49 protein-coding genes and 2 tRNA genes (2 of these 51 only partly in view) are annotated in these 56,386 nt (G+C 63.6%); 19 read left to right on the forward strand and 32 right to left on the reverse strand.

The genetic code is table 11. The annotated features are described in order from the left end of the window. On the forward strand, window positions 1–469 hold the 3' end of the coding sequence (locus ACN9M3_RS00470) for a D-2-hydroxyacid dehydrogenase family protein (RefSeq protein ID WP_426319881.1). It extends 482 nt beyond the left edge of the window; only the last 469 of its 951 coding nucleotides appear in the window; its start codon lies off the left edge, out of view; its stop codon occupies window positions 467–469. Window positions 470–520: 51 nt separating this feature from the next. On the opposite strand, the gene ACN9M3_RS00475 is transcribed toward ACN9M3_RS00470, so the two are convergent. Then, window positions 521–1,297, reverse strand: a complete 777-nt coding sequence (locus tag ACN9M3_RS00475) for an L-asparaginase (RefSeq protein ID WP_426319883.1) — start codon at window positions 1,295–1,297, stop codon at window positions 521–523. Window positions 1,298–1,412: 115 nt separating this feature from the next. Between ACN9M3_RS00475 and ACN9M3_RS00480 the strand changes: the two genes are divergently transcribed. Further along, window positions 1,413–1,898, forward strand: a complete 486-nt coding sequence (locus ACN9M3_RS00480) for an asparaginase domain-containing protein (RefSeq protein WP_426166523.1) — start codon at window positions 1,413–1,415, stop codon at window positions 1,896–1,898. A gap of 1 nt (window position 1,899) precedes the next feature. Here ACN9M3_RS00480 and dsbD read toward each other — a convergent pair whose 3' ends face one another. Beyond that, window positions 1,900–3,360 carry a protein-disulfide reductase DsbD gene (gene dsbD / locus ACN9M3_RS00485; protein ID WP_426319885.1) on the reverse strand — a complete coding sequence of 487 codons (1,461 nt, stop codon included), beginning with the start codon at window positions 3,358–3,360 and terminating at the stop codon, window positions 1,900–1,902. Next, the gene (locus ACN9M3_RS00490; protein WP_426166527.1) at window positions 3,357–4,355 is read right to left on the reverse strand and encodes a TlpA family protein disulfide reductase; all 999 of its coding nucleotides are present in this window, start codon (window positions 4,353–4,355) and stop codon (window positions 3,357–3,359) included. Before ACN9M3_RS00490 ends, dsbD begins: the two co-directional genes overlap by 4 nt. A 78-nt stretch (window positions 4,356–4,433) precedes the next feature. On the opposite strand from ACN9M3_RS00490, the gene ACN9M3_RS00495 reads away from it, so the two are divergent. Beyond that, the gene (locus ACN9M3_RS00495; RefSeq protein WP_426166529.1) at window positions 4,434–5,861 is read left to right on the forward strand and encodes a PLP-dependent aminotransferase family protein; all 1,428 of its coding nucleotides are present in this window, start codon (window positions 4,434–4,436) and stop codon (window positions 5,859–5,861) included. A 7-nt stretch (window positions 5,862–5,868) separates the two neighbouring features. On the opposite strand, the gene ACN9M3_RS00500 is transcribed toward ACN9M3_RS00495, so the two are convergent. The 4 genes from ACN9M3_RS00500 to dinB are packed head-to-tail and all read right to left on the reverse strand — an operon-like array spanning window position 5,869 to window position 9,370. After that, complete coding sequence (locus ACN9M3_RS00500) at window positions 5,869–6,765, reverse strand: recombination-associated protein RdgC (RefSeq protein WP_130316447.1); 897 nt, start codon at window positions 6,763–6,765, stop codon at window positions 5,869–5,871. A 56-nt stretch (window positions 6,766–6,821) separates the two neighbouring features. Next, a complete protein-coding gene (locus ACN9M3_RS00505) occupies window positions 6,822–7,484 on the reverse strand; it encodes a hypothetical protein (protein WP_426319888.1) in 663 nt (220 codons plus the stop codon). Continuing rightward, window positions 7,472–8,164: a hypothetical protein gene (locus tag ACN9M3_RS00510; RefSeq protein WP_426166533.1), complete on the reverse strand. Its 693-nt coding sequence runs from the start codon at window positions 8,162–8,164 to the stop codon at window positions 7,472–7,474. The genes ACN9M3_RS00505 and ACN9M3_RS00510 overlap by 13 nt, the downstream gene beginning before the upstream one ends. Before the next feature lie 54 nt (window positions 8,165–8,218). Then, window positions 8,219–9,370, reverse strand: coding sequence for a DNA polymerase IV (dinB, locus tag ACN9M3_RS00515; protein WP_426319891.1), 1,152 nt, complete (start codon window positions 9,368–9,370; stop codon window positions 8,219–8,221). An 81-nt stretch (window positions 9,371–9,451) separates the two neighbouring features. Between dinB and ACN9M3_RS00520 the strand changes: the two genes are divergently transcribed. Both ACN9M3_RS00520 and ACN9M3_RS00525 read left to right on the forward strand, forming a co-directional pair. Then, a complete protein-coding gene (locus ACN9M3_RS00520; protein ID WP_426319893.1) occupies window positions 9,452–10,276 on the forward strand; it encodes a substrate-binding periplasmic protein in 825 nt (274 codons plus the stop codon). An 83-nt stretch (window positions 10,277–10,359) separates the two neighbouring features. After that, the gene (locus tag ACN9M3_RS00525; RefSeq protein ID WP_426319895.1) at window positions 10,360–12,237 is read left to right on the forward strand and encodes a methyl-accepting chemotaxis protein; all 1,878 of its coding nucleotides are present in this window, start codon (window positions 10,360–10,362) and stop codon (window positions 12,235–12,237) included. Here ACN9M3_RS00525 and ACN9M3_RS00530 read toward each other — a convergent pair. Genes ACN9M3_RS00530 through ACN9M3_RS00540 form a run of 3 tightly spaced genes read right to left on the reverse strand, consistent with a single transcriptional unit; the run spans window position 12,234 to window position 14,268 of the window. Next, window positions 12,234–13,043 (reverse strand): helix-turn-helix domain-containing protein, encoded by an 810-nt coding sequence (locus ACN9M3_RS00530; protein ID WP_426166541.1) that lies wholly within the window; start codon window positions 13,041–13,043, stop codon window positions 12,234–12,236. The genes ACN9M3_RS00525 and ACN9M3_RS00530 overlap by 4 nt on opposite strands. Window positions 13,044–13,053: 10 nt before the next feature. Further along, window positions 13,054–13,902: an alpha/beta fold hydrolase gene (locus ACN9M3_RS00535; RefSeq protein ID WP_426319898.1), complete on the reverse strand. Its 849-nt coding sequence runs from the start codon at window positions 13,900–13,902 to the stop codon at window positions 13,054–13,056. A gap of 15 nt (window positions 13,903–13,917) precedes the next feature. After that, a complete protein-coding gene (locus tag ACN9M3_RS00540) occupies window positions 13,918–14,268 on the reverse strand; it encodes a nuclear transport factor 2 family protein (protein WP_426319900.1) in 351 nt (116 codons plus the stop codon). A 90-nt stretch (window positions 14,269–14,358) separates the two neighbouring features. Between ACN9M3_RS00540 and ACN9M3_RS00545 the strand changes: the two genes are divergently transcribed. The 3 genes from ACN9M3_RS00545 to ACN9M3_RS00555 all read left to right on the forward strand — a co-directional run bounded on the left by ACN9M3_RS00545 (window position 14,359) and on the right by ACN9M3_RS00555 (window position 15,655). Further along, window positions 14,359–14,523, forward strand: coding sequence for a hypothetical protein (locus ACN9M3_RS00545; RefSeq protein ID WP_426319902.1), 165 nt, complete (start codon window positions 14,359–14,361; stop codon window positions 14,521–14,523). Between the two features lie 33 nt (window positions 14,524–14,556). Beyond that, the gene (locus tag ACN9M3_RS00550) at window positions 14,557–14,841 is read left to right on the forward strand and encodes a hypothetical protein (protein ID WP_426319904.1); all 285 of its coding nucleotides are present in this window, start codon (window positions 14,557–14,559) and stop codon (window positions 14,839–14,841) included. A gap of 178 nt (window positions 14,842–15,019) precedes the next feature. Further along, entirely contained in the window at window positions 15,020–15,655 is a 636-nt protein-coding gene (locus tag ACN9M3_RS00555; protein WP_426319906.1) for a hypothetical protein, read from the forward strand. Here the strand turns inward: ACN9M3_RS00555 and ACN9M3_RS00560 are convergent. Beyond that, a complete protein-coding gene (locus ACN9M3_RS00560; protein WP_426319908.1) occupies window positions 15,648–16,934 on the reverse strand; it encodes a glycerate kinase type-2 family protein in 1,287 nt (428 codons plus the stop codon). The genes ACN9M3_RS00555 and ACN9M3_RS00560 overlap by 8 nt on opposite strands. Then, a complete protein-coding gene (locus ACN9M3_RS00565; protein ID WP_426166553.1) occupies window positions 16,904–18,175 on the reverse strand; it encodes an MFS transporter in 1,272 nt (423 codons plus the stop codon). Before ACN9M3_RS00565 ends, ACN9M3_RS00560 begins: the two co-directional genes overlap by 31 nt. Before the next feature lie 67 nt (window positions 18,176–18,242). Here ACN9M3_RS00565 and ACN9M3_RS00570 point away from each other — a divergent pair, with 67 nt between their 5' ends. The 3 genes from ACN9M3_RS00570 to ACN9M3_RS00580 all read left to right on the forward strand — a co-directional run bounded on the left by ACN9M3_RS00570 (window position 18,243) and on the right by ACN9M3_RS00580 (window position 20,629). Then, window positions 18,243–20,357 (forward strand): S9 family peptidase, encoded by a 2,115-nt coding sequence (locus ACN9M3_RS00570; RefSeq protein WP_426319910.1) that lies wholly within the window; start codon window positions 18,243–18,245, stop codon window positions 20,355–20,357. A gap of 100 nt (window positions 20,358–20,457) precedes the next feature. After that, window positions 20,458–20,533: transfer RNA gene (locus ACN9M3_RS00575), tRNA-Val, on the forward strand. 19 nt (window positions 20,534–20,552) lie between these two features. Next, window positions 20,553–20,629, forward strand: a tRNA-Asp gene (locus ACN9M3_RS00580). Window positions 20,630–20,864: 235 nt separating this feature from the next. On the opposite strand, the gene ahpF is transcribed toward ACN9M3_RS00580, so the two are convergent. The 10 genes from ahpF to ACN9M3_RS00630 form a co-directional block, all read right to left on the reverse strand. Beyond that, window positions 20,865–22,445: an alkyl hydroperoxide reductase subunit F gene (ahpF, locus tag ACN9M3_RS00585; RefSeq protein WP_426166557.1), complete on the reverse strand. Its 1,581-nt coding sequence runs from the start codon at window positions 22,443–22,445 to the stop codon at window positions 20,865–20,867. 100 nt (window positions 22,446–22,545) lie between these two features. Next, window positions 22,546–23,109 (reverse strand): alkyl hydroperoxide reductase subunit C, encoded by a 564-nt coding sequence (gene ahpC / locus ACN9M3_RS00590; protein WP_057265746.1) that lies wholly within the window; start codon window positions 23,107–23,109, stop codon window positions 22,546–22,548. Between the two features lie 164 nt (window positions 23,110–23,273). Beyond that, on the reverse strand, window positions 23,274–23,642 hold the full coding sequence (locus ACN9M3_RS00595) for a putative zinc-binding protein (RefSeq protein WP_426166559.1): 369 nt from the start codon (window positions 23,640–23,642) through the stop codon (window positions 23,274–23,276). Beyond that, window positions 23,635–24,099, reverse strand: coding sequence for a ubiquinone anaerobic biosynthesis accessory factor UbiT (gene ubiT / locus ACN9M3_RS00600; RefSeq protein ID WP_426166561.1), 465 nt, complete (start codon window positions 24,097–24,099; stop codon window positions 23,635–23,637). The genes ACN9M3_RS00595 and ubiT overlap by 8 nt, the downstream gene beginning before the upstream one ends. Then, window positions 24,096–24,983, reverse strand: a complete 888-nt coding sequence (locus ACN9M3_RS00605; RefSeq protein WP_426319913.1) for a U32 family peptidase — start codon at window positions 24,981–24,983, stop codon at window positions 24,096–24,098. Before ACN9M3_RS00605 ends, ubiT begins: the two co-directional genes overlap by 4 nt. A gap of 2 nt (window positions 24,984–24,985) precedes the next feature. Then, window positions 24,986–25,984 (reverse strand): ubiquinone anaerobic biosynthesis protein UbiU, encoded by a 999-nt coding sequence (gene ubiU, locus ACN9M3_RS00610; RefSeq protein WP_426166565.1) that lies wholly within the window; start codon window positions 25,982–25,984, stop codon window positions 24,986–24,988. After that, a complete protein-coding gene (ipdC, locus tag ACN9M3_RS00615) occupies window positions 25,981–27,615 on the reverse strand; it encodes an indolepyruvate/phenylpyruvate decarboxylase (RefSeq protein WP_426319916.1) in 1,635 nt (544 codons plus the stop codon). The genes ubiU and ipdC overlap by 4 nt, the downstream gene beginning before the upstream one ends. Before the next feature lie 81 nt (window positions 27,616–27,696). After that, window positions 27,697–29,265, reverse strand: coding sequence for an oleate hydratase (locus ACN9M3_RS00620; protein ID WP_426319918.1), 1,569 nt, complete (start codon window positions 29,263–29,265; stop codon window positions 27,697–27,699). An 83-nt stretch (window positions 29,266–29,348) separates the two neighbouring features. Next, on the reverse strand, window positions 29,349–32,138 hold the full coding sequence (locus tag ACN9M3_RS00625) for an EAL domain-containing protein (RefSeq protein ID WP_426319920.1): 2,790 nt from the start codon (window positions 32,136–32,138) through the stop codon (window positions 29,349–29,351). Window positions 32,139–32,272: 134 nt separating this feature from the next. Next, entirely contained in the window at window positions 32,273–34,507 is a 2,235-nt protein-coding gene (locus ACN9M3_RS00630) for a YgiQ family radical SAM protein (protein WP_426319922.1), read from the reverse strand. Window positions 34,508–34,749: 242 nt separating this feature from the next. Here ACN9M3_RS00630 and ACN9M3_RS00635 point away from each other — a divergent pair, with 242 nt between their 5' ends. Next, window positions 34,750–35,262, forward strand: a complete 513-nt coding sequence (locus ACN9M3_RS00635; protein ID WP_426166575.1) for a DUF1269 domain-containing protein — start codon at window positions 34,750–34,752, stop codon at window positions 35,260–35,262. A 156-nt stretch (window positions 35,263–35,418) separates the two neighbouring features. On the opposite strand, the gene ACN9M3_RS00640 is transcribed toward ACN9M3_RS00635, so the two are convergent. The 7 genes from ACN9M3_RS00640 to ACN9M3_RS00670 form a co-directional block, all read right to left on the reverse strand. Then, window positions 35,419–35,691: a DUF4404 family protein gene (locus ACN9M3_RS00640; RefSeq protein ID WP_426319924.1), complete on the reverse strand. Its 273-nt coding sequence runs from the start codon at window positions 35,689–35,691 to the stop codon at window positions 35,419–35,421. A 33-nt stretch (window positions 35,692–35,724) separates the two neighbouring features. Continuing rightward, window positions 35,725–35,961 (reverse strand): hypothetical protein, encoded by a 237-nt coding sequence (locus tag ACN9M3_RS00645; protein ID WP_426319926.1) that lies wholly within the window; start codon window positions 35,959–35,961, stop codon window positions 35,725–35,727. 61 nt (window positions 35,962–36,022) lie between these two features. Then, on the reverse strand, window positions 36,023–38,137 hold the full coding sequence (locus tag ACN9M3_RS00650; protein ID WP_426319928.1) for a M3 family metallopeptidase: 2,115 nt from the start codon (window positions 38,135–38,137) through the stop codon (window positions 36,023–36,025). Window positions 38,138–38,231: 94 nt separating this feature from the next. Then, window positions 38,232–38,435 (reverse strand): SlyX family protein, encoded by a 204-nt coding sequence (locus ACN9M3_RS00655; protein ID WP_426166579.1) that lies wholly within the window; start codon window positions 38,433–38,435, stop codon window positions 38,232–38,234. Window positions 38,436–38,481: 46 nt separating this feature from the next. Further along, the gene (locus tag ACN9M3_RS00660) at window positions 38,482–38,934 is read right to left on the reverse strand and encodes a hypothetical protein (protein ID WP_426319930.1); all 453 of its coding nucleotides are present in this window, start codon (window positions 38,932–38,934) and stop codon (window positions 38,482–38,484) included. A 75-nt stretch (window positions 38,935–39,009) separates the two neighbouring features. Further along, window positions 39,010–39,462: a cache domain-containing protein gene (locus ACN9M3_RS00665; protein ID WP_426166583.1), complete on the reverse strand. Its 453-nt coding sequence runs from the start codon at window positions 39,460–39,462 to the stop codon at window positions 39,010–39,012. 43 nt (window positions 39,463–39,505) lie between these two features. Beyond that, window positions 39,506–41,578 (reverse strand): UvrD-helicase domain-containing protein, encoded by a 2,073-nt coding sequence (locus tag ACN9M3_RS00670; RefSeq protein WP_426166585.1) that lies wholly within the window; start codon window positions 41,576–41,578, stop codon window positions 39,506–39,508. Window positions 41,579–41,636: 58 nt separating this feature from the next. On the opposite strand from ACN9M3_RS00670, the gene ACN9M3_RS00675 reads away from it, so the two are divergent. Further along, complete coding sequence (locus ACN9M3_RS00675) at window positions 41,637–42,119, forward strand: AtaL-like protein (protein ID WP_426166587.1); 483 nt, start codon at window positions 41,637–41,639, stop codon at window positions 42,117–42,119. A gap of 1 nt (window position 42,120) precedes the next feature. On the opposite strand, the gene ACN9M3_RS00680 is transcribed toward ACN9M3_RS00675, so the two are convergent. Beyond that, window positions 42,121–43,563, reverse strand: a complete 1,443-nt coding sequence (locus tag ACN9M3_RS00680; RefSeq protein ID WP_426166589.1) for a dihydrolipoyl dehydrogenase — start codon at window positions 43,561–43,563, stop codon at window positions 42,121–42,123. A gap of 66 nt (window positions 43,564–43,629) precedes the next feature. Between ACN9M3_RS00680 and ACN9M3_RS00685 the strand changes: the two genes are divergently transcribed. Continuing rightward, window positions 43,630–44,526, forward strand: a complete 897-nt coding sequence (locus ACN9M3_RS00685) for an ArgP/LysG family DNA-binding transcriptional regulator (protein ID WP_426319934.1) — start codon at window positions 43,630–43,632, stop codon at window positions 44,524–44,526. A gap of 170 nt (window positions 44,527–44,696) precedes the next feature. Here the strand turns inward: ACN9M3_RS00685 and ACN9M3_RS00690 are convergent, their stop codons facing one another. Together ACN9M3_RS00690 and hemE are read right to left on the reverse strand one after the other, a co-directional pair. Further along, window positions 44,697–46,706 (reverse strand): primosomal protein N', encoded by a 2,010-nt coding sequence (locus ACN9M3_RS00690; protein ID WP_426319936.1) that lies wholly within the window; start codon window positions 46,704–46,706, stop codon window positions 44,697–44,699. Between the two features lie 725 nt (window positions 46,707–47,431). Then, a complete protein-coding gene (gene hemE / locus ACN9M3_RS00695; RefSeq protein ID WP_426166595.1) occupies window positions 47,432–48,508 on the reverse strand; it encodes a uroporphyrinogen decarboxylase in 1,077 nt (358 codons plus the stop codon). A 74-nt stretch (window positions 48,509–48,582) separates the two neighbouring features. Here hemE and ACN9M3_RS00700 point away from each other — a divergent pair, with 74 nt between their 5' ends. The 5 genes in view from ACN9M3_RS00700 to ACN9M3_RS00720 are tightly spaced (at most 35 nt apart) and all read left to right on the forward strand, a layout consistent with a single transcriptional unit that may run on beyond the window. Beyond that, window positions 48,583–50,499: a prolyl oligopeptidase family serine peptidase gene (locus tag ACN9M3_RS00700; RefSeq protein ID WP_426319938.1), complete on the forward strand. Its 1,917-nt coding sequence runs from the start codon at window positions 48,583–48,585 to the stop codon at window positions 50,497–50,499. Then, the gene (locus tag ACN9M3_RS00705; RefSeq protein ID WP_426319940.1) at window positions 50,496–54,659 is read left to right on the forward strand and encodes an SNF2-related protein; all 4,164 of its coding nucleotides are present in this window, start codon (window positions 50,496–50,498) and stop codon (window positions 54,657–54,659) included. Before ACN9M3_RS00700 ends, ACN9M3_RS00705 begins: the two co-directional genes overlap by 4 nt. Window positions 54,660–54,670: 11 nt before the next feature. After that, window positions 54,671–55,594, forward strand: a complete 924-nt coding sequence (locus ACN9M3_RS00710) for a DUF2785 domain-containing protein (RefSeq protein WP_426319942.1) — start codon at window positions 54,671–54,673, stop codon at window positions 55,592–55,594. Continuing rightward, the gene (locus tag ACN9M3_RS00715) at window positions 55,591–56,016 is read left to right on the forward strand and encodes a hypothetical protein (protein WP_426319944.1); all 426 of its coding nucleotides are present in this window, start codon (window positions 55,591–55,593) and stop codon (window positions 56,014–56,016) included. The genes ACN9M3_RS00710 and ACN9M3_RS00715 overlap by 4 nt, the downstream gene beginning before the upstream one ends. A gap of 35 nt (window positions 56,017–56,051) precedes the next feature. Further along, window positions 56,052–56,386: the 5' end (the start) of a DUF885 domain-containing protein gene (locus tag ACN9M3_RS00720; protein WP_426319946.1), read on the forward strand. 1,591 nt of this gene lie beyond the right edge of the window; 335 of the gene's 1,926 nt are visible here — the first part of the coding sequence; its start codon is at window positions 56,052–56,054; the stop codon falls past the right edge of the window.

Here is a 56,386-nt window from a genome sequence, read left to right on the forward strand (position 1 = left end):
TGGCAAGCTGGTAGCGGGTTATGCCAAGGCGTTTGGCATGCGCGTGATTGTCTGGGGCAGCGACGCTAGCCGCGCAGCAGCCAAGGCCGACGGCTACGAAGCCGCCGCATCGCGTGAAGCCTTCTTTGGCGAAGCGGATGTCTTGTCGCTGCACCTGCGCCTGGCCGAAGGCACACGCGGCATCGTCACGGCCGAAGACCTGGCGCACATGAAGCGCGACGCGCTGTTCGTCAACGTGAGCCGCGCCGAGCTGGTTGCGGCTGGCGCGCTGGAAGAAGCACTCAAGGCCGGCCATCCCGGCTATGCCGCACTGGACGTGTTCGAAACCGAACCGCTGCCGGAAAATTCACCGCTGCTGCGCATGCCGAACGTGCTGTGCACACCGCACCTCGGCTACGTCGAGCAAGCCAGCTACGAGCTCTACTTCCGCAACGCCTTCCAGAACCTGGTCAACCACCTCAACGGCTGAGCCCGTGTCACACCATGGGGTCACACCCCAGAAGTGACACGAGCTGAAGCATTACACGGCTGTGTCCGTGTCACAGTTGGGGTGTGACCCCAAGGTGTGACACGGGCTCGGCAGTGGCATGGTGTGGACCTTGGTCCAGAGGCCGGCCCAGCCGGGGGGCCAGGTGATCGGTTCGCCGCTGTAGGGCGGGAGGTTGGCGCGGACGGGCACCACCGGGACTGCGGGCATGTCACTTAACGGGCCGCCGTTCGGGCGCTGCATGTCGAGGCTGTACATGTAGCCGGGGAGCAGGGCGTCGCACACGCGCGCGAACCATTCGGTGTGGTCTTCGTCGCGGCCAAGCGCTTGCGCCAGTCCTTGCGGGTCGAATCTGGCCAGGGCGTGCACCAGTTCTTCCGTCGTGGCGCCGGGCTGGTCGCCCCAGCCCATCACGGGGTTGAAGATGTAGTCGGCGCCGGAGCCGTACCAGCCTTCGCGCCAGGAACGCTGCATCCAGTCGCGCGGACCGGTAAACAAGTGCCAGCGCCAGTGCAGGCCGGATGGCTTGGGCCAGGAGTACAGGTATAACTTCTGGTAGCCGGCCTTGTGCAACTCGCGCACTACCGCCATCAGCCGCGCGTGCGGCATGCGGTCGGGCGGGGCGCGGCGGAACAGGATTGCTTCGCCGTCGGCAAACTGCACTTCGTCGGTGGAGAGGTTCAGGTCGAGCGTGCGCGATTCATTGCCAAACCGGGCGGAAATCCAGCCGGTCAGCAAATTGACAGCCGTGATGACGCCATAGCCGCGGTAGCGGTGGAAAATCACGGTTCCTGGTGCGAGCGCTTTCATGTTCTGGCCGGGCAAAAAACCCAGTGTAGTCAACTGTTCGGCGGAATGCCAGCCGGAAGTGGCAAACTTTTTCGGCTATCATGCACGCCATTCATCGATTTCATTTTAATTCATCATGACCCTGCGCATCATTGCTACCGGCGGCACTTTCGACAAGCACTACAACGAACTGAATGGCACCCTGGCTTTCACCGAAAGTCACCTGCCTGCCGCGATCAAGCGCGCCCGCATCACCACCCCTTGCGAGCTGGAAGTCGTGTCGCTGCTCGATTCGCTGGACATGGTCGATGCCGACCGCCAGCGCGTTCTGGCCGCCTGCCAAGCCGCTTCGGAAAAAGCCATCGTGATTGTGCACGGCACCGATACCATGCCGCAGACCGCCGCCGTCCTGGGCCCGGCGATCAAGGACAAGACCATTGTCTTCACCGGCGCCATGATCCCTTACGAGATCGATAATTCCGACGCCTTCTTCAACATGGGCTTTGCCTGCGGCGTGGCGCAGGTGCTGCCGCCCGGCGTGTACGTGGCAATGAACGGCCAGATTTTCGCCTGGGATAACGTGCAGAAAAACAAAGCGGCCGGTGTATTCCAGCCGCTCTGATTCATTTGAGTTTCGCCAGCGTTTGCTGGAAGCGCGCGGCGTCCTGGTAGCCGATTACGCGCGCTAGTTCCTTGCCCTCGCCATCGAACAGGATGATGGCGGGCGGCCCAAACAGGCCATAGCGTTTCAACAGGGCCTTGTCTTCATTGCTGTTGGAGGTTACGTCGGCCTGCAGCAGCACCGCCCCTTCCAGCGCGGCCTTCACCGGCGCCGCGCTGAAAGTGAACTTTTCCATTTCCTTGCATGAGACGCACCAGTCGGCATAGAAGTCGAGCATGACAGGGCGGCCTTTCGCCAGTTCCGCTTCGAGTTGCTGCACGTTGGCGACCTGCTTGAACGGCAGCGCCGAGACGTGGCGGTTCGGCAGCAGCGGCAACGCCATCCACGCGGCCAGCGCCAGCAGCATGACGCCGAAGCCACGCTTGACCCACACCATCCACGAACCTGCACGCGGCAGCAGGCTGCCTGCTGACACTCCGACCAGCACCAGCGGCACGCTCATGCCTGCCGCCATTGCGAACAGCGCACTGCCGCCGACCAGCACGTCGCGCGTCTGGCTGATGTAGACCAGCGCTCCCGCCAGCGGCGCGGCCACGCAAGGGCCGACCATCAGCGCGGAGACGGCGCCCATGCCGAACACGCCGGCCAGCTTGCCGGCCGTGCGGCGGTTGGCGCTGTCGGCCAGGCGCGATTGCAGGACTGCCGGCAACTGCAGCTCGTAAACACCGAACATCGACAGCGCCAGCGCGGACAGCAGCAAGGCGAACCCACCGATCACCCATGGCCTCTGCAAAGAAGCCGCGAGCCCTTCGCCCGCCAGCCCGGCCGCAATGCCAAAGCCGGTGTACACCAGCGCCATGCCCAGCGAGTAGGCACCCGACAGCAATAGCCCGCGCTTGCGGCTTGGCCTGGCGCTGTCGCCCACGATGATAGAGGACAGGATGGGAACCATCGGCAGCACGCAGGGCGTAAATGCCAGGCCAAGGCCGAGCAGCAGGAACAGCGGCACGATTTTCAGCAATTGGCCGCCTTGCAGCGTTTGCGCCAGCGGCGCAGCCGCTTCCAGCGTAACCCCGGAATCCATCGGCGAATAGCACAGGCCGGCGTCGGCGCAGCCCTGGCTCGTCACGCGCAGCACGAAAGGGCCTTCGCCCTGAACCGGCACGCGCACGGTGACGCGGTGGCGGTAAGTCTCCACTTCCTTGCCGAAGGTCTGGTCGAACTTCACTTTACCTGGCGGCAGTTGGGGGGCGTCCACCTTGGCGCCGTCCGCGCTGAAACGGAAACGGTCGCGGTACATGTAGTAGCCGTCTGCGATGTCGAAACTGACTTCGGCAGTGCCGCCATCGGCCATGCGCGCCGAGAAGCGGAAGGCGGCCTCCGGCTCGAGAAAATCCTGCGCCACCGCCCGTGCCAGCCCGAGTACGGCGAGCAGCAGCGCCAACAAAATGCGCCGCATCATTGCACCTGCAAGGCTTGCACTGCCTGCGCCAGGCCGCGGTCATCAGGCCCCATCACGCGTGCTACGCGGCCCTGGCGGTCCAGCAGGACAATGCTGGGAATCTGGCGCACGCTGAAGGCGTTGAACAGCGCCCCATCCTTGTCCAGACGCATCGCCATGCGCGACTTTTTGCTGCGTGCGAACTCGGCGACTTCCTTGTCCGACGACCAGACCGGCGATGCGACGGCAAGCCATTCGACGCCGGGTGTCGCAGCCAGCGCTTCTGCCTCTTCGCGCACCCGCTGGCACGCTTGTGCTGTCGCAGGGCGGCTTTCGCGCAGGTAGGACTCGCACCATGGCGAGAAGAACATCAGCGCGCGTGGTTTGCCCTGTGCGGCCGGCAGCGGCAGTCCTTGCGCGACATCGCCGACTTTGAACGCGGCGCGCGCCGGGGCGGCTTGCGGCGCCAGGGCCACCGGACTGGCTGCCGCACTTTCGCTCACTGCGCGCTGCAGCGCTTTCTCGAGATCCTTGTCATGCAAATGGCCGATATGCTGGATGCGGCCATCGCGGCCAATCACGATGTGCTGCGGCGTGACGCGCAGGTTGAGGCTGGCCGCCAGCGAACCGTCATCGATAACGATTGGCATGTGCAAGCCATGTTGGGCGCGGTAGCTCTTCACTTCCGTTTCGGTGTCGCTATACCCCGCGTTGACCGCGACCACGGCGAGCTTGTCTCCGTACTGCTGGAAGGACTTCTCGAATGCGGGCATCTGCTCGCGGCAAGGCACGCACCAGGTGGCCCAGAATTTGAGGTAGACCGGCTTCTTGCCGTAGTAAGAGGCGAGGTCGATGCGCTGGCCGTCGATGGTTTGCAGCACGGCGGCGGGACCCGGCTGCCCGATCAGGGCCTTGCCGGCCAGTTTGGCCCGGCTGGCGCCGCTGCCGGCTTCGTCGGCATGGGCGGGGACGGTGGAAAGGCACACTAGAAGTGCTGCGATCAATGGCTTGAACATGATGGCTTTCGTGGATTGGATGAATCCATGGTACCTTTGGCTTGGGCCACCAAAAAGACGCAAGAATGCACTAAATTTATGTACCATTCCCTGAACCTCGCCATCGACCGCCAAGCCGCTGCCACGCTGGCGGACCAGATCTTCCTCGGCCTGCGCGGCGCGATCGGCGACGGGCGCCTGGCGCCGCAAGCCCGCCTGCCGTCCTGGCATGACCTGGCCGCACAATTGGGGGTGGCGCGCGGCACCGTGCGGCAGGCTTATGAACGGCTGCGCGATGAGCAGCTGGTCTACACCGCCGGCGCGGCCGGCACTTTCGTTTGTGCGGGCGGCACGATGGCAGGCGGAGGAAGGCCAGGCAGCGAAGCGGCACGCGTGGCGCCAGGCGCAGCAGCGCTGGAAGTGGTGCAAGCCTTTCCCGGAAGGGCTGTCAGCACCAACCCCTTCCAGGTTGGGGTGCCGGCGCAGGACGCCTTTCCCTTCAAGACCTGGTCGCGGGTGATGGGGAGGGCGGCACGCACGGCGGCTGCGATGCCGCTCTCCTATCCCGACCCGCGTGGCGAATATGCGCTGCGCGCCGAAATCGCGGCATACCTGTGCATGGCGCGCGGCCTCGATTGCACACCCGGGCAGGTGCTGGTCTGCAACGGCTATGCTGGCGCGCTTGGGCTGGTACTGCGCGCGCTTGAGTTGAAAGGCGAACAGGCGTGGATCGAGCAGCCGGGCTACATGGCCACACGCGACGCACTAGCGGCGGCGGGATTGCAGCTGGTACCCGTCCCCGTCGATCCGGAAGGAATGGATGTCGCGGCTGGCATGCAAAGGGCGCCACGTGCCAGGCTGGCGGTGGTGACGCCGGGCCAGCAAGCGCCCCTCGGCGTGACCTTGTCGCTGCGCCGGCGCCAGGCCTTGCTGGAATGGGCTGCGCAGGCAGGCGCCTGGATCATCGAGGACGATTACCTGGGCGAATTGCAGCCGCAAGGCCGCGCCGCGCCTGCGCTGGCTTCACAGGACCGCAATGGCCGCGTGCTGCACCTTGGCACCTTCAGCAAGACGCTGACGCCATCCCTGCGGGTCGGTTTCCTGGTAGCGCCGCCGGAACTGGCGGACCTGCTGGCGCAAACGGCTTCCACTTGCGGCAGCGCTCCGCCGCCGGTTGTGCAACTGGCAGTGGCGGAATTCCTGCATAGCGGCGCCTACCTGCGCCACCTGCGCCATATGAAGCGTCTGTACCAGGAACGCAGGAGCGCACTGGGCGCGGCGCTGGAAAGACTTGGCGCAATCCATGCGCCGGCAGCACTGGGCGTGCTGCTGCAATTGCCTGCGAATGTCAACGATGTGGAAGTCGCTGCGCGAGCGCGCAGCCTGGGCATGGCGCCATCCGCCTTGTCGGGATGGTATGCCGGGGCACAACCCGTCAGTGGCGGACTGCTACTTGGCGTGACCAACGTGCCCGAGGACAAAGCCCCGGGCTATTGCGAGCGCCTGCTGGCGCTCACGCGGGGATAGCGAAAACTCAGGCCTTCGCTTCGCCGCCTAGGGCGTCGACCACGTCCTGCAGCAGCTTGGACAGTTCGCCGGTCATCAGCATGAAGTCGCCGTCGAAGCGTTCCTCGTCGTTGCGGGTCACGGCGTCGTTTTCCTTCATCACATCCAGCGGCTTGACGCTCTTGATGGCCAGCGCTTCGGTCAGCACGAAGCTGATCTTGCTGTCCCAGGTCATGGCCAGGCGGGTGCACTGCTTGCCGGCCGCGATGTGGCGGCGTACTTCTTCCGGCTCCAGGGTGTGGCGCACGTAGCGCACGGCTGCCTTGCTCTCGCCGGTGGCGCGCAGTTCGGTGTCCATGTCGACGGTGAAGCCGGCTGGCGCTTCGTCATCCTGCAGCCAGGCAGTCATCACGCCCACCGGGGAACGCTGCACGCGCAGGCTTTCGATCGGCATGCGGTCGACAGCTTTCAGCAGGTGCTTGATGACGTCGTCGGCTTTGGCCGGGCTGGCGGCATCGACCACCAGCCAGCCGTTGACCGGGTCGATCCAGCACCATGTGTTGCTGCGGATGGTGAAGGCGCGCGGCAGCAGTTCGTCGTGCACGCGTTCCTTGAGTTCTTTCATGGCTTTTTTGCCAGGAGCGAAGCCTTGCTGCTCTTCCATTTCGGCCGCGCGCGCCTTGGCAACCTGGTTGACCACGGTCGATGGCAGCAGCTTTTTCTCGGTGCCCAGCACCATCAGCATCTGCTTGTTGACAACGTGCACCAGGCCGCCGTTTGGACGCGGCTTGTCCCAGCCCTGGCGCATCAGCTCATTGCTGCTGGCAGGCGAGAAGGACTGCGACTGGAGGGCTTCTTCGAGTTGTTCTGGAGTAAATGCCCAAGGGGCAGGCAGGCGGTAAACCTGGAGATTCTTGAACCACATAAACGTTATCGACCTTGATCAGCTTTTTCCACGGGAACGACATTTTACATGGGTCCTCATGGGCAAGTCATGACCTTTGTCTTGTTCCCGTCACGGCCGGGGTCTTGTCCCCGTGCGCCGACCAGGTTGGTGTACTCGCAATACTGCTGATTCCCCCTGCGGTAGCGCTTCATGGTCACGCCGTCGCCCAGGTCGGAAGTCTGTTCCAGCACCCATTCCCTGGTTTGCGCCTTGGCGATTGCCATCCCAAGCTTGGTGTCCGGCAGGATGATTGTTGCAAATTTATTCAGGCTTTCCTTGCGGAGCTGGCGGTCGACGCCGGCGGCCAGCTTGCGATTTTTCTCGAGCAGCGTCTCCGCCAGTGGCGCCGGCTTGGCAAACGGGTCGTCGTTGACGGTGGCTGGCACGGTAACGGCTTCTGCTACCGGCGCCGCAGTCTCGGAAGCTGCCGGCGCGGTCGCTGTGCTGACCACCGGCGGCGGCGGTGCAGCGCGCCGGACGGTAGCAACCGGCGCCGCCGGTGCGGCCACGGCAGGCGGGCGCCTGGGCAATTCCCTCGGTGCTTGCAGGTAGACCAGTTCCGTTTCGCGCTGGACGCTGGCCTGCCGTACATAGGGCATGCCGCGCCAGCACAGGAAGAGCGCTGCGTGCACCAGCGCGATGGCGGCCAGCCAGGCCTGGCGCCTGCGGGGCTCGAAGGGCAGGCTCATTTGGGACATTTGACCAGGCGGGCTTTCGAGCCCTTGCGGAAGACATCGTGGCCGCCGGTCCCGATATGGTCGACCTCTTCGCACACCATTTTCCCGCGCAACATATAGCGCTTGTGCACGATGCCGTTCGCGCCGGCGAAACTCTCCGGCGCGAATGGTTTGGGCGGAGGGGCACCGGTGATGGAAAGCGTCGCGGCCTTGTCCTCGTCCACGACGGTGGCATATTTGTTCAGGCTCTCCTTGCGCAACTGGCGGTCGATGCTGGCGGCCGACTTGCGGGTCTTTTCAAGCAAGGATTCGTCGCGCACCGCCGGTTTGGCAAATGGGTCGGCCGGCAAGCTGGCGGGCGCTGGCAGGGTGATCGACTGCGGCATTGCCTCTGCGGAAGCGGGCAGTGCATCCGGACTGACCGCTTCGCTGGCAACCGGAGGCGGTGCAGGGCGGGCCTGGACGGCCGCTGTGTGCTGCGCGGTCGGCTGCACGCGCGGTGGTCGCGGGGGCAATTCGGCCGAACGGTGACGAATGGCTTGCGGCAGCTTCAGCAAGATCAGTTCGCCTTCCGGCTGCCCGGCCAATTCCTGCGCCTGCCGCGCGACAGGGCGCCAGGCCATCAGCACGGCCAGATGGCCGAAGGCGATAAGCACCAGCCAGGCGCGCCGTGCCGGGCGATGAACAGCGTTGGCTTGCATAGGTAATCCGGGTTTGCAGCCGGACTCAGCATGCCAGCTCGCGCGGGAAAGGTATCATAAATTAGCAAAAAGATCACCTTGCGCCGGCTGGGCCCTGGCAGCCTCGTCCAGCGTGCAGAGGGCCGACATGCGCACGCCGAGCAGGCGCAGCCGGTCGTCCAGCGGCACGCGGCGCAGGCATTCGCCGGCAGCGCGGCGGATGGCGGCGGCATCGGCCGTGGGCGAAGGCAGGGTCAGGTCGCGCGTCACCGTGCGGAAGTCGGCATAGCGCAGCTTGATACCCACCGTGCGGCCGGCGTAGCGCTTGCGCGCCAGGTCCTCGGCCACCTTCTGGCACAGGCGGGTGAAGATTTCGGACAGCTCGGCGCGGTCGCGCTTGACGTGCAGGTCGCGCGAGAAGGTGGTTTCGCGGCTGACGCCTTTCGGCTCGCTGCGCGTGGCGACGGCGCGCTCGTCGCGGCCATGAGAAATGCGCTGCAGCCATTCCGCGTAGTTGAGGCCGAAGTGTTCCTGCAACAGGGCTGGGTCGGCCGCAGCCAACTGGCCGACGGTGTCGATGCCGAGCGCGACCAGCTTTTTCTCCGCCTTGGGGCCGATGCCGTTCACCTTGCGCACCGGCAGCGGCCAGATACGGGCCGGGACGTCGTCGTAGCCGACCACGGTCAGGCCGTTGGGCTTTTCCAGGTCGGAGCAGATCTTGGCCAGCAGCTTGTTGGGCGCCACGCCTATCGAGCACGACAGCCCGGTGGCAGCGCGCACCGCATCCTTGATGCGCTGGGCCAGCTCACGCGTTTCGCCCTCCACCTCGGTCAGGTCGATATAGATTTCATCGATGCCGCGGTCTTCGATCTGTGGCGCGATGCTGGCCACGGCCGCCTTGAACAGGCGCGAATACTTGCGGTAGGAATCGAAATCCACCGGCAGCAGGATGGCGTCCGGCGCCAGGGCAGCCGCCTTCATCGTGCCCATGGCGGAAAAGACGCCCAGCGCCCGCGCTTCATAGGTGGAGGTGGTGATCACGCCGCGGCCCACGTAGTCGCGCAGGCGGGAGAATTCGCGGGTGCCGTCCGGCAGTTCGCGCGGCTGGTGGCGACCGCCGCCGCCAATCACCACCGGCAGGCCGCGCAATTCCGGATAGCGCAGCAGCTCCACGGACGCGTAAAAGGCATCCATGTCGAGGTGGGCAATGCGGCGGGGCCAGTCCATAACAAATAGTCGAGTTCGCTAGTGATACTGTAATTATATACAGCATTTTGAGCAAGGTGCCCGGCGGATATACTGCTGGGCATGTACATCCTGCCCCTGCTGTTCGCCTTTGCCGCCACCCCAGCAATTGCCGCCCCTGCCTGCCCAGCACCACTGCATGCCGGCGCCAGCGACCTTGGCCAGGCCTCCTTTCGCGAGGACGACAGGGTTGGCGGGGCCGCCATCGACGTCGTGCGGGAACTGGCGCGCCGCACCAACTGTCCGCTCGATATCAGCTGGTACCCGCGGGCGCGGCTCTGGGCGGAATATGCCGGCGGCCGCATCAACGTAACCGCCAGCTCGGCCCGCAGCGCAGAGCGCGACCGCCTTGGCCAGTTCGTGCCCTTTGTCACCACGCGCTTCGACCTGGTGTTGTCGCACCGCGTGACGGGCAGTTACAAATCGCTGGCCGAATTCGTGGAACATAGCAGCGCGCGCCTGAACCTGGTGCGTGGCATCCTGTACACGCCCGACGCCGAGGCCCAGGTCGCCCGCTTGCGCGAACAGGGCCGGGTCGAAGTGGTCAACGACTTTGATATCGCCTTCCGAAAAATAGCCTCGAAACGCGCCGAGGCGACACTGGCGCCGATGACGATCTATGCGCGCTACCTGCAAAGCGCCGACCTGCAGGGGCACGTCAGCGTGATGCAGGTCACGGAATCGTTCCCCGTGCTGGCCGGCGCTTATCTCTCTCGCAGCGACCTCTCCCCGGCCGCGCGCAAGGTGTTTGCCGATGCCTTGCTCGGCATGGTGGCCGACGGCACTGTGGCGCGCATCTACGGCAAATATGTCGGCGAAGCGAACGGCCGCGCCCTGGTGCCGGACCATGGGCGTGGCATCATTTCAGCGTACCAGCAACTTCCCTGACTTTGCTGTGGCATTGAGCGCTGCGCCGCGTTACCATGCCTGTGCGATCATCGAAAAAAAACCACTTTCTGGCGAGGCTTGGCATGAGCTTTTCGAACATGAATATCGGTGTGAAGCTGGCGATCGGTTTTGCGCTGGCCATTGCGATCCAGCTGGCAATGTCGCTGACAGGGATCAGCCGCCTGAGCCACAACTCGACCCTGACCGAGCGCCTGATCAGCGATCGCTACCTGAAGGTGCAGCTGACCAACGAGATGCGCAGCTATTCCAACCGCTCGGCGCAAGCCTTGCGCAATGCCATGCTGGCGCCGGACAAGATCAGCAGCGACGCTTTCCTGGCCAGCATGGCGGAAGCTGATACGGCAGGCGCCGCGGCGGCGCAAAAGCTGCAGAAGATCCTGGTACTGGAAGAGGCCAAGAAACTGTTTGCCGAAGAAACGCAGGCGTTCGAAGCTTTCCGAGCCAAGCGCGATGAGGTGGTCAAGCTGTTCAAGGAAGGCGACCAGGACAGCGCGGTGCAAACGCTGTTCAAGCAGGCCATCCCGCTGCAAAACACCTATTTCGGCAAACTCGACGCCATCCTTGCCCTGCAAAACAAGCTGATGGGGCAGGATAGCGCGGAAGCAACCGAGTCCGCATCGAATGCAACCATGCTGATGATCGGCCTGCTGGTGCTGGCAACCGCGCTGTCGGTGGCGGCAGGCTACCTGATCACCCGTTCCGTGACCGGGCCCTTGCTGCAGGCGGTGGAGGTGGCCGAAACCGTGGCCCACGGCGACCTGACTGCCGACATCGACACCAGCCGCAAGGATGAAACCGGGCGCTTGCTGAATGCCCTGCAAGAAATGGTGGCCTCGCTGAAGCGCACCGTCGGCTCGGTACGCACGTCCACCGATACCATCAATACCGCCGCGGCGGAAATCGCGGCCGGCAATCTCGACCTGTCGCGCCGCACCGAGCAGCAGGCGGCCAGCCTGGAGGAAACCGCCTCCTCGATGGAGGAGTTGACCTCGACGGTCCGGCAGAACGCCGACAACGCGCGCCAGGCCAACCAGCTTGTGGTGTCGGCTGCCGGCCATGCCAGCGAAGGCGGGCAAGTGGTGGGCGAGGTGGTCGATACCATGGGCGGGATCAAGGCCAGTTCGGCGCGCATGGCGGACATCATCAGCGTGATTGACGGCATCGCCTTCCAGACCAATATCCTGGCCCTGAATGCCGCGGTGGAAGCGGCGCGCGCCGGCGAGCAGGGCCGCGGTTTCGCCGTCGTGGCGTCGGAGGTGCGCAACCTTGCGCAGCGCAGCGCGGCAGCGGCCAAGGAAATCAAGGAACTGATTGACGATTCGATCGCCAAGGTTGACGCGGGCGGTGCGCTGGTGGATCGCGCCGGTGCGACCATGAAGCAGATCGTGGCGTCGGTGCAGCAGGTGGCGGACATCATGAATGAGATCACCTCGGCCAGCCAGGAGCAGTCTTCCGGAATTGAACAGGTGAACACTGCCATCGCGGAAATGGATAACGCAACGCAGCAGAATGCGGCGCTGGTGGAACAGGCGGCCGCAGCGGCGCGTAGCATGCAGGAGCAATCCGAGCGGCTGGTGAAGGCAGTGGCGGTATTCCGGATGGAAGGCTCGGCAGGGCAATATTCGGCGCCGGTTGCGCGCGCCTCCACTGCGACCAGCGTCCCGGCGCAGGCCATAGTGCCTGCGCTGAGGGCGGCCCGCGCCCCTGCCGGCAGTGGTGCGGCCGGCAATGCGGTGAAAGGCGGGGCGGCAAGGCGCACGGCGCAGGCTGCAAAAGCAAATGGCGTCGGCGCTTCCGTGCCGGCAGTGAATGCTGTGGAGGATGAAGCTCCGGCCGCCCCTGCTGCACCGGCCAGGGCGGCGCGCGCTGGCGCGGCGGGCAAGCAGTCAGCGGCGCCGGCTCGCGCCACGCCGCCCGGCGACGACTGGGAAGAGTTTTAGGCCGGCAGCTTGCGGAACCACTGCGCCGTCGCTTCGTCGGCGGGAAAGAATGCCTCCACGCGCAACTCATGCACCGTGACGTCGTGCGGCGTGCCGAGCGTGGCGATGGTGGTGAACAGGTTGAGCTCCACGCCATCCTTTCGCACCGTGAACGGCAGGAAGGGCAGCGCGCGGCGGTCCAGGTTGGCAGTCTTCGACGCCGCACGGATGCCTGGAATCGCCAGCAGCTCCTCCAGCAACATGGTCGCTTCACTGCCCGGCCCGTCGCCCATGGCCTCCCGTTGAATCCATTGCAGCAGGTCGACGCTGACATCCTCCCAATTGACGATGTACTTGCGCAGGCCATTCGGCTCCAGGGTCAGCTTGATCACGTTGGAGGTAGTAGGCGGGCCATCGAGCAGCCACTCGATCATCTTGGCTGCCGGGCCGTTGCTCATGACCAGGTTCCACAAGCGGTCCACCACCAGTGCAGGATAGGGCGCCTGCTGTCGCAGCATGAAGTCCAGCGCCTGCTTCACCGCCTTCATTTCGGGATCGGACAAGTTGCGCTCCTGGTAGGCCGGCGCGTATCCGGCTGCCAGCAGCATCACATTGCGCTCCCGTAGCGGGATGTCGAGGACAATGCCCAGTTTCAGGATCATTTCGCGGCTGGGCTGCGAGCGTCCGCTTTCCAGGAAACTGATATGCCGCTGCGAGATGCCGCTCTCGGTCGACAGCCGCAACTGGCTGAAACCGCGCTTGCCGCGCCAATAGCGCATCGCCGCTGCGTAGTCGCTGAAATACTGCCCTGGTGCCGCCGCTCCCATATCGCTCCCCTCAAGACCGTATGAAGTCCAGCAAGTCGCTGTTCACTCTTGCCATGTGGGTGAGGAACATACCATGCGGCGCGCCTTCGTACACTTGAAGTTTCGCATTGGGTAGCAGTGCGGCGCTCGGCCTGGCGGTCAGCTCGAACGGCGCGCTGGCGTCATTGGTGCCGGCAACCGGCAGAACCGGCAGCGTAACGTTCGGCAGCTCGGCACGGAAATCTTCGCGCTGCAGCGAGCGGTTGCATTCGTACAATGCCTGCAGCGAGGCTTGCAGCGGCATGGCGCGCAGCCAGTCACGCATGCCTGGTGGCGTATGTTCGGCCACGAACGGCGGCAGGTTTTCATCGATCCATTTCGGCAGGTCCTTCATCAGCTGCTCCTTGCGGAAGTATTCCAGCAGCGCCGGATCGATGCCGTCCGGGTTGTCGGCAGACCTGGCGATGCAAGGCGTCATGGTCCCCAGCAAGGCGACGCGCCTTATGCGGCGCTGCCCGTGGCGGGTCAGGTAGCGCACCACTTCATTGCAGCCCATCGAATGGGCCACCAGGGTGACTTCATCCAGGTCAAGCGCTTCCAGCACGGCACCCAGGTCGTCGGCCAGGGTGTTGAAGTCATAGCCGCGGCCAGGATCGCTGGAGCGGCCGTGGCCGCGCCGGTCGAAGGCAATCACGCGCATGCCCTGCTCCGCCAGCGCCAGCATCTGGTAGCACCAGGAATCGGCACCCAGCGACCAGCCACCCACGAACAGAACCGGTTCGCCATCGCCCCAGTCGCGGTAGAACAGGTTGACGCCGTCGGCAGTACGCACGGTGTTCGGTTCGATCAGCCGGGCGCCCGAGATCTTGTATGCGGTCATGATTGCCTCCCTTCCTTACTGTGCGAAGTAGTCGATAAAGCCGGTCACGCTGGCCAGGCGCCCGTCCGCCGCGAGAACTGCGAAGTCGGTGCCTTTGGCAACCGGATCGCTGCCAGGCGCGGCCAGCGTCCACGAGAAGCGCAGCACATCGCCATGGCTGTCCGGGGTGCCGGCCAGTTCAAAACGGTGGCCGGGGAAGTGGCCCTGCGCGCCGGCGATCATGGCGTCGATCGCACCATGGCCGGCGCCCTGCATCAGCGGGTCCTTATAGTTGGCTTCCGGAGTGAAAGCCGCTGCCACACGGGCACGGCGTTCATCGGCGTTGCGCTCGTTCCAGGCCGCCAGGTATTTTTCGACGATTTGCATGGTGTTTCTCCTTTCGTTGGTTGGTGAGCCATTGTCAGCAAATCCATGCCATGCGACGATTACCTCCCAGGTAATCAAACAGGAATCCATGTGACACTCCATCACCGATTTGCCCTCATTTCCCTGCTGGCTGGCTGCGCCGTTGCGCAAGCGGGCTGCCCAACGACACTGCCGCTGAAAGGCGTGCTCAATATCGATAACTGCTATCCGATGCGCGAGGAATGCGTGCCCGCATCGGATGCCTTGTATCAGTAAGCGGAGGCCGTACCGGACGGCGGGGATGAGGGGATGACCATCGCCCTCCATGGCAGCCCCTGGCACTTGTATGGTCCCGACTCCCGCATCATGACGATCGACAAACCGGCGGAGGTCCTCCAGCAGGAAAGCAAAAAGAAGAAGAAGCTCAGCCATGTCGTGCTGATGTCTTCGTGGAGCGGCACAGCGCCCGACAAGCATTACGCGCCGGCGTCGGTCATGAAACGTTCAGCCTTTGCCCCGAGCGCGCCTGGAAGGCGTTTGATGCCGCTGCGGCGCTGGGCAATCCAGTCGCCGCCTACAACGCTGCCGTCCTGAGGCTGGAGCGGGGCGCTCGTGGCGACCGGGAAGCAGCGCAGGACCTGCTCAGGAAGGCCGTAGCGGCCGGCGACCAGCCAGCCGCTGCCCTGCTTGAACAAACAACATTGCACCGCAAAGGGAAGCCGTGAGAGGATTAGCCTTCCCCGAAAGCAGAGATGAAAAACAGGAGTTCCAGTTGAAATCGATTTTATTTGTGGCCGGCCTGGCCATCAGCACCACGGTTGCAGTGGCGAATGCCGCACCGGCGGCGTCGGCATCGGCGAAGGCGTCCAAGCCTGCGGCTTCTGCTGCGGCCCCGGCGCCAGTGGCTGTGCAAACGCGCGACGTTCCCGTCAATGACTTCATGCAGGGCCGCCTGCCGTACCAGATCGCCCTGAACGTGCCGGTACCGGCGGAATTCCAGCAGTCCAAGGTCAAGAAAATCGGCTATTCGTACTGGATGCGCCCGGAAGATGCCGCGACGGCGACCGCCGCCAGCCTGCCGACCCGCAATGGCTATATGTACGGTTCGACCGCCACCAACGTCACTTACGACGCGGCCCACCATGTGTTCTACGGGATCAGTGATCCCGGTTCGCTGAACAAACTGCGCGGTGCAGCCACCAATATCCAGGTCCAGGAATTCAAAGATGCCAGGCACCCGGCCGTGATGGTTTCCATGATCAGCGGCACCACTGGACAGCCGGCCTACTTCATGTACATGGCAACCGGCAAAAAAAACGAGACATTCTTCCTGTCCTACCGCGCGCCGGACGGCCGCAAGGACATTGGCGATGCGGTGTGGGCCAAGCTGGCCGCCGCCATCAAATAAGCAGGATCGCCCGGAAGTCGTTCACATTGGTGCGGGTGGGGCCGGTGACTACCAGGTCGCCCAGCGCTGAGAAGAAGCTGTAGCCGTCGTTGTTGTCGAGCAGGGCGCGGGCGTCCAGGCCCTGGGCGGCGGCGCGCTGCAGCGTGTCCGGCCCCAGCACGGCGCCGGCATTGTCCTCGGTGCCGTCGATGCCGTCGGTGTCGCAGGCGATGGCGTGCACGCCGGGCGCTCCCTGCAGCGCGACAGCCAGCGCCAGCAGGTATTCCGCATTGCGCCCGCCGCGGCCCGTGCCGCGCACCGTGACGCTGGTTTCCCCGCCTGACAGGATGACGCAGGGCGGCCGCAATGGGCTGCCATGCTCGATCACGCCTTGCGCCAGGGCGGCATGCGACACGGCCACCGTGCGCGATTCGCCTTCCAGCCTGTCGCTCAATATCAGCGGGCGCAGGCCTTCGGCGCGGGCCATGTCGGCCGCCGCCTGCAAGGCGTGCCTGGCGGAGGCAATCACCGCCACGCTATTGCGCGCCAGGCGTGAATCGCCGGGCTTTGGCGTCTCCTGCGCCGGGTCTTCCAGCACTGCGCGCACGGCGGGCGCCAGCTCGATGCCATATTGCTGCAGGATGCGCAGGGCGTCCTGCGCGGTCGACGGATCGGCCAGGGTCGGGCCGCTGGCCACCACGGCCGGATCGTCGCCCGGCACGTCCGACAGCACCAGCGTGACCACGCGCGCCTGGCCGCAAGCCAGCGCCAGGCGGCCCCCCTTGATCGCCGACAGGTGCTTGCGCACGATATTGATGTCGCCAATCGGCGCGCCACTGCGCAGCAAAGCCTTGTTGATGTCGCGCTTCTGCTCCAGCGTGATGCCGGGCGCCGGCAGCGACATCAGCGCCGAGCCGCCGCCGGACATCAGGCACAGCACCATATCGTCCGGTCCCAGGCCCCGCACTGCCGCCAGCATGCGGCGCGCTGCGGCCTGGCTGGCGTCGTCCGGCACCGGGTGGCCGGCCTCGATCACTTCCACCTGCTGCGTGGGCGCGCCATGCCCGTAGCGCGTCACCACCACGCCGCTCAGGGGGCCCTGCCAGCGCCGCTCCACGCCCTGCGCCATGCGCGCGGACGCCTTGCCGGCGCCGATGACGACGGTACGGCCTTTCGGCGGCGGCGGCAGGTGGGCCGCAATGGTTTCCAGCGGGTCGGCCGCGCGCAGGGCGGCGTTGAACAGTTCGGACAGCAGTTCGCGGCCAGTCTTCACAGCATTTCTCCTTTGCTGCCGACGCATAGCAGCACCAGGGCGCCGCCCGCCGCCAGGCAGGCCGCCACCAGCAGCATGCCGTTGGCTGTACTGTGCGTGGCGTCCTTGATCGCGCCGACCAGGTAGGGGCTGACAAAACCGGCCAGGTTGCCGAGCGAATTGATCATGGCGATGCCTGCCGCAGCCGCAGAGCCGCCCAGCATAGCGGTCGGAATGCTCCAGAACACCGGGAAGGTGCTGAGGATGCCGGCCGTCGCCACGCTCAAGGCCGCCAGCGCCAGCACCGGGTTGTTTGCATAATGCGTCGACGCCAGCAAGGCTGCTGCGCCAATGAAGGCAGCCAGCGCAACGTGCCAGCGCCGTTCGCCGCTGCGGTCGGAATGGCGCGCAATCAGGATCATCGCCACTGCTGCGATGCCATACGGGATGGCGGTCAGCAGCCCGATGTCGAGCACGTCCTGCACGCCGCTGTTGCGTATCAGTTGCGGCAGCCAGAAGCCGACGCCGTACAGCCCCATCACCAGCAGGAAGTACACCAGCGCCAGGATCCACACCCGGCTGCTGCCGAACACGTGGCGCAGGCCCCATTGCGCGCGCGGTGCGCCGTCGCGCGCCAGCTCGTGCTTCAACAGCGCCTTTTCCTCGTCGTTAAGCCAGTTGGCGTCGTCGATGCCATCGTCCAGCAGCGCCAGCGTCAGCACGCCCAGCGCCACTGCCGGCAAGCCCTCCAGCAGGAACAGCCACTGCCAGCCGGCCAGCCCGCCGCTGCCGCCAAAGTGCGACATGATCCAGCCCGACAGCGGGCCGCCCACCACGCCCGCCACCGCGACGCCGCTCATGAAAACGGCGACGATGCGGGCGCGCCGCTGCGCCGGATACCAGTAGGTGAGGTACAGGATCACGCCGGGGAAGAAGCCCGCCTCCGCCACGCCAAGCAGGAAGCGCATCACATAGAAGCTCACCGGGCTGCTGGTGAACAGCATGGCCGCCGACAGCAGGCCCCAGCTGGCCATGATGCGCGCAATCCAGCGCCGCGCGCCGACGCGCAGCATCAGCAGGTTGGAAGGCACCTCGCACAGGAAGTAGCCTACGAAGAAGATCCCGGCGCCCAGCCCATATACGGTGTCGGAAAACTGCAGGTCCGCCTGCATCTGCAGCTTGGCAAAACCGACGTTCACCCGGTCCAGGTATGCCACCACGTAGCACAGGAAGAGGAAGGGCAGCAGGCGCCAGGTGACGCGCGCATACAGCGTTTCGGTAGTGATCATTCTTGTTGTATTTCTAAGTATCGCACCCTAGAATCATTGCACATTTTCCCCCCTTGGAGCTGAAGAAGTGAGCAAACGACTGATCACCAGCCTGTTGCTGCCCCTGCTGGCTGCACAGGCTCTTGCTGCGGACCTGCCGCAGCCGCCTGTCGCCGAAAAAACGCAGTGGATGGAAACCCGCCATGGCGAGCAGGTCACCGACGATTACCGCTGGCTGCAGGACAAGACCAATCCGGCCGTCATCGAATACCTGAACGCGGAAAACAGCTACACCGCCGCCATGACCGAGAGTATCAAGCCGTTCGCCGACACGCTGTACAAGGAGTTCAAGGACCGCACCCAACCGGTCGACCTGTCGGTGCCGGCGCGCCGCGGCGGTTACTACTATTACACCCGCATTGAAGCGGGCAAGCAGTACCAGCTCAATTGCCGCCGCAAGGCTGCGGCAGACGGCAGCTACGACGCCGCCGCGCCGGAAGAAATCATGCTGGACCAGAATGCCATGGCCGAAGGCCTGAAATACTTCGCCCTCGGCATGGTGCTGCCCAGCCCGGACGGCAAGCTGCTGGCCTACACCACCGACAACAACGGCTTCCGTCAGTACGAGCTGCATGTGAAAGACCTTGGCACCGGCAAGGTGCTGTCGACCGCCATGTCGCGCACGACCACGATCGCGTGGGCCGCCGACAACAAGACCCTGTTCGTGGTGCAGGAAGACCCGACCACCAAGCGTTCCGACCGCTTGTTCCGCCTTGCGCTGGACGGCCAGCCGGAGCAGGTATTCCACGAGCCGGTCGAGCAATTCGCCCTGCAGGTTTTTGCCGGTTCGGACAACAAGCATGTTTTCCTGCTGTCGGGTGCGACCGATACCACCGAAGTTTTCATGCTGCCGGCCGACCAGCCAAAGGGCGGTTTCAAGACTGTGCTGGGGCGCAGCAAGGGCCATCGCTATTACGTCATGGGCCATCGCGAAGGCAAGCTATACATCCGCACCAATAGGGCGGCCAAGAATTTCCGCCTGGTGGCTGCGCCCGTATCCGATCCGAAGAAGTGGACCGAGATCGTCCCGCACGACAAGGACACCCTGCTGCAAGGCGTCACCGTGTTCAAGGGCTTCCTGGCCGTGCAGGAAAAGTCGCGGGCGTTGGGCCGCACCCGCATCTACGACTTCGCCAGCAAGAAGTGGCTGACTGTGAAGTTTGACGACGAAGTATATGTGTCGATGCCGTCCACCAACCTGGAATACGGCTTGACCAAGTACCGCATCAGCTACCAGTCGCCCTTGTCGCCGCCGACCATCATCGACGTCGACATGAAGACCGGCGAGCGCACCGTGCTGAAAAAGCAGGAGGTGGCGGGTGGTTTCGATTTCAGCCAATATGAGACCAGGCGCCTGTGGGCGACCGCGCGCGACGGCGTGAAGGTGCCCCTGTGGGTGGCCTACAAGAAGGGCGTGAAGCTGGATGGCTCGGCGCCGCTGGTGCTGTATTCCTATGGCTCCTACGGCGTTCCGCAGGAAGCGACGTTCTCGCTGACCCGCCTGAGCATGCTGGAGCGCGGCGTGATCTACGCGGCGGCGCATATCCGGGGCGGCAATGACATGGGTGAGAAATGGCATGACGACGGTATGCTGATGAAGAAGATGAACACCTTCACCGACTTCATCGACAGCGCGGAATACCTGGTCAAGGAGAAATGGACCTCACGCGACCGCCTGGCGATCCAGGGCGGCAGCGCCGGCGGCCTGCTGATGGGGGCCGTGGTGAATATGCGTCCGGACCTGTTCAAGGCGGTGCACGCGGCGGTGCCGTTTGTGGACGTCATGAACACCATGATGGACGCCAGCCTGCCGCTGACCACCGGCGAGTACCTGGAGTGGGGCAATCCGAACGAGAAGGCGGCCTACGACTACATGCGCAGCTATTCCCCGTACGACAACATCTTGTTGAAAGATTATCCGGCCATGCTGGTTACCACCAGCCTGAATGACAGCCAGGTGATGTACTGGGAGCCGGCCAAGTACGTGGCCAAGCTGCGCCGCAACAAGACCGACAGCAACCCGCTGCTGTTGAAGGTGAACATGGGCGCCGGCCATGGCGGCTCGTCCGGGCGCTATAACGCGCTGGGCGAGAGGGCATTCGAGATGGCCTGGCTGCTGTCGCAAATCGGGGTTTCCAAATAATTTTGAGGTTTTTTGGAAAAAGGCTTGCGCGGCTTTCAAAATCCATCCTATAATGCGGCCTCTTCTGAACGTTGTGACAAACGTTCGACAGTGAAGGCAGGGGCGTTTAGCTCAGTTGGTAGAGCGGATCCCTTACAAGGATTAGGTCGGGAGTTCGACCCTCTCAACGCCCACCAGTCACACTGATGAAGAATTGGAGCGGTAGTTCAGTTGGTTAGAATACCGGCCTGTCACGCCGGGGGTCGCGGGTTCGAGCCCCGTCCGCTCCGCCAATATTCAGAGAAAAGCCCCGTCAGCCAGAACGCGCTCTGTGCAGACGGGGCTTTTTTCATTTCTGAAACCGGTAAACCTGTGTCTGACCCACAGGGTCAGACACAGTCAGATCATCTGACTCGGGTTAGGTTGTGCGATGTTGATCTTCGTCGAAAGTCAAAGGCCTAGAACCAACACCAACAGCTGTTGTGCAGAATGGGTCAGGCACTTGTGCCTGACCCGGATTTACCGGTTTTAGGCTGCAATCGCCGCCGGCTCATCATCCGCCGAAGAGCGGATCAAATAGTCGAAGGACCCCAGCGCCGCCTTTGCGCCTTCGCCCACCGCAATCACGATCTGCTTGTACGGCACAGTGGTCACGTCGCCCGCGGCGAACACGCCGGTCTCCGAAGTCTGCCCCTTGGCATCCACCTCGATCTCGCCATGCTTGGACAGCTCGATGGTGCCCTTCAGCCATTCGGTGTTAGGCACCAGGCCGATCTGGACGAACACGCCTTCCAGGTCGACACGATGCGACTGCCCGGTCTCGCGGTCGGTGTAGCTCAAACCGTTCACTTTCTTGCCATCGCCATGGATCTCGGAAGTCTGGGCCGACTTGATCACCTTCACATTGCGCAGGGTGGCCAGCTTGCGCTGCAACACCGCATCCGCGCGCAGTTCGGCGCCGAATTCGATCAGGGTCACATGCTCCACGATGCCGGCCAGGTCGATCGCCGCTTCCACGCCGGAATTGCCTCCACCGATCACCGCTACGCGCTTGCCCTTGAACAGCGGGCCATCGCAGTGCGGGCAGTAGGCCACGCCGTGGTTACGGTATTCCTTCTCGCCCGGCACGTTGATCTCGCGCCAGCGGGCGCCGGTCGAAATGATCACGGACCTGGCTTTCAGCACAGCGCCGCTCTCGGTATGGACTTCCTTGATCTTGCCCGGCACGATCTTCGATGCGCGCTGGGTGTTCATGATGTCCACGTCGTATTCCTTGACGTGCTGCTCCAGGGCGACCGCGAACTTCTGGCCGTCGGTTTCCTTCACCGAGATGAAGTTCTCGATCGACAGGGTATCCAGCACCTGGCCGCCGAAACGGTCGGCGATCACGCCGGTGCGGATGCCTTTGCGCGCCGTGTAGATGGCCGCAGCAGCGCCTGCAGGGCCGCCGCCGACGATCAGCACGTCGAACACGTCTTTCTTGCTCAGTTCAGCCGCAGCGCGGGCCGAGGCGCCGGTATCCAGCTTGGCGAGGATCTCCTCGACGTTGGTGCGGCCCTGGCCGAAGTGCTGGCCATTCAGGTACATCATCGGCACGGCCATCACCTGGCGTTCCTCGACTTCTTTCGGGAACACGCCGCCGTCCACCGCCACCACCTTGATGCGCGGGTTGATCACGGACATGGCGTTGAGCGCCTGCACCACTTCCGGGCAGTTATGGCAGCTCAGGGAGATGAAGGTTTCGAAGACGTAATCGCCGTCCAGGTTGCGGATCTGCTCGACGACTTTTTCGTCCAGCTTGATCGGGTGGCCGCCCACTTGCAGCAGCGCCAGCACCAGGGAGGTGAATTCGTGGCCCATCGGGATGCCGGCGAAACTCACGCCGATATCGGTGCCTTTGCGGTTGATGTCGAAGGAAGGCTTGCGGGCCTTGTCGTCAGTGCCTGCGACGACGGTGATCTTGCCGTGGCCGGCCGATACGATGTCCTGCAGCAGGGCCGACATTTCCTGCGATTTGGCGGAGGCGTCGGTGTGCGCCACGATTTCGATCGGGTGGACAACGCGCTCCAGGTAGGAGGAGAGTTGGGCTTTCAGGTCTGCGTCCAGCATGGCTATTCCTTTCTGATTAGTCGCTTGCGGTAGGTACCGCTTCAACGCCCCAAGGCGACCCCGTGGGGTCGCCTGTTCAAGCCATTAGCAGACTAGATGCTTAGATCTTGCCGACCAGGTCCAGCGATGGCTTCAGGGTTGCTGCGCCTTCGGTCCACTTGGCTGGGCACACTTCGCCTGGGTGGGAAGCCACGTACTGGGCTGCCTTCACTTTGCGCAGCAGTTCAGCAGCGTCGCGGCCGATGCCGTTGTCGTGCACTTCCATCACTTTGATGAAGCCTTCCGGATTGATCACGAAGGTGCCGCGCAGTGCCAGGCCTTCTTCTTCGATCATCACTTCGAAGTTGCGGGACAGGGTGCCGGTTGGGTCGCCGATCAGCGCGTACTGCACTTTCTTGATGGCGTCGGAAGTGTCGTGCCATGCCTTGTGGGCGAAGTGGGTGTCGGTCGAGATGCCGTACACGTCCACGCCCAGCTTGGCGAATTCTGCGTGGTGGTCTGCCAGGTCTTCCAGCTCGGTTGGGCACACGAAGGTGAAGTCGGCTGGGTAGAACACGAATACGGACCACTTGCCTTTCAGGGATTCTTCGCTCAGGTCAACGAATTTGCCGTTGTGGTATGCGGTGGCCTTGAATGGTTTTACTTGGGTGTTAATCAGGGACATTGTGGTTTCCTCGTGGGTTTGTGAATCAATGAGACGCCAGTTTAAGGCCTTCCCGGAGATTTGGAAATTTGATTGTTCAAATAGACTCAATAGTCTTTGCCTATTAGAACCGCGAAACGCGATCGTTATTATCGCCTTTTGGCGGGAAAACGGTTGTCGCCCCGTCAGGGTTGTGATTTCGACAGGAGGCGGGTAACGTGGCCGGACAGATAGCCGACATCGGCAGGATCGAAGTCGGCGTGCATTTTCTTGCGCACGCCTAGTTCGTTGAGGAGGAGGTGGTGGCCGGGAGTAACGCCCTGCTTCGCCAGGCATTCGCGGGCGCAGGCCAAGGGGCAGCCGTCGATGGCGATGATGGTGCGGCCGGACTGGGCCAGCTTGACCAGCGGGGCGACGCCGCCGCCAACCCCGGCGATACAGGACATCTCCGCGGTGCCGTCGCGGTCAAGCTTGAGTGCGACGGCGTTGGCCAGTTGGGCCGCGCTGCTGCAGCCGGAGCATGAATACACCAGCGGCAGCGTCCTGTCAGCCATGGCGGGCGCCGGGCGGCGTCGGGATTTTCGGCAGCAGCTTGCGCCAGTCGAAGGCGCTGGCGTCCAGGCCGTCCAGCGTGTTCTTGAACAGCAGGCCCAGTTCCGTGTCGCCTTCCAGGATCAGGCGGCGGCAGAAGAACAGCGTGTCCGGATCTTCCTGGCGGCGCGCCATCAGCACCAGATCGTGCGCGCAGGCGCCGATGGTGAGGTCGGGCTGCTCGCCATGGCGGGCCATTTCAAAGCCCTTGCCCTGCCAGCTGAAGTCGATCGCGAGGCCGGCGTCTTCCACCCGCAGGCGCAGGCGGCGGGCAAATAGGGCCTGGCGCACGTCTTCAGGCAATTGCGGCGCCAGGATTCGGTTCAGCCCTTGCACGAACAGCCAGGCGGGCGGCTGCGGCGGCAGGCGGCCCAGCAGGCGGCCGATGGCGGGCGGGATGCGGAACGGTGCTGTCGTCATGCCACGCGCTCCATGCCGGGTTGGCCGTACCAGAAACCATCGCAACTGCCACCGGGGGCCAGCGGCTCCAGCACGACGGCGGCATGCGGCGCCTGCCATTCGCCGCGGCGCACCTTGTCGAAGGCTGCCAACACTTCCAGTGTGTCACGCGACTGCGGCGAGATGCGCAGCACATTGATGCCCATGTCGGCCATCTCCGGCATGACGCGCACCAGGTTGCAGCACAATGCGGATTGGGTCTGTATGCCGTTCAGCACCAGGAAGGCTTTCTGCTCGCGTGTGTCCATGATCAGGCCGTCCGGGTAATCGATGCAGCTGAACTGGCAATCGTCCTTCGGCAGGTTGCGGTTGCGGGCGGTCATGCAGCGGGCGGAGAAGGCCAGCGGCATGCGGCCCCACGCGAAGACCTCACTCTCCATGCCGGCCGGTTGCGTCTTCAGCAGGGTGGCGATGGCGGTTCGGTCCATTTCCAGCGGCGCCACCCAGCGGCGCGCGCCCTGGCGAGCCAGCACGGCCAGCGTCGGCTCGCTGTAGATATTCAGGTGCGGGCCGGCGATAAAGCCAGCGCCTTCCAGGTTGCGCACGGCGCCGAAGTCGTTGGCCTCCACCAGGAAGTCGCGGTGTTCGCACAACTTGCGCATGGTGGTCAGTTCGGCGCCCGATTCGATCAGCGCCTGGGTGGACAACACCACTTCCTTGCCCGCATCGCGCAGCAGGGCGGCGATATCAAGCCAGTCCGGCAGGCGCAGTTCATGGCGGCGCGAACATACGACTTCGCCGAGGTAGACGATATCGACCGGACTTTCGGCTACCTGCTGGTAGAACTCGAACATGGTCAGGCGCGGCCAGTAATACAGCACCGGGCCGAGGGCTAGTTTCAACATACTCATTTCCATTTGCGGTGATAGGCGCCCAGGGTGTGCTGCTGGCCTTCCGCCACGCGGTCCAGCGCGGCACTCCAGCTCGGGTGGATGGCGAAGCGCCGCTTGCCGTCGCCGCAGGCATCGATCGCCGAGCGCCAGGCTTGCGTCACTTGCGCCACGTAGGCGGGACTGCGCTGGCGGCCTTCGATCTTGATCGCCTTGACGCCCATCTGCACCAGTTGCGGCAGCAGCTCCATGGTATTCAGGCTGGCCGGTTCCTCGATCGCGTAATAGGTTTCGCCTTCCACTTCGAAGCGTCCCTTGCACAGCGTGGGGTAGCTGGCGTTTTCGTCCGGCTGGTAGCGGTCGATCAGGACGCCGTTCAGGCGCGATTCCAGGCCTTTCGGTGTCTGCTGCCAGCGTACTGCCTTGGCGGGCGAGCAAACGCCGGCCGTATTGGGCGATTCGCCGGTGGCGTAGGACGACAAGGCGCAGCGGCCTTCCACCATCACACACAGGCTGCCGAAACCGAAGACCTCGATCTCGGTTTTCACGTGGCGGATCAGGTGCTCGACCTGCTGCATCGACAGCACCCGCGGCAGCACGGCGCGCGAAATGCCGAACTGCTCGTGGTAGAAGTTGATCGCCTCGTAGTTGGTGGCGGAGCCTTGCACTGACAAGTGCAGGCGCAAGCCAGGATGCTTGTTGCGGGCGTATTCCATCAAGCCCGGGTCGGCCAGGATGATGGCGTCGATCCCGGCGCCGGCGGCGCGGTCGACTGCTTCGCGCCACAGCTGCCAGTTGGCCGCTTGCGGATAAGTGTTCAGCGCCAGCAGTACTTTGCGGCCACGCTGGTGCGCATAACGGATGCCTTCAGCAATCGCGGCTTCATCGAAATTCAAGCCGGCGAAATTGCGGGCATTGGTGGCGTCGCGGAAGCCGAGGTAGACGCTATCGGCGCCGTTATCGACAGCAGCTTTCAATGCCGGCAAGCTGCCGGCGGGACAAACGAGTTCGATCATGCTTTGTTTCCCTGCAGGCGGCGTACGCCGTTGACGAAGCGGGCCAGGGTCTCGGACTGGCCGCCGCGCGGCAGCATCACTTCCACCAGCTGGAAGCGTCCGCGCTGCTGCACGGCGCTTTCCAGTGCCGCCGCCAGTTCGGCGCGCGTGGTGACGCGGTAACCGTCGCCGCCCAAGGCTTGCGCCATGTCGGCAAAGCGCCAGTCGCTCAAGTCGCAGAAGCCGGATTGCGGCTGGAAGGCGCGCAGCATCTCCCAGCTGCAGTTGTTGAAGATAACCACGATCGGGTCCAGGCCGTAGCGCTGGCAGTTGCCCAGCTCCCAGCCGGTCATCTGGAAGGCGCCGTCGCCGACCAGCACCAGCGGGCGCTCACCACCGGCTGCCTGCAAGCCAAAGGCGGCCGGCACGCCGTAACCCATGGTGGCGTAGTAGCCGGGCGCCAGCAGGTCGGTGTTCTCGATATCCAGCGCGGTGAACAGGCAATCGCCGATGTCGGAGGCGATTGTCATGCGGCCGTGCTTGCGCATCATGTCGTTGATGGCGCTCGCCACGTCGCGCGGCACCAGCGGGTTGTCGTCCGCAGGCAGGTCGCATGGATAGGCGGTGCGCTCACCGCGCAGGGCAGCATCGGCGCGCAAGGGCTTGGCATGGGCCAGCAGGCCGTCCACCAGTGCTTCCAGCGGGATGTCGTGGTAGGTGTGATAGCCGAGGGTGACGTCGCCGTCCAGCGCCAGCATGCACTTGCGCAGGTCGATGCGTTCGCGCTGCACGCCGAAATTGGTGTCGGAGAGGATCACGCCCAGCATCAACAGGGCGTCCGAACCTTCCACGGCTTCGGTGACTTCCGGTGCGCCGGCGACGCCGAGGTAGGTGCCGAGCAGCGGTGCTTCCGGCTCGCTGGCCAGCAGTCCTCGGCCCATGAAGCAGGTCACGACCGGCACCTGCAGCTTGGCAGCCAGCTGCGCGACCTTGCTCTCCAGGCCGAAGCGGCGGATCTCGATGTCGACCATCAGCACGGGGCGCGCGGCGCGCTCCAGGCGGGCCAACACTTCTTCCACGCAGGCTGCCAGGGCATCCGCATCATGCACAGGCGCCGGCAGGGCGTGCACCCGCGCGCAAGGCGCATGCACCAGGTCGCGCGGCAGCTCGATGTAGACCGGACGCGAATGCGTGATCGCACTGCGCAGCACCCGGGCGATATCTTCCGGCGCGCGCTGGGGGTCGTCCAGCACGCACTGGTCGCAGGTGATCTCGCGGAAGATCGCCATTTGCGAGTCCAGGTGCTTGACCTGGTGGTGCAGCAGGAATCCATTGCGGCGTTCATTGGTGCCCGGCGCGCCGGAGATCACCACCATTGGCACCTTTTCTGCGTAAGCGCCCGCGACGGCGTTGACCATATTGAGTGCCCCCGCACCATAGGTCACCGCCGCCACGCTTATGCGCCCGTGGTAGCGTGCCGCCCCATCGGCTGCAAAACCCACGCCCGGCTCGTGGCTCAGCGTGTAGAGGGGCAGGACGCCAGATTTCTCAATTTGTTCGAAGAAGGCAAGGACGAAGTCTCCGGGGATGCCAAAGACTTCACGCGCGCCGTGATCAGCCAGCGCGTGCAAGAGTGAGTTTGCGAGATTCATAGCCGGCATCTTGCGCGGGCGCGACTGAAAAATCCTTGAGCCAGGTCAAGGATTCCCCAATCCGCCGCCCGCCCGTCTGTATCAGGCTGCCTTGACCAGCGCGGCCAGCATCACTTCCAGCGTCTTGTCGTGGCGCTTGATCGGCGGGATCTCGCGCTCGATACCAAGCAGCTGGTATACCGCCATTTGTGCTGCGCGCACCGAGTACTCGACCGTGAACACCACGTCGTCCGGTACTTCGACGAACTGGCTGACCAGGGCGAGATTGCGCGAGCCGATTGGCACCGGCAATGGCCGGTCGCTGTAATGGCGCGGCATGAACATGCTGGTGATGTAGGGCATGCGGCAAGGAATGCAATTGGCCTGGGCGAAGACTTCAGGTTCGAAGTTCAGGTGTCCCGCCAGTTCGCGCAAAATCTCTTCGCCGGTGCAGTCGGCCATCGGCTTGGCGACGAAATTGCCGACGCGGTCCGGATGCAAGGCGTAGCCCCAGAAGACTTTTATGTCGGCCGGTTGATCGGCGAAGTGCGGCTGGTGCGCCAGCACGACGGACATCAACCAGTTGGAATCCTTGAAGGTCACCAGGCCGCCAGTACCGGCGACGTTGCCGCTGAAGGCCTGCATCTGGTCGAAGAAGATGGAATCATGCAGCGTGACCGTGAACGATTCCCACCACGATTGCTGGATATTGCGGTTGAACGCAGCTGGATTGCCAAGCTCCGGCCTGCCTTCCGCCAGGCGCTCCCACAGCTTCCAGCCGCCACTCTGGTAGCGGTCAAGACGCGGCGGCGCAGAGTCCATGCTGCCGAAACTGGAGGCGTCCGTCATCGAGCCGTTCTGGAAGAACACCAGGTCGTCAGGGGTAACCGGTAGCAGTTCGCGCTGGCCGTCCCGTTCGAGCTCGATTGCATGCACCACCAATGCGTCCTTGCCGTCTTCCAGCTTGATGTCGGTGACGGTGCAACCGGTTTCAATACGCGCGCCCTGCTGCGCCAGCCATACCTGCAAAGGACGGACCAGCGAGTCGTACTGGTTGTACACGGTGCGCTTGACGCCGGCCAGCGTTTCGATGCGCGAGAACTCCTTCATGAAGCGATGCAGGTAGCGCTTGAATTCCACCGCACTGTGCCAAGGCTGGAAGGCGAAGGTGGTGGCCCACATGTACCAGAACGGCGTTTCGAAAAATGCCGGCGACAGGTGATCGGTGATGGGGGAATTGCCCAACGCCGCTTCATCCGCTTCGTGCAGCTTGAGCAGCTCCATCCTGTCGCGCAGGCTGAAGCCCATCGATGTCACATCCACTTTATGGCGGTTGCGGTCAACCAGGCGCGCTTGCGAGTGCGACTGATGCAGTTCGTTGAATGCCAGCGTCTCATCGAGCACCGACTGTCCAGGGTGGACCAGCGACGGAATCGAGGCGAACAGGTCCCAGGTGCATTCGTAGTTATCGGTCGTCAGCATGCGGCCGCCGCGCAGGCGGTAACCATCCTTCGCGTTGCCCGCGCCATCCAGGCTGCCGCCTGCCACGCCCAGCGATTCGTAAATATGAATCTGGTCACCGCGCATTTTTCCATCGCGGAGCATGAAAGCCGCCGCCGCCAGGTTGCCGATGCCGGCGCCGGCCATATACACCTGTTTTTCTTTTCCCATTTCGTTACCCCTTGGTTGGTTCGGAAGTAACTATAGGTTTTCGTGATATGGCTTGGCTTTGACTTGAGTCAAGTACGGCCCAATCAAGCGGCAGTGGCGTGCGGGGTTGCGGCGGTGGGGATCGATTGCTGGTGCAGCATGGCGTCGAAGTCTGCGGCGGGCAGGGGACGGGCGAACAGGTAGCCCTGGCCGTAGTCGCAGCCGGCGCCGGCCAGCAGGTCGCGCTGTTCGGTGGTTTCCACCCCTTCGGCGATCACGTTCAGTCCAAGCTTGTGAGCCATAACGATGATCGCGTCGGACAAGGCCATGTCGCTTGAATCGGGCGCCAGGTTGCGGGTGAAGCTGCGGTCGATCTTGAGATAGTCGATGTCAAACTTCTTCAGGTAGGACAGCGAGGAATAGCCGGTACCGAAATCGTCCAGTGCGACCTGGATGCCGGCGTCGCGCAGTTGCAGCAGCTTGTCGGTGACGCTGGTGTTGGCGTCCAGCAGCAGGCCTTCCGTGATTTCCACCACGATGCTTTCACCCGGCACGCCGAGCTGCTGCAGGTAGGCCAGCCAATCGGCGTAGGTGGCCCGTTCGCGCTGGAATTCCATCGGCGACTGGTTCAGGCTGACCTGGAAGCCGGGGTGCACTTCCTCGCGCCAGCGCTTGACCCATTGCGCCGACTCGCGGAACACCCATTCACCGATACCGACGATCAGGCCGCTTGATTCAGCCAGCGGGATGAACTCCAGCGGGCTGACCATGCCACGCTGCGGATGCTCCCAGCGGATCAGCGCTTCGGCCTTGTGGATCTTGCCGGTCTGGAGATGCACGATGGGCTGGAAGTACAGCTTGAGCTGGTTGCCTTTCAGCGCGCCGCGCAAGTCGTTGGTCAGGCGCATGCGGTTCAGCGCGGCCACCTGCAAGGCCGGCGTGAAGTAGCTGAAGCGGTTGCGGCCCGCGCCCTTGGCGGCGTACATGGCCTGGTCGGCATGCTTCAGCAAGTCGTCCATATTGCCGGCATCGTCCGGGTAAATGGTGATGCCGATCGAGGCCGAGACAAAGGCTTGCTCCTGCCCCAGCTGGAACGGCATGCGCAGGCTGTCGATGATGTGCTGGGCAATGTCCTCCACCCGGTCGACTTCCGACAGCTCCGGCAGGATCACGGTGAACTCGTCGCCGCCCAGGCGGGATACGGTGTCGGACTGGCGCACGCAGGCGCCGATGCGGCGCGCCGCCTCCACCAGCAGCACGTCGCCCTGGTGGTGGCCCAGGGTGTCGTTGACTTCCTTGAAGTGGTCAAGGTCGATGAACAGGATGGCGATGCGGGTGCCGTCGCGGCGCGATTTCAGAATATCGTGCTGCAGCCGGTCGAGGAACATGCGCCGGTTCGGCAACTGCGTCAGCGTGTCGAAGTTGGCCTGCTGCCAGATCAGCGCTTCAGTTTCCTTCTTGTCAGTAATGTCTTCGATCATGCACAGGTGGTGCGGCTGGCTCTCCGTCCCCACCGCGTTGATCGAGGCCTCCACCCACACGATGCGGCCGTCGGGACGCACCAGGCGCGTCTCCATCTTGAAGCCGGCAATCTGCTGCGCGGCCAGCTGCGCCATCTTTTCCTGTTCCGGGGCCACATCGTCCGGATGGCAGATTTCCAGCCAGCGGCTATGACGCATCTCTTGCGCCGAGCGTCCCGCAATCTCGGCGAAGCGCGGATTGACGTCGCGGAACTGGCCGCCGCTCGAATCGATCAGGGCAATGCCCATCGGCGCCGCCTCGAACATGGTGCGGAAACGCTGCTCGCCCTTGCGGATGGTTTCCTCGGCGCGCGTGCGCTCGCGCGCCAGCAGCGAGAAGTGAATCATGGCGCCCAGCACCAGCAAGCCTGCAGCCACGCCGAGCACACGGTACAGCCAGGTCAGGTCCGAACCGGGATCGGCGTTGTACATGAAGCCGGCCCAAGTGGCGCCTTTGGGCAGCATGCCCAGTTCCGTGTAGACGTCGGCGATATGCTGCCAGCGGTCCGGGTTCATGTAGCCGATTTCCACCAGCACCGGCTGCACCAGCGGCACCATCTGGCGCGCCTCGTACAGCAAGTGCATGCGGTCGTGCTGGCGCGAATACTTGTTGAGGATCAGGTCGACGATTTCTTCCTGGTGGCTCATGGCGTACTGCCAGCCGCGCATGCTGGCGGCACGGAAGGCGCGCACGCGATCCGGATGGTTCTTGATTTCCTCTTCACTGGTGAACAGGTTGTCGCCGTAAAAATCAATGCCGGCTGCACGCGGGCTATAGATGTCGTATGGGAAGCCAAGTCGGTCAAGATAGTCCGGCTCATTGGTCACATAGATCGACATGGCGTCGACCCTCCCCTTCACCAGGTCGTCCGGATTGAAGCTGTGCTCCACCCGCACCAGCTGGTTGTTGGCGATGCCTTCCTTGCGCAGGTAGGCCATGACTTCGTCGGCCTGGGTCAGTTCATCGGTCAGGGAGCCGATCATCACGCGCTTGCCGATGATGCTGCGGATATCCGGCGCCGGGCCGGTCTGGCGCATCGCCAGCGCATAAGGAGAATGCTGGAAAACGACCGCCAGCACCACCAGCGGCTTGCCGGACAGCCGCGCCAGCAGCAGGCTGCTGCTGGCAACGCCGTACTGGGCACGGCCGTCGAGCACGGCGCGTTCCGGTTCATTGCCGTCGCTGCCTTCCAGCAGTTGCACATCGAGGCTGGCATCACGGTAATAGCCTTTTTCCAGCGCGGCGTAATAGCCGGCAAACTGGAACTGGTGGCTGTGCTTCAGTTGCAGCGTGACGCGCTCCTGCGCCTGCACCCATGGCGCAGGTGTCGACAGCAACAGAAATATGAACAGGCCGGCCAGGAATTGGGGCACGTTATCGTCCGGATACAAAGTTGGCAGAGTCTACCAGCCGATTGTATCCGCTTCGCCGTACACAGCGCGCCGAAGTGTGGCTTTCCTGCTGCAAAGTCCTATGGAATTGCAGCAGGTGATAGCACGTTAGCGTTTTACTTACGACCCGGGCGGCCGCCAGTCTTGGCCGGGGCGGCCTTGGGTTTGACCTTGATAGTGTCGAGGATGGATGGACGGGCCTTGGTTTCCACCGTGGCGCGGGCCGTCATCGAACCGGTCAGGGCATTCGGCTTGCCGCCGCGGCCGATATGGGCCGGAGGAGGCAGGCCGGCGCCGCGCTTCTGCTGGCCAGGAGCCAGCATCGGCATGGCGCGCTTGCCGGACGAGGCCTTGAAGTTCTCTTCGCCGACGCGGTATGGCGGGATCAGGTGGCGTTCGCCATCGCCGATCAGGTCGCCACGTCCCATGCGGCGCAGGGTCTCGCGCAGGATCGGCCAGTTCTTCGGATCGTAGTAGCGCAGGAAGGCCTTGTGCGCCTGGCGCTGCTTCAGCGTGCGCGGGGTTTCCACGTTTTCCGAATTCTCGGTGACCTTGTGCAGCGGGTTCTTGCGCGAGTGGTACATGGCCGATGCCATCGCCATCGGGGTCGGCATGAAGGTCTGCACCTGGTCCAGGCGGAAGTTGTTCTTCTTCAGCCACAGGGCCAGGTTCAGCATGTCCTCGTCCGTCGTGCCCGGGTGGGCGGCGATGAAGTAAGGGATCAGGTACTGCTTCTTGCCCGCTTCCAGCGAGTACTTCTCGAACATCGCCTTGAATTCGTCGTAGGCGCCGATGCCCGGCTTCATCATCTTGCTCAGCACATTGGTTTCCGTGTGCTCGGGCGCGATCTTCAGCAGGCCGCCCACGTGGTGGGTCACCAGCTCTTTCACGTATTCCGGGGAGCGCACGGCCAGGTCGTAGCGCAGGCCGGACTGGATCAGGATCTTCTTCACGCCCTTGATCTCGCGCGCCTTGCGGTACAGCTGGATCAGCTTGCTGTGGTCGGTGCCCAGGTTGACGCAGATCGACGGGTAGACGCAGGACAGGCGGCGGCAGGTTTCCTCGATCGACTTGTCCTTGCACGACAGGCGATACATGTTCGCGGTCGGGCCGCCCAGGTCGGAGATGATGCCGGTAAAGCCCTTGGTCTTGTCGCGGATATGCTCGATCTCGCGCAGGATGGACGGCTCGGAACGGCTCTGGATGATGCGGCCTTCGTGCTCGGTGATCGAGCAGAAGGTGCAGCCGCCGAAGCAGCCGCGCATGATGTTGACCGAGAAGCGGATCATTTCCCAGGCCGGGATATTGGCGTTGCCGTAGCTTGGGTGCGGGGCGCGCGAGTATTCCATGTCGTACACGCCATCCATTTCGTCCATGGCCAGCGGCAGCGGCGGAGGGTTCATCCACACGTCGCGGTCGCCGTGCTGCTGCACCAGCGCGCGCGCATTGCCCGGGTTGGATTCGAGGTGGAACACGCGCGAGGCGTGGGCGTACATGACCGGGTCTTCCTTCACCACCTCGTAGGATGGCAGGCGCACCACGGTCTTGTTGTGCTTTTCCTTGGCTGCTGCCAGGCGTTCTTCGCGGGTCATGATGATGACCGGCTTGACGACAGGTTCGGGCACGGCGTTCTCGGTGGCGCACTCCTTCTTGTCTTCCTTCGCCATGGCGTAAGGATCGGGATGCGGGTCGACGCGGCCCGGCACGTCGACACGATTCGAGTTATGCACCGCCCACTCGTCGGACGGCAGCCAGCCGTGCGGCACCAGGAAGGCAGTTCCGCGCAGGTCCTTGATCTCCTTGATCTTTTCGCCCATGTCGAGGCGGCGGGTCAGGTCGACCAGCGCGCGTTCGGCGTTACCGAAGATGAGCAGGTCGGCCTTGGACTCGGTCAGCACCGACTTGCGCACCTTGTCCGACCAGTAGTCGTAATGGGCGATGCGGCGCAGCGAGGCTTCGATGGAGCCGATGACGATCGGCGTGCCGGGGAAGGCTTCGCGGGACTTCTGGGCGTACACGGTCACGGCGCGGTCAGGACGCTTGTTCGGCTCGGCGTTCGGGGTGTAGGCGTCGTCGGAGCGGATCTTGCGGTCGGCCGTATAGCGGTTGACCATGGAGTCCATATTGCCGGCGGTAATGCCGAAGTACAGGCGCGGCTTGCCCAGCACGCGGAACGATTCCACGTTGTGCCAGTCCGGCTGGGCGATGATGCCAACGCGGTAGCCTTGCGATTCCAGCAGGCGGCCGACCAGGGCCATGCCGAAGCTCGGGTGGTCGATATAGGCGTCGCCGGTCACCAGGATGACGTCGCACTGGTCCCAGCCCAGGGCGTCCATTTCGGCGCGGGACATGGGAAGGAAAGGCGCAGCAGAAGCACGTGCAGACCGCTTGGCGACGGCCGCGAAAAGATTGGTTGGGGGATTCATCCCGGCATTGTACCGGAAATCACCGGCCAGCGCCCGCCTCGGCCTGCAAAAATCCTTTAAGTTTCAGTAACTTGTGACGTTCCGGCAAGGCGGTTTGGGTAATACACATTGAACATCGTGACATTTTTGCTATAACGGGTATACAACGTCTTCCATGGAGCGACATCATGCGACGCAGACTGTACTACATGCTTCCCAATGTAAAAGCCGCCCGCGCAGAACTGGACGAACTGCTGCTGGCACGCATCGAAGAACGGCATATCCACTTCATGGCAAAAGAGGGCACCCTGCCCGATGACATGCCAGATTGCAATTTCCTGCTCAGAACGGACCTGATCCACGGCGCCAAGCTGGGGATAGGCATCGGCGGGATTGTGGGGCTGTGCGCCGGCATCTTCCTGGTCGTTTTCCCACCCGAAGGGCTGACCCTGCGCACCATGACCATCTTGCTGGTCACGCTGGGCGGTGCACTGTTCGGCGGCTGGGCGAGCGGCATGAATGCAGCGGCCGTCCCCAACAAGAAGCTGGAGCAGTATTCAGAGCGTATTGAACAAGGTCAGGTTTTGATGATGGTAGACGTGCCAGTGCGGCGCATGAAGGAAATCGAGGAAATGATCGCCAAACGTCATCCTGACTTCAACTTTGGCGGTGAAGAACCGCCCATGCTGGCCTTCCCATAAGGCTAGCCTCCCGGGGGCCGGCCGGACAGCCGGTAAAACCCCGGGTTCCATACCAAAGGCGGGCTGCGGCCCGCCTTTCTCTTAGCCAGTGGCGCGTCAGGGCCGCACACGCAACACGCCGTGCGTGTCGCATATCCGGACCTGAGCCCATTGATTTTATATTCCCATATTTCCCAGAATTCGCGTCAGTTCGCGCAAGGTAGGCTCCAATGCCGGGTGTTTGGCAGCAAATTTGGCGGTGATTTCCTGAGTGCGTTCGGCCAGGCCGTAGGTGGAGGTGCCGCCTTCCTGTTCCGGCGGCTGGTCGAGGATCAGCTTGATGTCGCCATCGAGCTGGCGCAACAGGCTTTGCAATTCCTCATCGACCGGGCCGTGGTGGGCCAGCGTGGCGTGCAATTGGCGCAGAGTCTCCTTCAGCTTGGTGTCCATGATCCCTTTCCCCGGTGAAGTGGCTATCCCTCTTTATACACCCATCCGTCGTGACCAGCTACGGATGTGCTCAATTTCGGGCGCACCGAGGCCGAGGGAGGTCCAGGCGGCGGCGTAGCTGCGGATCGTTGCGCAAGTGCGCACGATAGCCTCGTCAAGCGGATGCTGTGCGAGGTAGTGGCACGCCAGCCGCACATGGCCGGCGTGGTTGAAATGCTCCGGAGGGAGGGTGCAGGCTTCGAGGCTGCTTACGAATTCGATATGGTCCATGGCAGTAGCTTAAAGCTGCCTACCATGGATGGATCAAGAGTTTCAGCGGTGTCAGGGTTCGTTAGTTGGCCTTCAAGCCGCGACGTTCCAGCAGCGGATCGATCTTTGCATCGCGGCCGCGGAACTCGCGGTACATCTGCATCGCATCCATCGTGCCGCCCTTGGACAGCAGGGCTTTGCGGAAGTGGTCGCCGTTCTTGCGCTGCATGCCGCCGTTCTCGGTGAACCATTCAACCGTATCGGCGTCCAGCTTCTCCGACCACAGGTAGCCGTAGTAGCCCGCCGAGTAGCCGCCCGCGAACACGTGCGAGAAGTAGGTGGTGCGGTAGCGTGGCGGCACCGGTGCGAAATCAACGCCCGCATCCTTCAGCACCGACGATTCGAAGCCCAGCACGTCGGTCGGGATCTTGTCTGCCGGCAGTTGGTGCCAGCGCTGGTCCAGGATCGAAGCGGCCAGGTATTCGGTGGTGCGGAAGCCTTCGTTGAACTTGGCCGACGCCTGCACCTTGTCCAGCAGTTCCTTCGGCATTGGCGCGCCGGTCTGGTAATGCTTGGCGTAGTTGTTCAGGATTTCCGGCCAGGTCATCCACATCTCGTTGACCTGCGAAGGGAATTCCACGAAGTCGCGCGGCACGCGGGTGCCGGCAAAGCGCGGGTACTTCACGTCGGAGAACATGCCGTGCAGCGCGTGGCCGAACTCGTGGAAAAGGGTGCGCGCTTCGTCATAGGTCAGCAAGGTCGGCTCGCCGGCCGCCGGCTTGGGGATGTTCAGGTGGTTGGCCACCACCGGCTTGGTGCCCAGCAGCTTGGACTGCGACACGTAGGCATTCATCCAGGCGCCGCCGCGCTTGTTGCTGCGTGCGTAGAAGTCGCCCAGGAAGATCGCCAGTTGCTTGCCGTCGGCATCGAACACGTCGAACACGCGCACGTCAGGCTGGTACACCGGCAGGTCCTTGCGCTCCTTGAAGGTGATGCCGTACACCTTGGTCGCTGCGTAAAACACGCCATTCTTCAGCACGTTATCCAGTTCGAAGTAAGGCTTGAGCTGGTTCTGGTCGAACGCATAGCGCGCCTGGCGCACCTTGTCGGTGTAGAAGGCCCAGTCCTGCGCCGCGTTGGCAAAGCCGCCTTTTTCCGCATCGATCACGGCCTGGATATCGGCCGACTCCTTACGGGCGTTGTTCACGGCCGGCTTGGACAGTTCGCCCAGCAGCTTGTTGACGGCGTCGGTGTCGTGCGCGGTCTGGTCTTCCAGCTGGTAGGCAGCGTGCGAGGAATAGCCCAGCAGCGCAGCGCGTTCGGCGCGCAGCTTGGCGATCTTCAGCACGACTTCGCGGTTGTCGAAATCGCCGCCATGGCTGCCGCGCGCCAGCGAGGAAGCCAGCAGGCGTTCACGGGTGGTGCGATTGGTCAGCACTTCCAGCGGCGCCTGGCCGGTGGTGTTGGCGATGGCGATCAGGAATTTGCCGTCCATGCCTTTGGCCTTGGCGGCTGCAGCAGCGGCGTCGATGGCCTTGTCGGACATGCCAGCCAGTTCTTCGCGGGTGTCGACCACCAGGGCGGAGGCGTTGGCTTCCTTCAGCACGTTCTGGCTGAAAGTGGTGGACAGGGCGGCCAGTTGCGAGTTGTAGGCCTTCAGTTTTTCCTTGTCGGCGGCGGTCAGCTTGGCGCCGGCGCGCACAAAATCAGTGTGATAGCGTTCCAGCAAGCGCTTCGATTCTGGATCGAGCTTCAGCTTGTCGCGCTTGTCGTACAGGGTCTTGATGCGGGCGTACAGTTTTTCGTTCAGGCGAATTGCGTCGCTGTGCGCCGACAGCTTCGGCGCCAGATCGCGATTCAGCGCTTCGAAGGCGTCATTGGTGTTGGCGCCGGACAGGTTGCCGAAAACGGAGCTCACGCGGTCCAGCAGGCGGCCGGAACGTTCCATCGCCACGATCGTGTTGTCAAAAGTCGGCGCGGCCTTGTTGTTGGCAATCTTGGCAATTTCCGCGGCCTGCTGCTTCATGCCTTCTTCGTAGGCAGGACCGTAGTCTTCATTCTTGATCTTGTCGAAGGCCGGGTAGTTCAGCGGCAGGGTGGATTCAGCTGCAAAAGGATTCGACGCTGGCAGGGCGGCATTGGCAAGGCCGGCAACAGCCAGGCTGGCAGCGATCACCAGCAATTTCGGACGGAACATTCTCTCTCCTGTTTTGTAATGTTTCGAAGCGCACGATAATAGCAACCCGGCAGTGCAAAGTCATGCTGCACTGCGTATCGTAAAGTGTCAGGGATCAGTAGTGCGGTGGCGGTTCGTTGATCGGCGTCTGGTTGGATTGCGAGGTCGTGCGCACACGCTCAGCCAAGGCCACCAGCATCGCTTCGAGCTGGTCGATCTGCTTCTGCTGCTCGTAGACGCGCTGGTTCAGCGACTCAACCAGGTCTTCCTGGTGCGCCAATTTGATTTCAATGTCGATGAATCGGTCTTCGGTGCTCACGGCCTGCTCCTGCCTAAGAAAAAGCAGGTATTTTACTGGAGCGACATCAGGCCAGCCATCGCATCGCCATCACAATGGCCGCCCCTTGCAAGGTACCGACGGAGACGGCAATGCCGAACATCCAGCGTACACACGACCATTTCGATTTCTGGATCTCCGCCATCAGCTCCTTCCTGAGATCGGAGATCAGGCGATCCATCCGGGCTTCAAGTTCAGCTTTGGTGCGATCGATTTTGGTATTCAGCTCGGCCAGCCCGCTATCGATCTTGGTGTTCAACTCGGCCAACCCGTTATCGATCTTGGTGTTCAACTCGGCCAACCCGTTATCGATCTTGTTGTTCAGCTCAGCCAGCCCCTTGTCGACTTTGGACTCCAGGCGGTCTATTGCCATGGAAGCCAAGACTTCCCTAATGATTTCGGCATGAATTTGCGCCTGCTCGGCAGGCACGCCGGCAGCGGTCAGGCGTTGGGCATAGATGAGCGGATCAACGGCATTCATATTGCTATCTCCGGTTGGTCATTATGCAACCAGAATGCCGTAACCGACCACACCGCAGCTTGACGCTGCTCAGCGCTACTTCAGGTAGACCCCGCCGCAGAGAATCAGGTCTTCTTCCGGAACGCAGTACATGGTTTTGGGTTCGATCTTGCCGCTGACAGGATTGTTGAACTTGTAATCCTGCCAGAACGGCACTTTTTTCTTCGCCATTTCGACGCGCTCTTTCACGAACGCCTTGCCGTCGACGTCCTTCAACTCCATCAGGTTCTTGCCGATCATTTTGGCGTTGGCGCCGTGTGCGCGGACTACGCCGTCGGTGCCGTAAACCGTCAGGTACAGGTCGCGGTCCACAAACTGGCCATCCTTCTTGTCGATTTCGGCGAAGGTCTTTTCGCGGCCGTTCGCTTTGAGGTAGGTGATGGCTTTTTTGACCATCGCCTCGGCTTCCGGTTTGGTCACCACATCCGCAGCGCTTGCGAGAGGCGCAGCACCCGTCAGGATGGCGAGCAGGAAAATGCGTGAAAACATGGGAACCTCCTTTCAAAAGGAAGAGTACCCATGCTAGCACTAATCAAGCCGGATTAATGTCGCGCGGAGCCGACAGCAATTCCTTCATACGCGCCAGGCGTTCGCGCGGCGACAGTACTTCCGATTCCGTCGGCGGGGCGGTGCCGACATCCAGCGCCATCTCCGCGATGAAGCGCGAAATGTCGCATTGCACATGTTCGCCGCCGCGCTTGCGCTTCTTGCACCAGGTGAGCTGCAAGGTGCGCTGCGCGCGCGTGATCCCCACGTACATCAGGCGCCGTTCTTCCTCGATGCGCTGGGCCAGCAATTCCACCGGAGCGTCCGGGTCGCCCTTGTGCGGCAGAATGCCTTCTTCGACGCCGACCAGGAATACATGCGGATACTCCAGGCCCTTCGACGCGTGCAGCGTCGACATGCGGATCGCGTCGGGCTCTTCGTCCTTGCCATCCAGCATGGACATGAGCGCCACCATCTGGGTCAGCTCCAGCACGTTCTTCTCTTCGCCATCGCGGTCCTTGCCACCGCGGCCGCGATCCTTCAGCCAGTTGACGAAGTCCGTCACGTTGTCCCACTTGCCTTGCGCCGCGCGTTCCTCGAAGGTGTCATACAGGTAGTGCTCGTAGTGCATGCCTTCCATCAGGTCGTCCAGCACTTGCGCCGCGTTGTCGCCGCTGCCCGATGGACCGGGACGCGTGGCGCGCGATTCCAGTTCCAGGATGAAGTTGCAGAAGTCCTGCAGCGGACGCAATTGGCGCTCGTTCAGCACTGCCTCGATGCCGCCCTTGAACACGGCCTCGAACAGCGAGCATTGCCACTTGCCCGAGAAGGAGCCCAGGGCTTCCAGCGTGGACTGGCCGATGCCACGGCGCGGCGTGGTGGCCGCGCGGATGAAGGCAGGATCGTCGTCCGGATTCGCCATCAGGCGCAGGTAGGCCATGATGTCCTTGATTTCCGCCTTGTCGAAGAAACTCTGGCCGCCGGAAATCGTGTACGGAATACGCTGCGTGCGCAACGCCTGTTCGATCACGCGCGCCTGGTGGTTGCCGCGATACAGGATCGCGTAATCGGCCCACTTGTTCTTGCGCTCGAAGTGGTCGGCCGAAATCATGATCGCCACCTGCTCCGCTTCCTGCTCCTCGTTCGGCATCGAATGCACCTTGATCGGCTCACCGATACCCAGTTCCGACCACAGCGATTTCTCGAACAGCTTGGGATTGTTCTGGATCACCGCATTGGCCGCCTGCAGGATGCGCGTGGTGGAGCGGTAGTTCTGTTCCAGCTTGATCAGGCGCAGGTCGGGGAAATCGACCTGCAGCAGCGCCAGGTTTTCCATGGTCGCGCCGCGCCAGCCGTAGATCGCCTGGTCGTCGTCGCCCACGGCGGTGAACATCGGCTTCTTGCCCAGGCCTGTAACCATCAGTTTCACCAGCTCGTACTGGCAGGTATTGGTGTCCTGGTATTCGTCGATCATCAGGTAGCGCAGGCGGCGCTGCCATTTGTCACGCACCGTGTCGTGGTTGCGGAACAGTTCCACCGGCAGGCGGATCAAGTCATCGAAGTCCACTGCCTGGTAGGCAGCCAGCGTGGCGATATAGCTGCCGTAGATGCGCGCCGACTGCGCCTCATCCTCGGTCTGCGCCTGCTTCAGTGCTTCCTCGGGCGTCACCAGGCCGTTCTTCCACAGCGAGATGTCGTTCTGGATGCTGCGGATCAGGTTCTTGTCGGTCGTGATGGCCAAGTCCTGGACCAGCGAGTAGCAATCGTCGCTGTCCATGATTGAAAAACGGTCTTTCAGCCCCAGATGGTTGCATTCCTGGCGCAGGATGCGCACACCGAGGGAATGAAAGGTACAGACGGTCAGCAGCTTGGCCTGGCGCGGCTGCTTGAGCATCTTGCCGACGCGCTCCTGCATTTCCAGCGCCGCCTTGTTGGTAAAGGTAAGCGCGGCGATCGTGCGCGGGTCATAGCCGCGATCCTCGATCATATGGGTAATTTTTTGCGTAATGACGCGCGTCTTGCCCGAGCCGGCCCCCGCCAGTACGAGGGCAGGGCCGTCGAGATAGAGCACGGCTTCGCTCTGTGGGCCGTTAAGGCCGAACTGGGGTGCATTGGACATCCCGGCATTGTACAGAATATAGTGGTACCAATCCCCGAAATAAGCAGGCAGAAGTGTTATGAAATTTGAACATTTGATAGAAGTGAACGACCTCCTCAACCCGCTGATGGACACCATCACCCACCAGCAGTTGTGGCGCGGCCTGGTGCTGCGCGCGGAGTCGCCCAAGCTGTTCGTTCCGCACCTGGACGAAGCGGAAATCTCGGATCGCACCACGGCAGGATTCAGCCGCCGCCTGCGCTATGGCGATGTGGTCATTGAAGACAACGTGGTGCTGCACGAGCCTTATGTGGTGCGCTATGACGTGCCGGCGCAGAAGGACATCAGCGCCTCCAGCCTGACGATGACGATCGAGATGCCGCAACCGGAACGCCTGTACGTGCGCTTCCAGTACGACGACGGCCATGACGCGGCGACCGATGCCGCCAACGCCATGTACGACGACTTCCGCCGCTCCGCTTACCAGGAGTCGGACCTCGACACCATCCGCGTGCTGCGCGAACTGGCCAGCCAGGGCCGCCTGGATTCGAGCCTGAACTGATCTAGCAGCCGGGCGTGCAATCGTTCGGCATCGGCTTGGGCGGGGGCGGCGGTTTTTGCAGCTCTTTCGACAAGTCGCGCAGGGCGGTGCGCAGGCCTTCCTCCACTACCGGATGGTAGAAAGGCATGTCCAGCATACGATCCACGGTCAGCCCGGCCTGGTGTGCCCAGGCCAGCAGGTGGCCGATGTGCTCCGCACGCGGCCCCACCATCTCGGCGCCGAGGAAGCGCCCGCTCCCATACTCCGCATACACCCGCAGCATGCCTTTGTTCTGGCGCATGACGCGGCTGCGTCCCTGGTCGTCGAAGCTGACGGCGCCGATCGCGAAGTGCTCGCGGCCGTTCGACAACTCCTTGTAGCCTTCACCCACGGTGGCGATCTGCGGTTCGCTGAATGTGATGGCAAGCGGCGTGCGGCGCAGTCCCGGCTTCACCTCGGGATAGCTGGCGGCATTGGCGCCGGCTATCTTGCCCTGGTCGGCCGCCTCGGGCAACAACGGGATCTCCGCGCTGGCATCGCCGGCGATGAAGATGCAGCTGTCGCCGCACTGCATGGTGCAACGGTCGAATTTCGGCACGCCGTTCTTGTCCAGCGCCAGCCCGGTGTGGTCGAGGCCAAGGCCGGAAACGTTCGGCGTGCGGCCGGTGGTCACCAGCACGTAGTCGAAACGCTCGATACGCTCTTCGCCTTCGGTATTGCGCGTGCGCAGTTCCAGCCCGTCGCCGGCGCGCGCGATGCCTGCCACTTCGGTGCGGAAGCGAAGGTCCATTTCTTCGCCCAGCGCTTGCGAGGCGGCTGCCAGCACATGCGGGTCCTTCAATTGGGCCACGCTGCTGCCGCGCGCGATGATCGCCACGCGCACGCCGAGCCGGTGCAGGGCCTGGCCCAGCTCCAGGCCAATCACGCCGGCGCCGATCACCGCCACGGAGCGCGGCAAGTCGGTCCATTCGAATACCGCATCGCTGTTGATCACGCGCGGTCCGGCTGCGGCCCATTCCGACGGGATGTCGGGCCGCGAGCCGGTGGCGATGACGACCGCCTGGGCGGCGACCTCCAGGTTGGCGCCGATCTGCAGGCGATTCGGCGCAGTGAATCGCGCACGCCCATGCAGCTTGTCACCGGCCGGCATGGCCGCCACATTCTCCAGCACGAAGCCGACAAAGCGGTCGCGCTCACTGCGTACGCGCTGCATGACGGCCTTGCCGTCGACTTTCAGGCCGCCGGGCTGGACGCCGAAGCCCGGCGCCTCGCGCACCGCATGCGCCGCCTCGGCCGCAGCAATCAGCAGCTTGCTCGGCATGCAGCCGACACGGGCGCAGGTGGTGCCATGCGGGCCGTCCTCGATCAATACCGCATGCTTGCCGGCGTTGCGCGCCGCCCGGTAGGCGCTCAGCCCAGCCGTACCGGCGCCGATCACCGCCACATCGCACTGGATGGTTTCCATCTTGCCTCCGTCATTGGTAATGCATTAGTATGACTTATCTTTTCGCGCTTTGATTAAGCACATCTTATGGAAAATCTGGACTACCGCGCGCTGGCGGTGCTGGATGCCGTTGCCAGCCATGGCAGCTTCGAAAAGGCGGCCAATGCGCTCGGCATCAGCCAGCCGGCCGTATCCCAGCGTATCAAAGCGCTCGAGGATGCGGTAGGCAGGCTGCTGATCGTGCGCGGCTCCCCCGCCGAAGCGACTGGCCTGGGCCAACGCCTCATCTCGCATTACCGCAACGTCAAGCTGATGGAAGCGGCACTCGACATCGACCTTGGCCACGAGACCAGCATGCCTGAAATTGCGATGGCCGTCGATGCCGCCAGCCTGGCGACCTGGCTGCCCCTGGCCCTGCGCCCGCTGCTGTCGCCGCCGCGCTGCCAGCTCGACGTCGAATGTGCCGAGCGCGAGGTAGCGCTGCATTTGCTGCGCGAAGGCGCAGTGTTCGGCTGCGTGGCTGCGCGTGCCGAGGTGCCTGCGCCTGCGGCTGCCGGCTCATCCTCGACGCCCCTGGGCGCCATGCGGCATGTATGCGTAGCCGCGCCTTCTTTTGCGGCGCATTGGTTCGGTGATGGATTCGGCGTTGAGGCCCTGGCGCTGGCGCCGGCCGTGGTGCATGACCGCGACCTGATGGCGCGATTCCTGGCGCGCGAGGCCGGGTATGTGCGGCCGTTCCCGCATCACACCTTGCCGCTGTCGACGGCCTTGAACGATACCATGTTCGGCGGCCTGGCTTACGGCCTGCTGCCGTATCTGCAGGCGGCGCAGGGCTTGTCGCAGGGCGCGCTGGTGGACCTGCTGCCAGGGCGTTTCATCGATGTGGAACTGGACTGGCACTCGTGGGAACTGGACACGCCGTTCACGCATGCACTCACCGAGCAGGTTATTGGCACCGCGCGGCGCTATCTGGTACAGCCTTGAAAACCGGTAAACCTGGGTCAGGCACAAGTGCCTGACCGAATCTGATCATCTGCCGCGGGTTTGTTCGTACGCCGTTGATCTTCTCAAAAAAATCAGGAACGTTTAACCCTGCCTCCAGGCCTTAGCGCTGACAGGGTCAGACCCTTTGGGTCTGACCCTGGTTTACCGGTTTAAATATCGACCGGGTCAACCTCGAGCGACCATTTGACGCGCGTCTTCTGCTCGCGCAGCGCCTGCATCCACTCTTTCAGGAATGCCTGCAGCGCAGGGCGCGACGGCGACTCCACCAGCAACTGCGCGCGCTCCATATTGTGCACGCGCGCCATGCTCATCGGAATCGGGTCGTTGATCGTGATTCCCCCATGCTGCACCAGGTCGCGCGCACCACGCAGGAATTCCAGCGCCAGCTCAAGCTCACGCGCCTCCGCCCGCAGGATGGCCTGGTACAGGTATGGCGGCAAACCGGCCACTTCACGCTCGCCAAGCAGCGAGTTGGCGAAGTAGTCGTAGTCATGCGCCACCAGCGCCGAGAATAGCGGGTGCTCCGGATAGCTGGTCTGCACCAGCACCTCGCTTTCGCTGCCGCCCTGGCGTCCCGCTCGTCCCGCCACCTGCATCAGCTGCGCAAACAGCCGCTCGCTGGCGCGATAGTCCTGCGAAAACAGCGAGCTGTCGGGATTCATGATCCCTACCAGCGTCAGGTTCTTGAAGTCGTGCCCCTTGGCGACCATCTGCGTGCCGACGAGGATATCCACCTCCTGCCGGTGCACGCTGTCGAAAGCTTCCTGCGCACTGCCCTTGCGCCGCGTACTGTCGGCATCGATGCGCAGCACCCGCGCCTGCGGGAACAGCTGCTGCAGGCTCTCCTCGATGCGCTGCGTGCCGCGTCCCAGCGGCTGCAAGTCGATATTGCCGCAGGTCGGACAATGGCGCGGGATGCGCATCTCCAGGCTGCAGTGATGGCAGCGCAGGCGGTAATCCGATTTGTGCAGCACCATCGACGCCGTGCAGCGTTTGCACTCGCTGACCCAGCCGCACGATTCGCAGGTAATCACCGGCGAATATCCGCGCCGGTTCAGGAACAGCAAGGACTGTTCGCCGCGCTCCATGCGCAGCCTGATCGCGTCGACCAGCTGCTCGGTCAACCCTTCCTGCCCGCGCCGGCGCGAGGTATCGATCAGCTTCACGGAAGGCAGCACCGCCTGCTGCACCGCGCGTTCGCGCAATTCCAGCTTGCGGTAGCGGCCCTTCAGGGCATGGTGCCAGCTCTCCAGCGACGGCGTCGCGGAACCCATCACGACGGGAATCTGCAACTGGTGCGCGCGCCATACGGCAAGGTCGCGCGCCGAATAGCGCAAGCCTTCCTGCTGCTTGTACGACGGATCGTGCTCCTCGTCGATCACGATCATCTTCAGGTTCGGCATCGAAGCGAGGATGGACAGGCGCGTGCCCAGCACGATGCGCGCCTTGCCTTCGTGCGCCGCCAGCCAGTGCAGCATGCGCTCGCCCTCCGACAAGCGGCTGTGCAGGGTGGACAGCATCACGCCCGGAAAACGGTTGCGGATATTGGTTTCCAGTTGCGGCGTCAGGTTGATCTCGGGGACCAGCACCAGCACCTGGCCCTGCGGCTCGCGCGCCAGCACCTGTGCACAGGCTTGCAGGTAGACCTCGGTCTTGCCGCTGCCTGTCACGCCATACAGCAGGAAGGGCGCAAAACCCTGGGCGCCGACGATGGCAGCCGCCGCCGCCTGCTGGCCTGCATTCAGCGCGGGCACGTTGGCTGGCGCCGGATCGTGCGGTTCTTCCAGCTTGGCCAGTTTCTTGATGGCGCGGTCCAGCGCGACAGTGCTGCTCACGCGCAGGTTCTTGGGCAGGCCGGGCAAGGCCACTTCGCCGAGCGGGCGCTGGTAATACTCAGCGGCAAAGCCGGCCAGCGCCAGCCATTGCGGCGACAGGGGCGCCAACTGCGTGCGCACGGCCAGCGCAGCTTTCAGCTTTTCCTCGGGGACATCCGTTTCTTCAAGGATATCCACAATGAGGCCGACGACCTCACGCGGGCCGAATGGCACCATTGCCAATTGTCCTACACGCGGCCGCTCTGATATTTCGCAATCCCAGCGGTAATCAAAGACCGCGTTCAGCGGCGTATCCAGGGCAATTCGGAGAATGCAGTGCGCCATCCAGGGCTATCGATCGAGGGTTTTTCAACTATCCACAGAATCTGGGGATAACTTTGTGAACAAAGGGGCGGGAATCCTGAGCAAGCACTAACCTCCAGCTTGCAATCCGGGGAAACCCGGCAAATGACGCCGATTTTTTGCCTTATATTTCAATCACTTACAGCAGACGCCCTAGGAGAGCCAGAAAGCGCATATTTTTCCGCGCTCTGTGTATAAGTGCACCATTTAAGGAGCAGCTTTTCCCCGAAATCAAGCAGTTTTTACAGCTTTTTTAGCGGAAAACGTGCCTGGTGCGCCACAACATCAAGCCAAGCATTGTACACAGGCAGGCACCGCAAGGTTTGTGTTTCCGCAAGCGTTTTCGCCACCGAAAGTCTTGGCGAAATATCATGCAATGCAACATGACGCTAAGACAATTCCTACAAATTCCTACTAAGTGCCGGTTTACAAAGTACTTTTGACTTTTTTCCACAGTTTTTGTGGATAACTTTGTGGAGAATGACCCAACAAGCTCGCTTTCACCTTGGGATAAGGTTTACAAAAGCCGAAACATTGCCTAAAGCAGTAAAAAATAAGCCTTTAAAAATCAATCACTTGCGAATGCGCTGAGAGGAGGGCATTTGCTACTGCCTCTTATTTCCGCAGTAAAAATTTTTGTGTATAAGTCGCTTCTGCACGAAATAAAAAAGGGCGCCGTAGCGCCCTTTGAACCGGGACTACAGCGATCAGCCGCCACGCAGCTTGCGGCTATGGCTGTGGACAGTATCCACCAGCACCGTCACCGACTCCGGCGGGGTGAACTGGGAAATGCCGTGGCCCAGGTTGAAGACGTGGCCGCTGTCATGCGGTCCATAGGAATCGAGCACGCGGCGCACTTCGGCCGCGATCTGCTCCGGGTTGGCGAACAGGATGGCCGGATCGATATTGCCCTGGAGGGCCATCTTGTGCCCCACCAGCTCGCGAACCTTTCCGATGTTGGCGGTCCAGTCCAGCCCCATGGCGTCGGCGCCGATAGCGGCGATCTCCTCGGCCCAGTGGCCGCCACCCTTGGTGAACACGATGGCGGGGATCTTCACGCCATCTTTTTCGCGCTTCAGCAGGCTCACGACCTGCTGCATGTATTGCAGGGAGAACTGCTGGTAGGCGCCATCGGCCAGCGCACCACCCCACGAGTCGAAGATCATCACGGCCTGGGCGCCGGCGTCGATCTGGGCGTTCAGGTATTCGGCGACTGCGCGGGCGTTGACGTCCAGGATGTGGTGCATCAGGTCCGGGCGCGAGTACATCATCTTCTTGATGGTGTGGAATTCGCGCGAGCCCTGGCCTTCCACCATATAGCAGGCCAGTGTCCATGGGCTGCCCGAGAAGCCGATCAGCGGCACGCGGCCATTCAACTCGGTGCGGATCTGGGTGACTGCCTTGAATACATAGTCCAGCGAGCCCGCTGGCGGCAGTTGCAGCGCCTTGACGTCTTCCTCGGTCTTCAGCGGACGCTCGAACTTCGGGCCCTCGCCTTCCACGAAGTACAGGCCCAGGCCCATGGCGTCCGGCACCGTCAGGATGTCGGAGAACAGGATTGCCGCATCGAGCGGATAGCGGTCGATCGGCTGCAAGGTGACTTCGGTCGCCAGGTCCGGATTGGTCGCCAGTCCCATGAAGGAGCCCGCCTTCTGGCGCGTCGCGCGGTATTCAGGCAGGTAGCGGCCTGCCTGGCGCATCAGCCACACCGGGGTGTACTCGGTCGGCTGGCGCAGCAGCGCACGCAGGAAGGTGTCGTTCTTCAGCGGGGCAAATTGTGGCATGAAAGACAATCTAAAGCGGATAGAAAGGGGGTATTATCGCATCCCTGCCCTGTTTTTACGCGTTTGGAGCGCCCATGACTTCCACTTCCACCGCGCCTTTTGGCACCTGGCCATCGCCGATCAGCGCCGAAATGGTCGCTGCGGGCGCTACGCCGCTGTCTTCGGTCGTCCTGGACGGGGAGGACATCTACTGGCTGGCTGGCCGCGCGTCCGAAGCGGGGCGCACCACCATGATGCGCCGCCAGGGCGCTGCCGGCGCCGCCGAAATCACCCCAATGCCGTTCAACGTGCGCAATCGCGTTCATGAATATGGCGGCGGCGCTTATGCCGTGGCGGGCGGCGTGGTGGTGTTCTCGCACCATGCCGACAACCGGCTGTACCGGCTCGCGCCAGGCGGCGCCGCGGAAGCGTTCACCTCGCCCGGCCGCCAGCGCTTTGCCGATTTCGTGTTTGACCAAGCGCACGCGCGCCTGATCGCAGTGCGCGAGCAGCATCCTGAGGATGATGGCTCGCATGCGCAACCGGTGAATACTATCTGCGCAGTTGGCTTTGATGGCGGCGAGCGCGTACTCGTCATGGGCAATGACTTCTATTCTTCGCCCAGGCTGTCGCCGGATGGCCGTCGCCTGGCGTGGCTGTCGTGGGACCATCCGCGCATGCCGTGGCAGGGCACCGAGCTTTGGGTAGCGGATGTGGAGGCCGATGGTCGTCTCGGCACGCCTTCGCGCGTGGCCGGCGGGCCCCAGGAATCGGTCTGCCAGCCGGAATGGTCGCCTGCCGGCGTGCTGCACTTCGTCTCGGACCGCAGCGGTTGGTGGAACCTGTACTGCCTGCGCGAAGGCGCGGGCGGCACGGCCAGCGCAGTCGAAGCGCTGTGCCCGATGGCGGCGGAGTTTGCGACGCCGCACTGGACCTTCGGCAATTCGCTGTACGGCTTTGGGGCGAACGGCGACATCGTGTGCAGCTATATCGAGCACGGCGTCAGCAAGCTGGCATGCCTGCACGCTGGCAGCACGGTGCTGGCCCCCATCGCCACGCCGTACCAGGAGATCCGCGAACTGCGCGTGGGCGACGGCTATGTGGTCGTGCTGGCAGGCAGCCCGACCATCGCCAGCGAGATCGCCCGCATCGACCTGGCAAGCGGCGCGCGCGAAGTGCTGGAACGCTCGATCGCCGGACTGCCGGCGCTGGGCTACCTGTCCGTCCCCGAAAGCATCAGCTACCCGAGCGCCGGCGCCCGCACCGCTTACGCCTTCTTCTATCCGCCGGCCAACCAGGACGTGCACGCGCCGCAAGGCGAGAAGCCGCCGGTCATCGTCATCAGCCACGGCGGCCCGACCGGCATGGCAGCCAGCACCCTGAGCCTGAAAACGCAATTCTGGACCAGCCGCGGTTTCGGCGTCCTGGACGTGAACTACGGCGGCAGCACGGGCTTTGGCCGCGCCTTCCGCGATGCGCTGAAGGGGCAGTGGGGCATTGTCGACGTCGAGGACTGCATCGCCGGCGCACGCCACCTGGTGGCGCAGGGCTTGGCGGATGGCGAACGCCTGATCATCCGCGGCAGCAGCGCGGGCGGCCTGACGACCTTGTGTGCGCTGACCTTCCACGATGTATTCAAGCTGGGCGCCAGCTACTATGGCGTATCCGACCTGAAAGGGCTGGATGACGATTCGCACAAATTCGAATCGCACTACAACGAATACCTGATCGCGCCGAAGGAACAGGCCAAGGCGGTGTACGCCGAGCGCTCCCCGATCAACCATACCGGTCGCCTGTCGCGCCCGATGATCTTCTTCCAGGGGCTGGACGACAAGGTGGTGCCGCCGCCGCAGTCGGAAGCCATGGTCAACGCGCTGCGCCAGCGCGGCATTCCAGTCGAATATGTGGAACTCGAAGGCGAGGGCCACGGCTTCCGCAAAGCGGACACCATCGTGCGCACGCTGCAGGCGGAGCTGGACTTCTACCAACGCATGTTTGGCTTGACCGGATGAGCGACACCCTGCTGGCGGAATTCGAGGCCCTCGAACAGCCTGAAAAAGCCGTTCTCGCCTTGCTGGCACTGGTGGGCGACCCGATCGGCCGCACCGCCATCCTGGACCTCATGGTGGCGGCCGGCATCCGCGATGTGAACGACCAGCCCTTCACCACCCTGACACTGGACGATCCGCTGCTCAAGCTGGAACGCCTGGCCTTCACCACCGCGGTGATGGGGCGCGGCTATGTCTGCAACGCCCGCCTGCGCTGGCCGGCCATTCGCGCCGCCATCGGCGCCCACCTGCTGGACGATATCTGCAAGGCTTACGAGACGCTCAATCCCATGCGCCAGAACTGGAATGGCGCCTACGAGCCGCGCAGCTACCGCCACGGCGTGGCGCGCCTGCGCATGGCGATGCTGCGCGGGCGCCCGCCGCAGGATGTGCTGCCGCTGCTGTCCGCCTGCATGGTGTGCTACGAAGCGGCGCAACTGCATCCGATTGTCGACATCTTCTCGCGCCCTTTCGAAGCCGGGATGCTGTTGCTGGTGCATCCGGCCTTGCAGGACGATGTGCTGATGCTGCTGGTCCAGCACACCCAGCGCGAACCCGCCCTGGCGCCGCTGGTGCGCGGCTATGCGGAACGCCACCTGCAGCGCCGCCAAGCCGCCGAACAGGAAGCCAGCCCCGCGTTGCGGCTGGCGATGGCGGAACACGCCATCCTGTGCGGCAAGCTGGCCGACGCCATGCGCTTCCTGGAAGGGATGGACGGCGCACTGGCGCAGTGCTTCTCGAGCGCTGTGATGCTGCTGCGCGGCGATGTGGCCGGCGCGATCAACGGCTTTGAAGCCGCGCTGAAATCGATCCGCCGTGAATCCGGCAAGCGCAAACACCTGTTCCAGGGGATCGCCGGCCACCTGTACGTGCTGGCCCTGCTGCGCAGCGGCGACGCCAAACACCTGAAATCGGCGGAGAGCTACCTCGACGTCGCCGTGCACGCCCAGCATAACGCCGACAGCGCCGTCTACCAGCAACTGAGCATGCTGCGCCAGATCCGCGCCGGCACCATGCAGGCCGACCTGGTCACCCAGCGCGCCTGGGAAGCGCCGCTGCAGGCGCAGATGTTCCAATGCATGCTGTATTACTGGCTCGCGCTGCCACAACTGAAGCAGCGCCGCGCCGAGTTGCAGGACCTGTCGCAAGCTGCCGAGGCGGCGGGCTTCATGCTGCTGGCAGCAGGCGCAGAGAGCTTGCTTGGCCACCTGGGCGACGATGCGGCCGCGGGACGCGCAGCGGCCTTGCGCGAGCAGCGTGGCTTTGACGACATGGCCGCCTGGTTCGAACGCCAGGAAGCGTGGCAACGCCAACTGGCAGCCCTGATCAACCTGCAGCAGGGCGGCACCGAGACCGGCGGCGAAATGCGCCTGGTCTGGGCAATCAGTTACGGCGAGCGCCAGGGCATCGCGGAAATTGAACCGCGCGAGCAGAAACGCGACGTGCGCGGCGCCTGGGGCAAGGCGCGCCCGGTCGCGCTCAAGCGCCTGCGCGACGACGCAGCGCAGATGGAATTCCTGACGCCGCAGGACATGCGGGTCGGCAGCGCCATCTTGCCATCGCGCCAGGCCTATTCGTCCGGCCTGCGCTACGACATCGATATCGACCAGGCGGTATTGGCACTGGTCGGCCACCCGCTGGTGTTCTGGATGGACGCGCCGGATACCCGCGTCGAACTGCTGGCCGGCGCACCCGAATTGCTGATCCGTACTCAGAAAGGCCAGCTGCACCTCGCAATGCACCCTGCCATTGAAAACCTGAACGCCAATGTGATCGTGCTGCGCGAGGCGCCGAATCGCTTGCGCGTGGTCAGCGTGCAGGACGAGCATCGCCGCATCGCGGCCATTGTCGGTGACGGCCTGACAGTGCCGGAGCATGCCAAGGACCAGGTGCTGAAGGCCATCGGCGCCGTGTCGTCGATGGTGACCGTGCAATCCGATATCGGCGGCGGCGCGGCCAGTGTCGAGCAGTGCGATGCCGACTCGCGCCTGCACATCCACCTGCTGCCTTACCAGCAAGGCCTGAAGATGCAGATCCAGGTGCGTCCACTGCGCGATGCGGGGCCGTATTACGCGCCGGGCGCCGGCGCCGAAAACGTGATCGCCGACGTCAATGGCCGCTCGATGCAGGCGCGCCGCAGCCTGGCGGGCGAACGCGATGCGGAGCGCCAGCTGGTGCTCAAGTGCGAAGTGCTGGAACAGGCCACCGAGGAGCATGGCGAATGGCTGCTGGGAGAGCCCGCGCTCTGCCTGCAGCTGCTGGCCGAGTTGCAGGAGCAGGGCGCCGACAAGGTGGTGCTGGCGTGGCCGGAGGGCGAAACCTTCCGCCTTACCAAGCCCGTATACACCAAGCAGCTGCGCCTGAACATCAAGAGCAAGAAGGACTGGTTCGCCGCCAGCGGCCAGTTGGTGGTCGACGAAGACCGCGTGCTGGACCTGCGCTCGCTGCTGGACATGATCCGGGCCAGCAAGAGCCGCTTCATCGCGCTGGGCGACAAGGAGTTCCTCGCTCTTTCGGAAGAACTGCACCGCCGCCTGTCCGAACTGGCCGCCTATGGCGAAGACGACGACGCCGGCATGAAAGTGCACCGCCTGGCCGCCTTCGTGCTGGAAGAACTTGCCAACGATGTCGGCATGGTGGAAGCAGATGCGATGTGGCGCGAACACCTGCAGCGCATCGAGGCCAGTGCCAGCTACACGCCGCAACTGCCAAGCACCCTGCAGGCGGAGTTGCGCGACTACCAGTTGGCTGGCTTCGAATGGCTGGCGCGCCTTGCGCATTGGGGCGTCGGCGCCTGCCTGGCCGACGATATGGGCCTGGGCAAGACCTTGCAGTCGCTGGCCCTGGTGCTGCTGCGCGCGCCGCAGGGACCGACGCTGGTGGTGGCACCGACCTCGGTCTGCCTGAACTGGGCCAGTGAAGCGGCACGCTTTGCGCCGACACTGAATGTGAAGATGTATGCGACCGGCGACCGCGACGATATCGTCACCAATGCCGGGCCGTTCGACCTGGTGATCGCCAGCTACGGCCTGCTGCAACTGGAGTCGGAACGGTTCACCAAGCCGAAGTGGCACACCATCGTGCTGGACGAGGCACAGAACATCAAGAATGCCGCCACCAAGCGTTCGCAGGCCGTCATGGCGCTGAAAGGCGACTTCAAGATGGTGGCTACCGGCACCCCGCTGGAAAACCACCTGGGCGAGCTGTGGAACCTGTTCCGCTTCATCAATCCTGGCCTGCTGGGCAGCCACGAACAGTTCAACCTGCGCTTTGCCGGCCCGATCGAGCGCCAGCAGGACCACCGGGCGGAAGTCGGCGCGCGCAATCGCCTGCGCCGCCTGATCGGGCCTTTCGTGCTGCGCCGGACCAAGGCGCAAGTGCTGACCGAACTGCCGGCCCGCACCGAGATCGTGCTGGAAGTCGACCTGTCGCCGGAAGAAACCGCGCTGTACGAGTCGCTGCGCCGCGAGGCGCTGGAAAACCTCGCCTCCATCGAAGGTCCCGCGGACCGGAAGTCGATGCAGATCCTGGCGGAGATCATGAAACTGCGCCGTGCCTGCTGCAACCCGAACCTCGTGGCGCCTTCGCTGCGCCTCGAGTCGAGCAAGCTGGCAGCCTTCGCGCGCCTGCTGGAAGGATTGCTGGAGAACCGCCACAAGGTGCTGGTATTCAGCCAGTTCGTCGATCACCTGTCCCTGATCCGCGCCCATCTCGACCGCAACGGCATTCAGTACCAGTACCTCGACGGCAGCACGCCGATGGCGGCCCGCAAGCAGTCGGTAGACGCCTTCCAGGCCGGCGAAGGCGACGTGTTCCTGATCAGCCTCAAGGCCGGCGGCGTCGGCATCAACCTGACGGCAGCCGACTACGTGATCCACATGGACCCGTGGTGGAATCCCGCCGTGGAAGACCAGGCTTCCGACCGCGCTCACCGCATGGGGCAACCGCGACCGGTCACCATCTACCGCCTGGTGGCACGCAATACAATCGAGGAAGGCATCGTCGAGCTGCACGGCCACAAGCGCGAACTGGCCGACAGCCTGCTCGATGGCAGCGACACCGCCGCTCGCATGACGGCGGAGGACATGCTTGCGATGTTGCACGAGAGCTTGCGCCGCTTCTGACAGGAGATGCTATGCAACTGACATCCATCGCCGCATGCGCCAAGGCGCGCCAGCTCGCGACGACCGCTGCGCTGGCCGCAATCTGCCTGGTCGGGGCGCCGGTTTCCGGTTCCGCCGCCACCGCCAACTGTCCGGCCGCCGGGCTGCGCGAAGCGAAAGCCGCAAACTGGCACGTCGCCGACGACGCCCAGCGCCAGGCGCTGGCACTGCAAGCGCTCTCCTGCCTGTCGTCGCCCGATCCCGTCGAGCGCGATGGACTGGCCTTCGAAGCGCTGCAAGCCTGGATGCGCGCCGACAAGCTCGATACCGCCACAGTGCAGGAGCTGCGCACCCGCCTGGCCGCGCAACTGCAGGCGCCGGATCCGCAAGGTTTCGCGCGCCCTTTCGCCGCCCTGGTGCTGGCCGACGTGGCGCGGGTGGACCGCATCAAGCCTTACCTCTCCACCGACCAGCGCGCGCAACTGGTGCGCGCCGCGACGGAATACCTGCGCGGCGTGAACGACTACCGCGGTTTCGACGAAAAGCAAGGCTGGCGCCACGGCGTTGCCCATGCCGCCGACATCATGCTGCAGCTCTCGCTCAATCCAGCTTTGACCCGTGCCGAGCATGAGCAAATGCTGGCAGCCATCGCCAGCCAGGTTGCGCCGCCAGGCGAGCATTTCTATCACTATGGCGAAGGCGAACGCCTGATGGCTCCCATCTTCTACCTGTCGCGCGCCAAATCGCTGCAATGCAGCGACTGGGACGCCTGGTTTGCGCGCCTGGCCGCGGCACCGGCATCCAGCGGCACGCAGCAGGCCAGGCTGGCCCGCAAGCACAACCTGAACGGCTTCCTGCAGCCGCTTTACATCAACATCAGCGAAAGCAAGGACGAAGCGCAGCGCAACTGCCTGAAGCCACTGCTGCTGCGCGCATTGAAGCAGGCCGCCGAATGAACGTGCAACAAGCCCTGGCCTTTGTCGAACACCACGGTGTCGTGCTGGCCTCGGCGCGCGGCAACGTGCCAACGTTGACCGAAGCCATCGCTGGCGCCCCGATCAAGGGGAGCTGGTGGGGCCATCCTGAAGGCAAGCGCATTTTCGCGGTGCTCAGCGAAGTGCAGGAGCACGACGACGTTCTGGTCTGCCGCCTGCTGGCGGGAAAACTGACGCTGGTACACCGCCGCCTGTGGCCCGCCCTGGCGACGTTGGCGGGCGAACTGCCTGCCGACGCGCTGGCGCGGGTACGGCAGGTGCATACCGCCACCGGCAAGCATGTCAACGAGGAGATCCCTTTTCCACAATGGCTCCCGCCCGATGCAGCCGCGGAAGCCGCAAGCATGGCCCCCGACAAGGCGCGGACGGCACTCAGCTTGTGATAATCTCCCACGCTGCACTAGCAAGAGGTTGAATTATGATGAAGACCAAAATCGCCCTCGCCGCGATGATGTTGAGCCTGGCCCTGTCGCCAGCCGACGCTGCGACGAAGGCCAAGAAATCCAATGCACCGGCGAAAACCGCCGTCAGCAAGAAGTCCGGCGGCAGCAAGGGCAAAACGAGCAAATCGTCGTCCAGGTCAAGCAAGGGCAGCAAGTCCGGCGGCAAGTCCGCCAGCAAATCCAGGGCGGATAAGGCCAAACCGGCCGTCGCCAGCAAGCCGCTGCCGGCTGAACGCCGCCAGGACAAGGCTTTCGACAGCCAGGCCAACCAGTTCCTGGGCGCGCTGTGGCGCATCGATCCGGAGACTGC

Origin of the sequence: Pseudoduganella sp. R-43, assembly GCF_049913255.1 — a bacterium.
In the GTDB taxonomy this organism is placed as follows: domain Bacteria; phylum Pseudomonadota; class Gammaproteobacteria; order Burkholderiales; family Burkholderiaceae_D; genus Rugamonas.

Bases quoted from the DNA above. Each gene is read 5' to 3' on its own strand.
- ACN9M3_RS00635 (WP_426166575.1), top strand. From the start codon at position 34,750: ATGCGACGCAGACTGTACTACATGCTTCCCAATGTAAAAGCCGCCCGC.
- dsbD (WP_426319885.1), bottom strand. From the start codon at position 3,360: ATGATGCGGCGCATTTTGTTGGCGCTGCTGCTCGCCGTACTCGGGCTG.
- ACN9M3_RS00505 (WP_426319888.1), bottom strand. From the start codon at position 7,484: ATGTCCCAAATGAGCCTGCCCTTCGAGCCCCGCAGGCGCCAGGCCTGG.
- ACN9M3_RS00605 (WP_426319913.1), bottom strand. From the start codon at position 24,983: ATGTTGAAACTAGCCCTCGGCCCGGTGCTGTATTACTGGCCGCGCCTG.
- dinB (WP_426319891.1), bottom strand. From the start codon at position 9,370: ATGGACTGGCCCCGCCGCATTGCCCACCTCGACATGGATGCCTTTTAC.
- ACN9M3_RS00715 (WP_426319944.1), top strand. From the start codon at position 55,591: ATGAACGTGCAACAAGCCCTGGCCTTTGTCGAACACCACGGTGTCGTG.
- ACN9M3_RS00525 (WP_426319895.1), top strand. From the start codon at position 10,360: ATGAGCTTTTCGAACATGAATATCGGTGTGAAGCTGGCGATCGGTTTT.
- ACN9M3_RS00540 (WP_426319900.1), bottom strand. From the start codon at position 14,268: ATGCAAATCGTCGAAAAATACCTGGCGGCCTGGAACGAGCGCAACGCC.
- ACN9M3_RS00690 (WP_426319936.1), bottom strand. From the start codon at position 46,706: ATGGCGCACTGCATTCTCCGAATTGCCCTGGATACGCCGCTGAACGCG.
- ACN9M3_RS00645 (WP_426319926.1), bottom strand. From the start codon at position 35,961: ATGGACCATATCGAATTCGTAAGCAGCCTCGAAGCCTGCACCCTCCCT.
- hemE (WP_426166595.1), bottom strand. From the start codon at position 48,508: ATGCCACAATTTGCCCCGCTGAAGAACGACACCTTCCTGCGTGCGCTG.
- ACN9M3_RS00475 (WP_426319883.1), bottom strand. From the start codon at position 1,297: ATGAAAGCGCTCGCACCAGGAACCGTGATTTTCCACCGCTACCGCGGC.
- ACN9M3_RS00665 (WP_426166583.1), bottom strand. From the start codon at position 39,462: ATGTTTTCACGCATTTTCCTGCTCGCCATCCTGACGGGTGCTGCGCCT.
- ACN9M3_RS00595 (WP_426166559.1), bottom strand. From the start codon at position 23,642: ATGGCTGACAGGACGCTGCCGCTGGTGTATTCATGCTCCGGCTGCAGC.
- ACN9M3_RS00660 (WP_426319930.1), bottom strand. From the start codon at position 38,934: ATGAATGCCGTTGATCCGCTCATCTATGCCCAACGCCTGACCGCTGCC.
- ACN9M3_RS00510 (WP_426166533.1), bottom strand. From the start codon at position 8,164: ATGCAAGCCAACGCTGTTCATCGCCCGGCACGGCGCGCCTGGCTGGTG.
- ACN9M3_RS00675 (WP_426166587.1), top strand. From the start codon at position 41,637: ATGAAATTTGAACATTTGATAGAAGTGAACGACCTCCTCAACCCGCTG.
- ACN9M3_RS00620 (WP_426319918.1), bottom strand. From the start codon at position 29,265: ATGGGAAAAGAAAAACAGGTGTATATGGCCGGCGCCGGCATCGGCAAC.
- ACN9M3_RS00530 (WP_426166541.1), bottom strand. From the start codon at position 13,043: ATGGGAGCGGCGGCACCAGGGCAGTATTTCAGCGACTACGCAGCGGCG.
- ACN9M3_RS00490 (WP_426166527.1), bottom strand. From the start codon at position 4,355: ATGTTCAAGCCATTGATCGCAGCACTTCTAGTGTGCCTTTCCACCGTC.
- ACN9M3_RS00705 (WP_426319940.1), top strand. From the start codon at position 50,496: ATGAGCGACACCCTGCTGGCGGAATTCGAGGCCCTCGAACAGCCTGAA.
- ACN9M3_RS00500 (WP_130316447.1), bottom strand. From the start codon at position 6,765: ATGTGGTTCAAGAATCTCCAGGTTTACCGCCTGCCTGCCCCTTGGGCA.
- ACN9M3_RS00480 (WP_426166523.1), top strand. From the start codon at position 1,413: ATGACCCTGCGCATCATTGCTACCGGCGGCACTTTCGACAAGCACTAC.
- ACN9M3_RS00685 (WP_426319934.1), top strand. From the start codon at position 43,630: ATGGAAAATCTGGACTACCGCGCGCTGGCGGTGCTGGATGCCGTTGCC.
- ahpC (WP_057265746.1), bottom strand. From the start codon at position 23,109: ATGTCCCTGATTAACACCCAAGTAAAACCATTCAAGGCCACCGCATAC.
- ACN9M3_RS00550 (WP_426319904.1), top strand. From the start codon at position 14,557: ATGACCATCGCCCTCCATGGCAGCCCCTGGCACTTGTATGGTCCCGAC.
- ACN9M3_RS00560 (WP_426319908.1), bottom strand. From the start codon at position 16,934: ATGCGTCGGCAGCAAAGGAGAAATGCTGTGAAGACTGGCCGCGAACTG.
- ACN9M3_RS00495 (WP_426166529.1), top strand. From the start codon at position 4,434: ATGTACCATTCCCTGAACCTCGCCATCGACCGCCAAGCCGCTGCCACG.
- ipdC (WP_426319916.1), bottom strand. From the start codon at position 27,615: ATGAATCTCGCAAACTCACTCTTGCACGCGCTGGCTGATCACGGCGCG.
- ahpF (WP_426166557.1), bottom strand. From the start codon at position 22,445: ATGCTGGACGCAGACCTGAAAGCCCAACTCTCCTCCTACCTGGAGCGC.
- ACN9M3_RS00640 (WP_426319924.1), bottom strand. From the start codon at position 35,691: ATGGACACCAAGCTGAAGGAGACTCTGCGCCAATTGCACGCCACGCTG.
- ACN9M3_RS00680 (WP_426166589.1), bottom strand. From the start codon at position 43,563: ATGGAAACCATCCAGTGCGATGTGGCGGTGATCGGCGCCGGTACGGCT.
- ACN9M3_RS00650 (WP_426319928.1), bottom strand. From the start codon at position 38,137: ATGTTCCGTCCGAAATTGCTGGTGATCGCTGCCAGCCTGGCTGTTGCC.
- ubiU (WP_426166565.1), bottom strand. From the start codon at position 25,984: ATGATCGAACTCGTTTGTCCCGCCGGCAGCTTGCCGGCATTGAAAGCT.
- ACN9M3_RS00520 (WP_426319893.1), top strand. From the start codon at position 9,452: ATGTACATCCTGCCCCTGCTGTTCGCCTTTGCCGCCACCCCAGCAATT.
- ACN9M3_RS00630 (WP_426319922.1), bottom strand. From the start codon at position 34,507: ATGTCCCGCGCCGAAATGGACGCCCTGGGCTGGGACCAGTGCGACGTC.
- ACN9M3_RS00700 (WP_426319938.1), top strand. From the start codon at position 48,583: ATGACTTCCACTTCCACCGCGCCTTTTGGCACCTGGCCATCGCCGATC.
- ACN9M3_RS00710 (WP_426319942.1), top strand. From the start codon at position 54,671: ATGCAACTGACATCCATCGCCGCATGCGCCAAGGCGCGCCAGCTCGCG.
- ACN9M3_RS00565 (WP_426166553.1), bottom strand. From the start codon at position 18,175: ATGATCACTACCGAAACGCTGTATGCGCGCGTCACCTGGCGCCTGCTG.
- ubiT (WP_426166561.1), bottom strand. From the start codon at position 24,099: ATGACGACAGCACCGTTCCGCATCCCGCCCGCCATCGGCCGCCTGCTG.
- ACN9M3_RS00670 (WP_426166585.1), bottom strand. From the start codon at position 41,578: ATGTCCAATGCACCCCAGTTCGGCCTTAACGGCCCACAGAGCGAAGCC.
- ACN9M3_RS00535 (WP_426319898.1), bottom strand. From the start codon at position 13,902: ATGACCGCATACAAGATCTCGGGCGCCCGGCTGATCGAACCGAACACC.